Origin of the sequence: Burkholderia sp. BCC1047 (assembly GCF_902833155.1) — a bacterium.
Lineage (GTDB): Bacteria > Pseudomonadota > Gammaproteobacteria > Burkholderiales > Burkholderiaceae > Burkholderia > Burkholderia sola.
The window spans coordinates 56,353-111,364 of sequence record NZ_CADFEH010000024.1 but is presented as its reverse complement, the minus strand read 5'-3'; the positions used below and the strand labels follow the sequence as shown (position 1 = coordinate 111,364).

The following is a 55,012-nucleotide window of genomic DNA, read 5'->3' as shown; positions in this document are numbered from 1 at the left end:
CGATGCGATGTTGGTGTTGATGATCAGCGACAGTTGCGCGACGGACACCGCGAACGTCGCCGGCACCATCTTCGCGAGTACGCGCTTCACGCCCGGATGACGCAGCGCGCGCAGCGGGTTGATGCCGATCAGCGGCACCATGTCGATCTTCTTCAGGCCCGGCAACTGCACGAGAAACTGCAGCACGCCGCCGACGATGACCGCCCATGCAAGCGCGTAGACCGGCACCTTCAGGTGCGGCGCGACGAACACGGCCGCGGCGATGAACGCGACGTTGAGCAGCACCGGCGCGAACGCGGGCAGCGAGAAGCTCTTGTACGTGTTCAGCACGCCCGACGCGAGCGTGGTCAGCGAAATGAACACGATGTACGGGAACATGATCCGCGTCATCGTGACCGCGAGCGGGAACGCCTGGCCGTCGGCGTGCAGGCCGGACGCGACCGCGAACACGACCCACGACGCGCCGGCGATGCCGACGACCGACAGCACGGCCAGCGCCCACGCGAGCACGGTGGACATCGCGTCGACGAGCGCCTTCGTCGCATCGTGCCCCTGCTGGTTCTTGAACTCGGCGAGGATCGGCACGAACGCCTGCGAGAACGCGCCTTCGGCGGACAGGCGGCGCAGCAGGTTCGGGATACGGAAGGCGACGTAGAACGCGTCGGTGTATTGACTGGCGCCGAACGCACGGGCGATCAGCGTCTCGCGGGCCAGTCCGGTCACGCGCGACAGCAGCGTGAAGCCGCTGACCGTCAGCAGGGCTCGGAATAGATTCATGGGGCGCTTATTATACGGACGTTGCGCGACCCGGCCACCGGCCGATGCCGAAAAGCGCGGCCGCCGCCGGCGCTCCAGTTGGCGGACGTTACGTCGAACTTGCCACTCGCTTGATTTTGTTGCTATAATCGCCGGTTTCTGGGCTCGTACATGCACGGCAACTGCCGTTTTCATGTCCCGGCCTCGGTTAAAATCACCGTTTTTTTATGCGCCCCTGGGCAATCGTTCTCAGGGGACGGATCGAAAAGCAGCGCTTGGCCGTCAGGCTCCAAGCTCTGGAAACAGGACAGGATAAGGAACCGTCATGGCTAACTCCGCACAAGCACGCAAGCGCGCCCGCCAGGCCGCGAAGGCAAACTCGCACAACTCGGCGCTGCGCTCGAAATTCCGTACCGCGATCAAGTCGGTTCGCAAGGCTGTTGAAGCCGGCGACCAGGCAAAGGCTGCCGAGCTGTTCAAGGCTGCCGTGAAGACGATCGACACGATCGCCGACAAGAAGATCGTTCACAAGAACAAGGCCGCTCGCAGCAAGAGCCGCCTGGCCGCAGCCGTCAAGGGCCTGCAGGCAGCAGCGTAACTCCGGTGCGCCCGCTCACGCGGGCGTTCCTGTTTCCTGCGATCACGAAAAAGCCCGCCTAGGCGGGCTTTTTCGTTGCCTGCCGCCGGCGCATCGTGCGCGGCGGCAGTGCTTGCCTTGGGGGCGGGCGCGACACGCACCCTCGCCCGTCGGCATCAGTCACTTCTTCGTGTTGTAGTCCGGCAGTTCGCACGCCTCGGTCACGACGAGGTTGTTGTCCTTCGCGAAATTCAGCACGAAATCGAACGCCATCGGCTCGATGTCGCGCAACCGCGAATCGAGGATCACGCATTTGAGGTCGCCGAGCATCGTCGGGCGCACGTACAGCGAATACTTGAGACGCGCGTTCGGCCCGCTCGCCCCCGGCCCGAAGCAGGCCATCACACCGGCCAGACGTTCCGACCAGTCGCTCGGGCGAAACTTTTTCCCGTCTTTCGTGATGCCCTGGATGAAAAATTCGGTCGGAGGGGTTTCAGCCATGTGGTTACCCAAGTGACGGCCCGGCGATGTCCAGGCAACGGCGCCTGGATACGCGAACACAAAGCTGGAGGGTCGGCCGCACGCGCCGATCGATATCCCGAAAACGGAGCGTCGATGCGCGCCGCCGGTGGACTGCACCGGATGTGTGCAGCGCACGGCTTGTGTCCGGCAGAGCGCGAAAAGCCTTGCCTGCCGGGCTGGAGAAAACTTTCGAATTATACCGCAGCGCGCCATCGCGCGTCGTCCCGACACCCCTCTTCCCGCACGGCCGGTCGCGCGCGGCGATCCTGCCCCGCGTCTTTCCACGGCTTTTTCACGGCTCGTCAAAGCACAGAAAATCCTTTATGCTGCTTTGAGTTATCCACACCCGACGGCGGCGCCGTCCGGCCTCGCTGCCGGGTGAGACCCGCCGTATTTCGTTTCATGACCGCCAAAACCATTCGTCACTACCTGCAGTTCAAGGATTTCTCGCTGGAAGACTACGAGTACGTGCTCGAACGCACGGGTATCCTGAAGCGCAAGTTCAAGAACTACGAGACCTATCACCCGCTGCACGACCGCACGCTCGCGATGATCTTCGAGAAGAGCTCGACGCGCACGCGCCTGTCGTTCGAGGCCGGGATCTTCCAGCTCGGCGGCCACGCCGTCTTCATGAGCACGCGCGACACGCAGCTCGGCCGCGGCGAGCCCGTCGAGGATTCCGCGCAGGTCATCTCGCGAATGGTCGACATCATCATGATCCGCACGTTCGAACAGGAGGTGATCACGCGCTTCGCGCAGAATTCCCGCGTGCCGGTGATCAACGGGCTGACGAACGACTACCACCCGTGCCAGGTGCTCGCGGACATCTTCACGTACTACGAGCACCGCGGGCCGATCGCCGGCAAGACCGTCGCGTGGGTCGGCGACGCGAACAACATGCTGTACACGTGGATCGAGGCCGCGCAGATCCTCGGCTTCAAGCTGCGCCTGTCCACCCCGCCCGGTTATGCGCTCGACATGAAGCTCGTGTCGCCCGACAGCGCGCCGTTCTACGAGGTGTTCGACGATCCGAACGAAGCGTGCAAGGGCGCCGATCTCGTCACCACCGACGTGTGGACGAGCATGGGTTTCGAGGCCGAGAACGAGGCGCGCAAGCAGGCATTCGCCGACTGGTGCGTCGACGAGGAAATGATGGGCCACGCGAATCCGGATGCGCTCTTCATGCACTGCCTGCCCGCGCACCGCGGCGAGGAAGTGACGGCCGGCGTGATCGACGGCCCGCAGAGCGTCGTGTGGGACGAAGCGGAAAACCGCCTGCACGTGCAGAAGGCGCTGATGGAGTTCCTGCTGCTCGGCCGCCTCAAGCACTGACGCGCGGCAACGCACACGCGTAAAAAAGCGCCGGTCGACTGATCGGCGCTTTTCGTTTGGATGCGCGAAAACCGGCGCGCGCCGTTACAGGCAGACCGGTTCGGCCTCCAGCTCGACGCCGAACTGCGCGCGCACGTCGGCCTGGATCGCCCGCGCCAGCGCCAGCACGTCGGCGCCGGTCGCGCCGCCGCGATTGACGAGCACGAGCGCCTGGCGGTCGTGCACGGCCGCCGCCCCGAGTGCGCGCCCCTTCCAGCCGCAGCGGTCGATCAGCCAGCCGGCCGCGAGCTTCACCTGCCCGTCCGGCTGCGGATACGACACGACTTCCGGCGCGCGGGCGCGCAGCGCGTCGAACTGCGCGGCGTCGATCACCGGATTCTTGAAGAAACTGCCCGCATTGCCGAGCACGAGCGGATCGGGCAGCTTCGCGCGGCGGATCGCGACGACCGCCTCGAACACGTCGCGCGGCGTCGCCGCATCGGACGCGATGCCGCGCGCGTCGAGCTCGCGCGTGACGTCCGCGTAGCCGAGCCGCGGCGTCCATTGCTTCGGCAGCCGGAACGTCACCGCGACGATCGCGAACCGGCCGCGCCCTTCCCGCTTGAAGAAGCTGTCGCGATAGCCGAACGCGCAGCGCGCGGCGTCGAAGCGCTCGCTGCGCCCCGTCGCCAGCTCGACCGCGACCAGCGAATCGAAATACGCTTTCATCTCGAGGCCGTACGCGCCGATGTTCTGGATCGGCGCGGCGCCGACGGTGCCCGGGATCAGCGCGAGATTCTCGAGGCCCGGCATCCCGTGCTCGAGCGTCCATGCGACGAACGCGTGCCAGTTCTCGCCGCCGCCGGCCTCGACATACCACGCGTCGTCGTCCTCGCGCACGACGCGGCGGCCCGCGATCTCGTCGAGCAGCACGATGCCGTCGAAATCGCGCGTGAACACGATATTGCTGCCGCCGCCGAGCACGAGCTGCGGCAGGCTCGCGACCCGCGGGTCGCGATACAGCGCCTCGAACTGCGCGGCCTGCGTGATGCGCGCGGCGAAGCGCGCGCGCGCGGCGATGCCGAACGTGTTGTGCGCGGCGAGCGGATGGTCGGGAAGCAGCGACAGGGAGCAATCGTCAGGAGGCATCGGCATTCGCGGTCACGTCGACCCGGGCGGCGCATGGCCGGCCTTGGGCAAACGGAGGGGCATCGGTAAAATGGCAAACAGTCCGCAATTATAGCGAGTGCCCGCGCGCGAGCCGGGTCCCGCACCTCAAGGGAGAATGCCATGCCATCGTTCGACGTCGTTTCCGAAGCGAACATGATCGAAGTGAAGAACGCCATCGAGCAGTCGAACAAGGAAATTTCGACGCGCTTCGACTTCAAGGGCTCCGACGCGCGCGTCGAGCAGAAGGAACGCGAGCTGACGCTGTTCGCCGACGACGATTTCAAGCTCGGCCAGGTCAAGGACGTGCTGATCGGCAAGCTGGCCAAGCGCAACGTCGACGTGCGCTTCCTCGACTACGGCAAGGTCGAGAAGATCGGCGGCGACAAGGTCAAGCAGATCGTCACCGTGAAGAAAGGCGTAACGGGCGACCTGGCGAAGAAGATCGTGCGCCTCGTGAAGGACAGCAAGATCAAGGTGCAGGCAAGCATCCAGGGCGACGCGGTGCGCATCTCGGGCACAAAGCGCGACGACCTGCAGAGCACGATCGCGATGCTGCGCAAGGACGTGACCGACACGCCGCTGGACTTCAACAACTTCCGCGACTGACCGGCCGCCGATCCGTCGCGTCATCCGGCCGGGCCCCGCTACGCGGCGCGCCCGGCGCGCGGCCAGCGCCGCGCGTGCTCAGGCTTTCCCGCCGTCCTGCGCGCCGCCGTCCGCGGCCGCCTTCTTCTTGTCGCCGATCCGGCTCTCCTGCCCCGCGAGCAGCTTCGAAATGTTGCCGCGGTGACGCCACACGAGCAGCACGCTCATCGCCAGCACGGCCCACGCGACCGGGTTGTGGCCCGGCATGCCGAACAGGAACACGTCGAATACCGGCGCGAACACGGCCGCCACCAGCGCCGCGAGCGACGAATAGCGGAAAAAGAACGCGACGATCAGCCAGGTCAGCGCGGTCGCGAGCCCGAGCACCGGGTGCACGGCGAGCAGCACGCCGGCCGCGGTCGCGACGCCCTTGCCGCCCTGGAAGCGGAAGAACACCGGGTACAGATGGCCGAGGAACACGGCGATCGCGACCCACGCGATCGCGACGTCGGGCAGGCCGAAGTGCCGCGCGAGCCAGACGGCGATCCAGCCCTTGAACGCGTCGCCGACGAGCGTCAGGATCGCGGCCTTCTTGTTGCCGCTGCGCAGCACGTTGGTCGCGCCGGGATTCTTCGATCCGTACGAACGCGGGTCGGCCAGCCCCATCACGGAACTGACGACGACGGCGAACGACACCGAACCGATCAGGTAGGCAACGAGGGCGGCGAGCAGGATCTGCATGCGGAGGACTCTTCTTTCAACGTATCGGGAAAGGGACGGCCGTGCGGCAAGCCGACAGGCCGAAACGGCGCCCATTCTACCGAACGGGCGCGGGGTGCCACGAAGGTGAAACCCTCAGTCGACGCTCGCGCACTGCACCGGCTGCGCGCCGAGCAGCGACGTGAGCACCGCCGGCGCGAGGCTGACGAGGTAGCCGCGCCGGCCGCCGTTCAGGTAGATCGCCGGCAATTCGAGGATCGTCGCCTCGACGTAGACGGGCATCGTCTTGCGCGTGCCGAACGGCGACGTGCCGCCGACGAGATAGCCCGAATGGCGGTTCGCGACGTCGGGCTTGCACGGCTCGACGCGCTTCGCGCCGATCTGCCGCGCGAGATTCTTCGTCGACACGGTGCGGTCGCCGTGCATCAGCACGATCAGCGGCTTCGCGTGCTCGTCTTCCATCACGAGCGTCTTCACGACGCTGTGCTCGTCGACGCCGAGCTGGCGCGCCGATTCGCCGGTGCCGCCGTGCTCGACGTATTCGTACGGATGCTCGCCGAACGCGACGCCATGGCGGCGCAGCAACTGGGTCGCGGGGGTTTCGGACACGTGTCTGGATTTGCTCATGGCGGCATTTTAATGGCGAACGATCGGCGGGCGCGCAATGGCGTACCCGCGCCGACGGTATACTCGCGGCCCGTTTTCCGCCGGCCCGCCGCATCGCCGTCGCAAGTGTGCCCATCATCGTTGCGAACATCGCGAAGCGCTATTGCCCGTTTGGCTGATTGTGGCGCGCGCGCCCTCATGGCACGATCGTTCGCAAATATCGTCGGCGCCGCCGGCCCCTCATCTGGAGACGCCATGTCCTCGCCCATCCGTTCATCCGAATCGCTCGACGTCGATGCGCTGCTCGCCGCGCTGCCGCGCCGCATCGCCGACGTGCCCGCGCACCGGGCCGCGCAGTCGCCCGCGCATCCGGCGCTGATCGAGGATGCGCGCCGGCTGTCGTACGGCGAGCTGGCGCAGGCCGTCGACGCGGCGGCCGCACGACTGGCGGGCCTCGGCGTGCAAGGCGGCGACCGCGTGATGATCGTCGCGGAGAACTGCGTCGCGCAGATCGTGCTGCTGTTCGCGGCCGCGCGCCTCGACGCCTGGGCGCTCGTGTCGAACGCGCGGCTGTCGGCCGCCGAGCTCGACGCGATCGCCGTGCACGCGCGTCCGAAGCTGATCGCGTTCACGACCGACGCATCGGCCGACGCACGCGCCCACGCCGAGCGGCTCGGCGCGACGCCCGCCGGCGTGCTGCCGGTCGACATCGGCGCGTGGTCGTATCGCGTCGATGCGGGCGCGCCCGCCGAACCGGTGGCCGCCGACGGCGCCGGGCAATGCGCGGCGCTGATCTACACGACCGGCACGACCGGCGCGCCGAAAGGCGTGATGCTGTCGCACCGCAACCTGCTGTTCATCGCGGCGATATCGAGCACGCTGCGCCGCGTGTCGCCGGACGACGTCGTCTACACGGTGCTGCCCGTGTCGCACGTGTACGGGCTCGCGTCGGTGTGCGTCGGCAGCCTGTACGCAGGCGCGACGCTGCGGCTCGCGCCGCGCTTTTCGCCGGAAGCCGTGCGTGTCGCGCTCGCCGACGAAGGCGTGACGATCTTCCAGGGCGTGCCCGCGATGCACGCGAAGCTGCTCGAACACCTGCACACGCACGGCCACGCCTGGCGCGCGCCGCGGCTGCGCTTCGCGTATTCGGGCGGCTCGCCGCTCGATGCGAACCTGAAGGCCCGCGTCGAGCGCCTGTACGGCGTGCCGCTGCACAACGGCTACGGTATGACCGAAAGCAGCCCGACGATCACGCAGACGCCGCTCGACGCGCCGCGCGCGGACAGTTCGGTCGGCGTGCCGATTCCGGGCGTCGACATGCGGATCGTCGCGCCGGACGGCACCGACGTGCCGCCGGGCGAAGTCGGCGAGATCCGCGTGCGCGGGCCGAACGTGATGCTCGGCTACTACCGCGACGCGGACGCGACGCGCGCGGCCGTGTCGCCGGACGGCTGGCTGAGCACCGGCGACCTCGCGCGGCAGGACGCGGACGGCGCGGTGACGATCGTGGGCCGCAGCAAGGAGCTGATCATCCGCTCGGGCTTCAACGTGTATCCGGTCGAGGTCGAACAGGTGCTGAATGCGCATCCGGACGTCGTGCAGGCGGCCGTGATCGGCCGCGCGATCGACGGCAACGAGGAAGTGCTCGCGTTCGTCGAGCGGGTGCCCGGCGCGGCGGCGGACGAGGCGGCATTGCACGCGTGGTGCGCGGATCGGCTCACCGCTTACAAGCGCCCTGCGCACATTCGCGTGCTCGATGCGCTGCCGGCCGCGTCGACCGGCAAGGTGCTCAAGCACCGGCTGCGCGAGCTGGTCTGACGCGGCCGCCGGCGCGCTGCGCGAGTCCGCATTGCAGTCCGCGCCGCGCGAATGCACGCGCGTCGCGTGTCAGCCGCGCGGATGATGCTGCGCGTGCAGCGTCCTGAGCCGCTCGCGCGCGACGTGCGTATAGATCTGCGTGGTCGAGATGTCGCTGTGGCCGAGCAGCAGCTGCACGACGCGCAGGTCGGCGCCGTGGTTCAGCAGGTGCGTCGCGAACGCGTGCCGCAGCGTGTGCGGCGACAGGTGCGCGCGCACGTCGGCCTGCTGCGCGTGACGCTTGATGATGTTCCAGAACTGCTGGCGCGTCATCCCGTCGCCGCGCGCGGTCACGAACAGCGCATCGGCCGCGCGTGCGCCGAGCAGCGCCGGCCGCGCATCGCGCAGGTAGCGTTCGATCCACCCGTGCGCGACTTCGCCGAACGGCACGAGCCGCTCCTTCGAGCCCTTGCCCATCACGCGCACGACGCCTTCGTTGAGGCCGACCTCGACCGTCTTCAGCGTCACGAGTTCGCTCACGCGCAGCCCGCTCGCGTACATCAGCTCGAGCATCGTGCGATCGCGCAGGCCGAGCGGCGTGCCGATGTCGGGCGCGCCGAGCAGCGCCTCGACCTGCGCCTCGGACAGCGTCGACGGGAATCGGGCCGCCTGTTTCGCGGACGTGATCCGCAGCGTCGGGTCGGCGCTCGCGCGATGCTCGCGCACGGCCCAGCCGTAATAGCGGCGGAACACGGACAGCCGCCGGTTCGACGACGTCGCCTTGCCGTCGCTGCGCGCGGCGATGTAGCCGGTCACCATCGCCTCGTCGGCCGAGTCGAGCGGCGCGTCGTGCGTCGCGGCCAGCCAGTGGGAAAACAGCGCCAGGTCGCGGCGGTACGCATCGAGCGTGTTGCGCGCGAGCCCGTGCTCGAGCCACAGCGCATCGCAGAACACGTCGATCGACGCGCGGCTCGCGAGCAGCGCGGGCGATGCCGCGACGGCGTCGATCTCGCTGTCGTTGTCGGCGCGGGGGGAAATCATCGGTTCGCTCATTGGTACGACACGCCCTCGTGCGCCAGCAGCCAGCGCTTCACTTTCTGGTAATAGCCGTTGTCGTCGTGGTTCGCGAATCCGCCGAGGCCGCCCGCCGCGACGACGCGATGGCACGGAATCACGAGCGGGAAGTAGTTCGCGCCGCACGCCTGGCCGACCGCGCGCGGCGCGCTGCCGATCCGCTTCGCGACCTGGCCGTAGGTCAGCACGGTACCGGGCGGGATGTCGCTGATCACGTCCCACACGCGGTGCTGGAACGCACTGCCGACGTCGGCGAGCGGCAGGTCGAAGCGCGCCGATGCGCGCTCGAAATAACGTTCGATCTGCTCGACCGCGCGCTTCGCGAGCGCCGAGTCCGGATCGACCGACTTCATCGATTCGGGCAGATAGACGATCTCGCGCACCACCGCGGCATCCGTGCGGATGCCGACCTTGCCGAACGGCGCGTCGATGACTGCGTTGAACATGGACTTCTCCTGACCGGGATGCGCGCGGCCCTGCCCACGCGCCGACGACACTTTACGCCGCCTTCACGCGGCTCGCAGCGCCCATTCGACATGCTCGCGCACGATCGGCGACGGATCGTCGGCCCGCGCGCGCAGCGCGGCGACGATCGCGTCGCGCGCGGGCGGCGCGAGCCGGTCCGCGCCGGCGCGCAACGCGTTGCCGAGCCCGACCGCGAGATTGCGCAGCCAGCTTTCGTAGCCGATGCGCCGGATCGCGCTGCCCTGCATCCGCGTGTCGAATGCCTCCGCGTCCCACGCGAACAGCTCGACGAGCGTCGCGCGGTCGAGGCCGTGCCGCACGTCGAAGTCGGCGACGGGCGCGGCCTGCGCGAACTTGTTCCACGGGCACACGAGCTGGCAGTCGTCGCAGCCGTACACGCGATTGCCGATCATCGGCCGCAGCGGTTCCGGGATGCTGCCTTTCAGTTCGATCGTCAGATACGAGATGCAGCGGCGCGCGTCGACGCGGTACGGCTCGACGATCGCGCCGGTCGGGCACGCGTCGATGCAGCGCGTGCAGCTGCCGCAGTGCGCGCCGGGCGCCTCGGGCGCGGTGCCGGGCGACGTGTGCGCGTCGGTCGGCAGCGGCAGGTCGACGTAGATCTCGCCGAGAAAAAACAGCGAGCCGGCATCGCGCTGCAGCAGCAGCGTGTGCTTGCCGCGCCAGCCGACCCCGGCCTTCTGCGCGAGCTCGACTTCGAGCACGGGCGCCGAATCGGTGAACACGCGGTAGCCGAACCCGCCGATCTCGTGCTCGATGCGCTCCGCGAGCGTCTGCAACCGGTGGCGCAGCACCTTGTGATAGTCGCGGCCGCGCGCATAGATCGACACGACGGCCGCCTGCGGATCGTCGAGCCGCGCCCGTTCGCGCGCGCGCCAGTCGTGCGGCGCGAGCGCGCCGGGCTCGTCGTCGGGCGTGTCGGCCGCGAGCGTTTCGGCCGGCACATAGGCGAGCCGCACGGAAATCACGCGTCGCGTACCGGCCACAAGTTCGGCCGGCCGCGCGCGTTTCATCCCATGTTTGGCCATATAATCCATTTCGCCGTGGTATCCGGCTTCCAGCCAGGCGGCGAGGCCCGCTTCGGCATCCGAGAGATCGGTGTCGCTGATGCCGATCGCCCCGAAACCCAATTCGCGCCCCCACGCCCTGATGCGAGCGGCGAGCGCAGTCAACGCCGCATCGTCGAGCGCGCACGGCGCCGCGCCTTCGCCATGAGTCGAAGGCCTGTCGGATGCGGCGCGTTCCGGTAGTCGGTTCATCGCACTATTTTACGAGAATGCCAGCCACGTCCAGCCAACCGCCTCAAGCCATGTTGCCCGCCCCGCTCGCGGAGCGCGTGATCGCGCTCGCCGACGAAGCGGCAACCGAGGCCTTCGGCACCCGCTTCGCGCACGCGCTCGACGCGGCGCGCATCGAGCTCGGCCGCGCCCATGCGTTCGACGGGCTGCAGATCCAGCTGGTCGGCGATCTCGGCGCGGGCAAGACGACCCTCGTGCGCGCGATCCTGCGCGGCCTCGGCCATCCGGGGCGCGTGCGCAGCCCGACCTATACGCTCGTCGAGCCGTACGCGCTCGAACGCAGCGATGGGGAACTCGAGGTCTATCACTTCGATCTGTATCGATTCAACGATCCGGCCGAATGGTCCGATGCAGGCTTTCGCGAATATTTCAATTCCAGCGCGATCTGCCTCGTCGAATGGCCGCAACAGGCGGGCGCGCTGCTCGGCGTGCCCGATCTGGTTTTCTCGCTCGACGTGGACGGCGACGGCCGTGCCCTCACCGTCCGGGCGTACAGCGCTTCAGGAAAGGCATGTCTCGAAAGATGTTGATCAAACCGTTCCGCTCGATCGAATCGGCGGCCACCGCGACGCACAACTGGCGGCGCCGTCAGATCCTGCGCGCGGGGGCGTCGACACTGGTGCTCGGTCTCGTCGCGCCGCGGCTCGCGCATGCGTCGTCGGTGCTCGGCGTGCGCGTGTGGCCCGCACGCGATTACACGCGCGTCACGATCGAATCCGACCAGCCTCTGCAGAATAGCCAACAGCTGCTGCAGGGTCCCGACCGTCTGGTCGTCGATCTGAACGGCCTGGACCTCGACCAGGCGCTGCGCGACCTCGTATCGAAGATCGCGCCGAACGATCCGCAGATCCAGTCGGTGCGCGTCGGCCAGTATCAGCCGCACGTCGTGCGGATGGTGTTCGACCTGAAGGGCTCGGTGAAGCCGCAGGTGTTCACGCTGCCGCCCGTCGGCACCTACAAGTACCGGCTCGTGTTCGACCTGTATCCGGCCGTCGCGCCCGATCCGCTGTCCGACCTGATCGCGCAGACGGAACGCAAGGAACAGGCGCTCAACGACACCGCGCGCGCGCAGCAGATGCAGCCGCCGTCCACGCTGTCCGGCCCGGGCACCCCGCCGGCCGGCGCGGGCGCGGGCGACAACAGCGACGCGTTCTTCCAGCGTTTCGCGCAGAACACGCCGGCCACGCCGCATACGCCGCCGGCCGCCGGTGCGCCGTCGACGCCCGCGAAGCCGGCCGTCAAGCCGCCGCCCGTCATCGCGCGCCGCGACGACAACGACGACGACGGCGACACCTACAAGTTCACCGCGCCAAAATCCGGCAAGGGCGGCACGGTACGCCTGCTGACGGTCGCGATCGATCCGGGCCACGGCGGCGAGGATCCGGGCGCGATCGGCGGCGGCGGCACGTACGAGAAGCACATCGCGCTCGACATCGCGAAGAAGCTGCGCGCGAAGATCGACGCCGCGCCGAACATGCGCGCGATGATGACGCGCGACGCCGATTTCTTCGTGCCGCTGAACGTGCGCGTGCAGAAAGCGCGCCGCGTCGGCGCCGACCTGTTCGTGTCGATCCACGCGGATGCGTTCACGACGCCGTCCGCGCGCGGCTCGTCGGTATTCGCGCTGTCCGACCACGGCGCGACGAGCGCCGCGGCGCGCTGGATGGCGAACAAGGAGAATTCGTCGGACCTGATCGGCGGCATCAATATCAAGACGGCGGACGCGGCGGTGAACCGCGCGCTGTTCGACATGTCGACGACCGCGCAGATCCGCGACTCGCTGCGCTACGGCAACTACGTGCTGAAGGAAGTGGGCGGCATCAACAAGCTGCACAAGGGCTCGGTCGAGCAGGCCGGGTTCGCGGTGCTGAAGGCGCCCGACATTCCGTCGATCCTCGTCGAGACCGCGTTCATCAGCAACCCGGACGAAGAACGCCGCCTCAACGACGACAGCTATCGCGACGAGATGGCCGACGCGATCTTCCGCGGCATCAAGCGTTATTTCGCTGCGAACCCGCCGCTCGCGAAGAACCGGATGGCCTGAGCGTCATCCGTTCCCTGCCGCCGGCACGCCGCGCGTGCCGGCGCGTCACGACGCCGCGAAGCGGCTCAGCAGTTTCCCGCCGAACACGTTCACCGCGAGTCCGCCCATTACGAGCGCGGCGCCGATCAGCTGCGATTGCGTCAGATGCTCGTCGAGCAGCAGCGCCGACGACGCGAGCCCGACGATCGGCACCAGCAGCGAGAACTGCGCGACCTGCGCGGCCGGATAGCGCGACAGCAGGCGGCTCCACAGCCCGTAGCCGAGCAGCGTCGCGACGAACGCGAGATAGACGACCGCGAAGATCGACGCGCCGTCGAGCCCGGCGAGCGCGGTCGCGATCCGCCGCGGCCCCTCGAACCACAGCGACAGCAGGAAGAACGGCACGGGCGGCACGAGGCTCGCCCACACGACGAGCGACACGAGGTTGGCCTTCCCGACCTTCTTCGTGACGATGTTGCCGACGGCCCACATCGCGGCCGAGCAGATCGTCAGCAGGAAGCCCGCGAGCGTCATCGCGCGGCCGCCCTGCGCGGCGATCACGACGAGCCCGCCCGCGGCGATCGCGAGCCCGACCAGGTTCTGCACGCGCAGCCGCTCACCGAGGAACAGCATCGCGAACACCAGCGTGAAGAACGCCTGCGACTGCAGCACGAGCGACGCGAGGCCGGCCGGCATCCCGACGTACATGCCGGTGAACAGGAACACGAACTGGCCGAGCTGGATCGTCGCGCCGTACAGCACCAGCAGCCGCCACGAAATCTGCGGCCGCCGCACGAAGAACACCGCCGGCACGGCCGCGAGCGTGAAGCGCAGCGCGCCGAGCAGCATCGGCGGCATGCCGTGCAGGCCGACCTTGATCACGACGAAGTTCACGCCCCACGCCAGGATCACGACCAACGCGAGCAGCAAGTCCTTCGGGGCCATCATCGGCGTCTCCTCGATTGTCGAATTGTCGTTGTGAAGCCGGTCAGTCTACCGGGTTTCGCCGCCGCGCCCGATACCCGCGCGGCGCATATGGAATCGGCGGCGGACGCGGCGGCTTGTGCAGCGCGGCGGACGCAGCACGACGCGTGCCTGCCGCGGCCGCCTCGCGCCGCCAGTACAATGACCGCCAACCCAGCCGTTCCCCACGAGGCCCGCCATGACCGACTCGATCAAAGCCCTGCTGAAGCCGCACGTGCGCGACATCGGCAACCTGCAGGTGCGCCGCACGCTGCCCGCGCTCGCCGCACGCCTCGTCGGCCCGTTCATCTTCTTCGATCACATGGGGCCCGCCGCGCTGCCGGCCGGCACGGGGCTCGACGTGCGCCCGCATCCGCACATCGGACTCGCGACGGTCACCTACCTGTTCGACGGCGCGATCCTGCACCGCGACAGCCTCGGCTCGCTGCAGGAGATCGTCCCCGGCGACGTGAACTGGATGACGGCCGGCCGCGGGATCGTCCACTCCGAACGCACGCCCGACGCGCAGCGCGCGAGCGGCCACACCGTGCACGGGATCCAGACCTGGGTCGCGCTGCCGAAAACGCACGAGGCGACCGAGCCGTCGTTCGAGCACCACGCGGCCGACACGCTGCCCAAGCGCGATGAAAACGGCGTCGCGCTGACGGTGATCGCCGGCGACGCGTTCGGGCTGCATTCGCCCGTGACGACGTTCTCGCGCACGCTGTACGTCGCGGCCGAATTCGCGGTCGGCGGCCGGCTCGAACTCGATGCGTCGCACGAGGAGCGCGCGGTCTACGTGGTCGATGGCGATCTCGCGATCGACGGCACGCCGGTGCCGGCCGAACGGATGGCCGTGCTCGCGCCGGGCGCGACGGTTGCGCTGACGAGCGGCAGCGGTGCGCGCGCGATGCTGCTCGGCGGCGACCGGATCGACGGCGAACGCTTCATCGAATGGAATTTCGTCGCGAGCAGCCGCGACGCGATCGAGCACGCGAAAGCGGCATGGACGCGCCAGGAAATGGGCAAGGTGCCCGGCGAGACCGAGTGGATTCCGCTGCCCGAATCGAAGCCGCGTTGAAAAAGCGGCGCGCCGCCCCCATCCTGACGATATTCGAACGGAAGAGAACGACATGGACACCACGCTTGCCACATTCGAGAAAGACGTCATCGAGGCGTCGCTGGACACGCCCGTGCTGGTCGACTTCTGGGCGCCGTGGTGCGGCCCCTGCAAGACGCTCGGCCCGCTGCTGGAAAAGCTCGAAGCCGATTACGCCGGCCGCTGGAAGCTCGTGAAGGTCAACGTCGACGAGAACCAGGAACTCGCCGCGCACTTCCAGACGCGCAGCATCCCGCACGTGATCGCGTTCGCCGACGGGCGGCCGGTCGACCAGTTCGTCGGCGTGCTACCCGAAGGGCAGTTGCGCGCGTTCCTCGACCGGCTACTGCCGGCGGCCGAGGAAGCCGAGCGCCGCGCCGCGCAGTACGCGATGGCCGAACAACGCTTCGACGATGCACTCACGCACCTCGAAGCGGCGCTCGCGCTGAACCCCGGCTACGACGACGCGCGCCTCGACCTGATCGAGCTGCTGCTCGCGCGCAACGAAGTCGACGCCGCGCGCGCGGAGACCGAGCGCCTGTCGCCGCAGACCGTGCAGAACGGCGACCCGCGCTACCAGGCGATCAAGACCCGTTTCGACGCGCTCGACGCCACGGCCGACCTGCCGCCGACCGACGCGCTCGAGGCACGCATCGCGGCGAACCCGGCCGATCTCGACGCACGCTTCGACCTCGCGCAGAGCCTGATCGCGCGGCGCGCGTACGAAGGGGCGCTGGAGCAGTTGCTGGAAATCGTGACGCGCGATCGCGCATACGGCGACGACCTCGGCCGCCGCACGATGATCTCGGTGTTCGAACTGGCCGGCGATCGCCCCGACCTCGTCGCCGCATGGCGACGCAAGCTGAGCATGGCGCTCAATTGACCTGACGCGCGACCGGCCGGCCTGCAACGGCCCGGCTGCGCGCCGTATCGCCCGCGGCGCGCTCCCCGCGCCGCGGCATCATCCTTCCCTGCGCGCGCGCCGCGCGCTCAGCCGGCCGCCTGTGCCGCGATCGCCCGCAGCGCATGCGCGGCAGCCGCGAAACCGAAGCTCGCGGTCACGCACACGCTCGAACCGAAGCCTGCGCAGTTGAGCCCCGCGACGTGCGCGGCAGCGGACGGCTCCGCGCCGTCCTCGATGTCGCAGGCCGCCGCTTCCGGATAGATCAGCGGCTCGTCCGAATACACGGCGCTGACCTTGAAGCGCGCCTTCGGCCCGCGCGGAAAACCGTGCTGCTTGCGCAATTGCGCGCGCACCTTCGACAACAGCGGATCCTGGATCGTCAGCGCGAGATCGTCGATGCGGATGCGCGTCGGGTCGAGCTGCCCGCCCGCGCCGCCGACGACGATCAACGGCTGCCGTTTCGCGACGCACCATGCGATCAGCGCGACCTTCGTGCGCACGCTGTCGATCGCATCGATCACGTAGTCGAAGCCGCCGCCGAGCAGCGCGTCGAAGTTGTCGGGCTCGACGAAATCCTCGATCCGGTTCACGCGGCACGCGGGATCGATCAGCGCGATCCGCTCGGCCATCGCGTCGACCTTCGGCTTGCCGTAATTGCCGTCGAGCGCATGGACCTGCCGGTTCGTGTTGCTTTCCGCAACGTTGTCGAGATCGATCAGCGTCAGCGTGCCGACCGCGTTGCGCGCGAGCGCCTCGGCCACCCACGACCCGACGCCGCCGATCCCGATCACCGCGACGTGCGCCCGCTCGAACGCGGCGGCCGCCGGCGCGCCGTACAGGCGCGCGACGCCGCCGAAACGCCGGGCGCGATCCACGTCAAGCTGGATTTCCGGGGTCGGGGTAAGATCGGAAGAACGGGGCGGGGCAGCGTCGGCGGAGGACATGGCAGCAAGGAAAACGTAAGTCGTGCAGCCCTCTATTTTGCCTGAACTCCCCGCTCCCCCGCCCCACTGTGCACGCACGATTCTCGCGCGTTAGCTATACTGGCCCCAGATTGAAGCGTTTGCATAACATGACGACTCTCGCCGATCTTCGCATCAACTATTCGCGTGCTTCGCTCGACGAAGCCGATGCCGCCCCCGACCCGTTCGCCCAGTTCGATCGCTGGTTCAAGGAGGCGCTCGCCGCCAAGCTGCCGGAGCCGAACACGATGACGCTCGCGACCGTCGGCGCCGACGGCCGGCCGTCGGCCCGAATCGTGCTCATCAAGGGCGTCGACGAACGCGGGTTCGTCTTCTTCACCAATTACGACAGCCGCAAGGGCCACGATCTCGCCGTGCATCCGCAAGCCGCGCTGCTGTTCTACTGGATCGAGCTCGAGCGCCAGGTGCGCATCGAGGGCCGGATCGAGAAAACCAGCGCGGAAGAAAGCGACCGCTATTTCGCGTCGCGCCCGCTCGGCTCGCGCATCGGCGCATGGGCGTCGGACCAGAGCACCGTGATCGACAGCCGCGCGACGCTCGAAGCGCGCGAGCAGGCCGTCAGCGAACGCTACGGCGACAACCCGCCGCGCCCGCCGCACTGGGGCGGCTACCGCCTCGTGCCGGACGCGATCGAATTCTGGCAGGGGCGCCCGTCGCGGCTGCACGACCGCCTGCTCTATACGCGCGACGCCGCGGCGGCGCCGGGCTGGACGATCTCGCGCCTATCGCCGTAAGCGCGGCGCCGGCGTGCGCCGGTCGTGTCTCGTGTTGCATCCGGGTGCCTGCGCCGCAAGCGGTGGGCGCCGGTCAAGATACTTGGCTGTATTCGATTCAACGAACAAACGGAGAATCCAAATGTTCTGGGAAAAGAAGCTGGCACAGTGGGCGGATGAAGTACGGGCAAAAGCGAACATACCGGCGCGACTCGTGCTGTGGAACGGCGATCAACTCGATTTCGGCACCTTCAGCGCGCCGCAGGTCACGCTGAAGGTGAACAGCGCATCGGCGTTGCCGCTGCTGCTCGAACCGAGCCTCGACAATCTCGGCGAGGCGTACGTGAAGGGCAAGATCGACATCGAAGGCAAGCTGTCGGACATCATCAACATCGGCTACTCGCTCGCGCGCAGCACCGTGACGAGCGCGAGCAAGCTGGCCCGCGTGAAACGCTACTTCAATCACACGAAGAGCACCGACAAGAAGGCGATCCAGTACCACTACGACGTGTCGAACGAGTTCTACCAGCTGTGGCTCGACGAGAACATGGTGTACTCGTGCGCGTACTTCGAGAACGGCGACGAGGATCTCGCCACCGCGCAGATCAAGAAGATCGACCACATCCTGACGAAGATCCAGCTCGAGCCCGGCCAGCGCCTGCTCGACATCGGCTGCGGCTGGGGCGCGCTCGTGCTGCGCGCCGCGCAGAAGTTCGGCGCGACGTGTCTCGGCGTGACGCTGTCGCAGAACCAGTTCGACCTCGCGACCGCGCGCGTGAAGGCCGCGGGGCTCGAGGACAAGATCGAGATTCGTCTGCAGGATTACCGCGAGATCGACGGCCAGTTCGACCGGATCACGAGCGTCGGGATGTTCGAGCACGTCGGCCGCAAGAACCTGCCGCTCTATTTCTCGCGCATCCGCGAGCTGCTGACCGACGACGGCATCGCGATGAATCACGGGATCACGTCGACCGACGCGGAAAGCGGCGAAACGGCGCTCGGCGGCGGCGAATTCATCGATCGCTACGTGTTCCCGGACGGCGAGCTGCCGCACATCAGCCTCGCGCTCGAAGCGGCGCAGCGCGGCGGCCTCGAGGCGGTTGACGTCGAAAGCCTGCGCCGGCACTATGCGCGCACGCTCGATATCTGGACGGAAAACTTCGAAGCGAAAGCCGAGGAAGCGAGAAAGCTCGTCGACGACGAAAAATTCCGCATCTGGCGCGTGTATCTCGCCGGCTGCGCGTATGCGTTCGAGCACGACGACGTGTCGATCTTCCAGATCGTGTGCCGCAAGGCCGGACGCAGCGCGAAAACGCTGCCGTGGTCGCGGCGCTACATGTACGAACACGCGCTGCCGCGCTAGGCCGCGCATCACGCAGGGCATGCATGGGTGACGGCAGGACGCGGCGCAACGCGCCGCCGCAACGACAGCCGCGCGACGACGCCAACGAGTCGCACGCCGACGGGCAATTCGACCTGTTCGGCGTGCCGACGGATGCCGCACGCGCGTCGCCGGCGGACGACGATCGCCCCGCCAGCGCCGATGAGCATGTGACGCCGGACGCGCAGGAGGACGCGCGACCGACGCGGACTGCCCGGCAGACCTCCCGCCCCGCCGCCGACGACGAGCCTGCGCCATCATCCGGCCTGCTATGGGACGAACCGCCCCCGCCAGCCGCCGAGCAGAAGAAAGGCCGCCGCAAGCGCGGCGTACTGCCCGCGCCGATCTCGGCGGACGTGGCCGACGCCGCGGCAGGCCTCCCGCCGAACGTGCGGCTCGGCACGTCGTCGTGGTATTTCCCCGGCTGGAACGGCATCGTCTACGACGGCGATTTCGCGCAGACGAAGCTGTCGCGCGAAGGGCTCGAAGCGTACGGCGCGCATCCGCTGCTGAAGAGCGTGAGCCTCGACCGGTCGTTCTACGGGCCGCTGTCGGTGGCCGACTACCTGCGCTACGCGCAGCAGGTGCCCGACGATTTCCGCTTCGTCGTGAAGGCGCCGGCCGCGGTGACCGACGCGGTGATCCGCGGCCGGCGCGGCGAGCCATCCGGGCCGAACCCGACCTTCCTCGATGCCCAGCTCGCGACCCGCGAATTCGTGCAGCCGTGTCTCGACGGGCTCGGCCGGAAAGCCGGCGTGCTCGTGTTCCAGTTCTCGCCGCTACCCGATCAGCTGCTCGCGGAGCCGGCCGCGCTGATCGACCGGCTCGCCGCGTTCTTCGCGGCGCTGCCGCCGCTGCCGCCGGACGCCGACGGCCCGCGCTACGCGATCGAGATCCGCGACGCGAGCCTGCTCACGCCGCGCTTCATCCGCGCGCTGGCCGCGCTCGGCGTGCGCTACTGCGTCGGCCTGCACGCGCGGATGCCCGACCCGCTGCGCCAGGCCGCCGCGCTCGCGCTGCTCGACGGCGACGCGCCGGGCCCGCTGTTCGTGCGCTGGAGCCTGCACGGCGGCTTCAAGTACGAGCAGGCGAAGGCGAAATACGAGCCGTTCGACAAGCTCGTCGACGAGGATCCGGCCACGCGCTCGGCGCTCGCCGAACTGGCCGCGCGCTACGCGCTGGCCGGGCAGCCGGTGATCATCACGATCAACAACAAGGCGGAAGGCTCCGCGCCGCTGTCGTGCATCGCGCTCGCCCGCGAAATCGCCGCCGCGTGCGCGCAGTGGCGCAACGAGGCGGCTTGACGTTGGTTTCGCCGGCTTGCGCCGCCGTCGCTCAGGCGCCGCGCAGCGACTTCAGCCGGTGCGAGAACTTCTGCCGGAATTTCGCGAGCTTCGGCCCGATCACGACCGAGCAATAGCCCTGCCCCGGGTTCCGCGCGTAATAGTTCTGGTGATAGTCCTCGGCCGGCCAGTAGTTGCCGTCGAGCGGCACGACCTGCGTGACGATCGGCTGGCCGAACACCTGCTCGCGCTCGAGCTCGCGGATCACGTCGAGCGCCGTGTCGCGCTGCGCATCCGAATGCGTGAACACGACCGACCGGTACTGCGTGCCGACGTCGTTGCCCTGCCGGTTCAGCGTGGTCGGATCGTGCGTCGCGAAGAAGATCTCGAGGATCTCGCGATAGCCGATGCGCGCCGGATCGAACGTCACGTTGACGACTTCCGCGTGGCCCGTGTCGCCTTCGCAGATGTCGCGATAGCCCGGGTTGCGCGTATGGCCGCCCGCATAACCCGACTGGACGGCCGTCACGCCGTCGACGTCGAGAAACACGGCCTCCGTGCACCAGAAACACCCGCCTCCGAGCGTCGCGGTTTCAAGCATCTCGTTCCCCATGAAATCAGTCCCTCGTGGATGAAGGCAGCCGGCACGCCAGTACCGGCGCCATCGTTTCGCGTCGCCGCCGCCCGCCCGCGGTGCGGGACGCGGCGGCACTCCGGCAAGTATCTCACTCGCGCGCGAAACTGGCAGATCACGCAGGTGCCGCGCCCGACTCGCCTGCACGATTCTCGTCTACACTTAGGCACGCGCTAGCGCGGCGGCAAACCCGCCGTCACGCGCGCAGCGTTCGATGCATGCCCGACCCTGATGCAAACATCATCTGCCGGAACATCGCTATGCATGCCTTAACAGAATTCACCCGCGTCACCCGCCCGGTCGCTACCGCGTCGCGAGGCGCCGCTTCGGCTGCTTCATCACGTTGCCGCCCGTCCGCCCCGCCGCCGGTGCGGCGATCCGGCCTGTCACCGTCACCCGCTTTCCCCGCTTTCACGATCTGATGCACGGCGCCGCGCGTGGCACCGACACGTGCGTCCGTGCGTCGATCGCACCCGCCGGCACGATGCACGCCGCGCGGCCATCCCGACCCGCACGCCCGCAACGAACGGCCGTGCGTTCACGATCCCAACCCATCGAGGAGGCATCACCATGAGCATGCGGCCCGACCCGACGTTTCACGCTTCGCCCGAGCTTGCGATGCAGGCGCCGGCGGAAGAGTTTGCCTATACGTTGTTGCTGAGCCCCGATTTTTCCAGACCCGACGCGCTCGCCGTGATCGACGTGAAGCCCGGTTCGTCGACGTACGGCAAGATCGTTCATACGGTGACGATGCCGAACACCGGCGACGAGTTTCACCATTTCGGCTGGAATGCGTGCTCATCGTCGCTGTCGCCGCTCACCGGCCATGCGTTCCTCGAGCGCCGCTTCCTGATCATCCCCGGGCTGCGCTCGTCGCGCATCTACGTGATCGACACGAAGCCGCATCCGACGCAGGCGCGCATCCACAAGATCATCGAACCCGACGAGATCTTCGCGAAAACCGGCTATTCGCGGCCGCACACCGTGCATTGCGGCCCCGAGGGCATCTACGTGAGCACGCTCGGCGGCGCGGGCAAGGACGGCACCGACGGCGCGCCCGGCATCTTCATCATGGATTGCGAGACCTTCGACGTGCTCGGCCGCTGGGAGATCGACCGCGGCCCGCAGGACAAGCATTACGACTTCTGGTGGAACCTGCCGCGCGACTACATGGTGTCGAGCGAATGGGCGCTGCCGCCGCAATTCGAAAACGGGATCGTCCCCGAGGATCTGCTCGCGAACAAGTACGGGCACCGACTGCATTTCTGGGACCTGCGCGCGCGGCGCAACGTGCAGACGGTCGATCTCGGCGCGCAGCATCAGATGGCGCTCGAGGTACGGCCCGCGCACGACCCGGTGCGCGAATACGGATTCGTCGGCGTCGTGGTCGACACGACCAATCTCGAAGGCTCGATCTGGACCTGGTGGCGCGAAGGCGGTCAGTTCCATGTGAAGAAGACCGCGACGATCCCGGCCGAGCCGGCCGCGGCCGACGAGCTGCCGCCGCTGCTGCAAGGATTCGGCGCGGTGCCGCCGCTCGTGACCGACATCGACCTGTCGCTCGACGACCGCTTCCTGTACGTGTCGTGCTGGGGCACCGGCGAGATGCGCCAGTACGACGTGTCGGACCCGCACAACCCGGTGCTCGCCGGGTCGGTGCGCATCGGCGGCATCGCGCGCCGTGCGCCGCACTCGAACGGCCGCGCGTTCGCGGGCGGCCCGCAGATGGTCGAGATCAGCCGCGACGGCCGGCGCGTGTACTGGACCAACTCGCTCTATTCGACGTGGGACGACCAGTTCTATCCGGACGGCGTGCCGGCCGCGCAGGTGCTCGCGCACGCGGGGCCGGACGGCGGGCTGACGCTCGCCGACGACTACTGGGTCGACTTCCCCGACGGCTATCGCGCGCACCAGATCCGGCTCGAAGGCGGCGACTGCTCGACCGACTCGTTCTGCTATCCGTCGGTCAAGCGTTGAGCGCCGGCCTTCCCGCGCCGTTCGCGCTGTGGGCGGCCGTGCTCGCGAGCGGCGTCTATCACGGGCTCAACCCGGCGATGGGCTGGCCGCTCGCGGTGTCGAACGCGCTGATGACGCGCCGCGGCCGCGCCCTCGTCGCCGTGCTCGGCTATCTCGCGGTCGGTCATGCGCTGGCCGTCTTCGCGGTGATGCTGCCGTTCGGGCTGCTCGCGGCGCTGCTTGCGTGGCAGTCGGCGATCCGGATCGGCGCGAGCGCGCTGGTGATCGGCTTCGGCGCGGTGCTGCTGATCCGGCGCCGGCATCCGCGGGCGCTCGCGCGGATTCCGCCGGCGCGGCTCGGCCTGTGGTCGTTCGCGGTCGCGCTCGCGCACGGCGCGGGGCTGATGCTCGTGCCGATCTACCTCGGTCTGTGCGGGCTGGATCGCGATGCCGGCCACCGCGCGGCGGCAACGCTCGTCGATGCGCATCTCGGGATGGCGCTCGTCGTCGCGGCCGTGCATGCGGCCGCGATGATCGCCGCCGGCGGCGGGCTCGCGTGGCTCGTGTACCGCTATCTCGGGCTGAAGTTCGTGTCGCGGAGCTGGTTCAATCTCGATACGGTGTGGGCGTCGAGCCTGATCGTCACGGGGGCGTTGTCGCTCGGGCTGGCGGCGGCGCGATAGCGCGGGTAACGCGGGTCGCGTACCGGGCGGGGCAACATGGTCTCGGCTTGAACGGCCGCACCGTTGAAAAACGCGACAGAACGGCGATGCCGGCCGCGCGTCGCAGTGTTCGCTACGTCACCCTGCCGTCGCGATGCGCCGCCCGACCGGGCCCGGCGGCCCCGATTCCGCTAAAATCGGGCCATGCGCACCCGTTCCCCATCTACCGCCTTGTCGTCTTTCGTCCGCCGCGCCCGTCACGCCCGTGCCGAGTCGCGCCCGCCCGTCCCGTTCCGGATGGCTGCCCGATGACGAGCCACGCCAATCCGCCCGATTTCGACGCGGCCGCGTTCCGGCAAGCGCTCGGCCAGTTCGCGACGGGCGTGACGGTGATCACGACGCGCGCGCCGTCCGGCCAGCTGATCGGCATCACCGCCAGCTCGTTCAATTCGGTTTCGCTCGATCCGCCGCTCGTGCTGTGGAGCCTCGCGCACAAATCGGCGTCGACGCCCGTGTTCCGCGGCAACAGCCATTACGTGGTGAACGTGCTCGCGGCATCGCAGCTCGACCTGTGCAAGCGCTTTTCGACCTACAAGGGCGACCGCTTCGAAGGGATCGCGCATGCTGCCGGCAACTCCGGGATGCCCGTGCTCGACGGCGCGCTCGCATGGTTCGAATGCCACAACCGCAGCCGCTACGACGAAGGCGACCACGTGATCTTCGTCGGCGAAGTGGAACGCTGCGGCGTGCGCGCGGTATCGGACACGGCGCCACCGCTCGTGTTCCACGGCGGCGGCTTCCACGGCCTCACACCGCTTTGATCGCCCCCGTGCGCGCCAGCCCGACCGGCGCGCCCGCTTCGTCCTTCAGCGTCTGCAGCACGATGTTCGAACGGATGTCCATCACGCCCGGCGCCTTGTACAGGCGGTTCAGCACGAAATCCGAATAGTGCTTGAGGTTGTGCGCGAGCACGCGCAGCAGATAGTGGCTCTCGCCCGTCACGACGAACGCGCCGACCACCTCCGGCCATTCGCGCAGCGCTTCCGCGAAGCGCTCGTGCCATTGATTCTCTTCGTTGCGCATCGACACCTGCACGAACGCCTCGAGCTCGAAGCCGAGCTTCTCGCGGCTCAGGCACGCGCGATAGTGCTCGATCACGCCCTGCTCCTCGAGCAGGCGCATGCGGCGCAGGCAGGCGGATGGCGAAAGCGAGATGCGTTCGGCCAGGTCGAGATTGCTGATTCTGCCCTCCTCCTGCAATACCGCCAGAATCCGGCAGTCGGTGGCATCGAGCGTGATCGCGTGCATTTTTGGTCCCCGTTTTCCCTCTGAGTCGAATTATCTGCCAATCCGGCGGATTGTCCATGTTTATTTCGCAAGCACTTTCTGCGAGCGTCCACCTATCATTCGAAGCATCGATTCACGCTTCGTCATGCCATGGACACACTCTGGGACATTTCGCCGCCGGTCAGCCCCGCCACGCCCGTGTGGCCGGGCGATACGCCGGTTTCCGTCGAACGCGTGTGGCGGATGGAGGCCGGTTCGCCGGTCAACGTCGCGCGGCTGACGCTGTCGCCGCACACGGGCGCGCACTGCGACGCGCCGCTGCACTACGACGCCGACGGCGCGCCGATCGGCGCGGTGCCGCTCGACACCTATCTCGGCCCGTGCCGCGTGATCCATTGCATCGGCGCGTCGCCGGTCGTGCGGCCGGCCGATGTGGAAGCCGCGCTCGACGGCGTGCCGCCACGCGTGCTGTTGCGCACTTATGCGCGCGCCGCGGTCGAGCAATGGGACAGCGATTTCTGCGCGGTCGCCCCCGACACCGTCGACCTGCTCGCCGCGCACGGCGTGAAGCTGATCGGCATCGATACACCGTCGCTCGACCCGCAGGAATCGAAGACGATGGATGCGCATCGCCGCGTACGCGCGCACCGGATGGCGATCCTCGAAGGGATCGTGCTCGACGACGTGCCGACCGGCGACTACGAACTGATCGCGCTGCCGCTGAAATTCGCGACGCTCGACGCGAGCCCCGTGCGCGCGGTGCTGCGTGCGCTGCCCGCGCAGGCTTCCTGATTACCCGACCTACGACCCCACATCATGATGATCAAGACCCGTGAAGATGCGCTCGCGCTCGACCGCGACGACCCGCTGGCCCCGCTGCGCGACCAGTTCTCGCTGCCCGACGGCGTGATCTACCTCGACGGCAACTCGCTCGGCGCGCAGCCGCGCGCGTCGGCCGCCCGCGCACAGCAGGTGATCGGCGCCGAATGGGGCGAAGGCCTGATCCGCAGCTGGAACACGGCCGGCTGGTTCGCGCTGCCGCGCCGGCTCGGCGACAAGCTCGCGACGCTGATCGGCGGCGCGCCCGGCGAGACGGTCGTCACCGACACCATCTCGATCAACCTGTTCAAGCTGCTGTCCGCGATGCTGCGCCACCAGGCCGAGCGCGCGCCCGAGCGCCGCGTGATCGTGTCGGAGCGCTCGAACTTCCCGACCGACCTGTATATCGCGCAAGGTTTGATCGAGCAGCTCGGCGGCAACTACGAACTGCGCCTGATCGACGATCCGGCCGACCTGCCCGGCGCGCTCGGCGCGGACACGGCCGTCGCGATGATCACGCACGTGAACTACCGCACCGGCTACATGCACGACATGCCGGCCGTCACGCAGCTCGTGCACGACGCGGGCGCGCTGATGTTGTGGGATCTCGCGCACTCGGCCGGCGCGGTGCCGGTCGACCTGAACGGCGCGCGTGCGGACGGCGCGGTCGGCTGCACGTACAAGTACCTGAACGGCGGCCCCGGCTCGCCCGCATTCGTGTGGGTGCCGCAACGCCATCTCGCGCATTTCTCGCAGCCGCTGTCGGGCTGGTGGGGCCACCGCGCGCCGTTCGCGATGCAGCCGGGCTTCGCGCCCGACCCAGGCATCGCGCGCTTCCTGTGCGGCACGCAGCCGATCGTGTCGATGTCGATGGTCGAATGCGGGCTCGACGTGTTCCTGCAGACCGACATGCAGACCATCCGCCGCAAGTCGCTCGCGCTGACCGACGCGTTCATCGCGCTCGTCGAGGAACGCTGCGCGGGCCTGTCGCTGAAGCTCGTCACGCCGCGCGCGCATCACCAGCGCGGCTCGCAGGCGAGCTTCGAGCATCCGCACGGCTACGAAGTGATGCAGGCGCTGATCGCGCGCGGCGTGATCGGCGACTACCGCGAGCCGTACGTGCTGCGCTTCGGCTTCACGCCGCTCTATACGCGCTTCGCCGACGTATGGGATGCGGTCGAGACGCTGCGCGACATCCTCGCCACCGACGCGTGGAAGGCGCCCGAGTTCGCCGAACGCGGCGCGGTGACCTGACCGGTGTTGCGTGGCGCGCCGCCGCCGCATGCGCAGCGCGCGTCACGCGTTCGTCATTCAAATCTGGAGAAAGTCGTGAATTCTGGTCATATGCAGCCGCCCGGCGGCGACGCGCCGGCAGGCTGCCCGTTCTCGGGCACACGCGCCGCACAACCGGCGCAAGCCGCGCACGAGGCCCCGCACGTGCCGGGCGAGGCCGACGCTCAAGCCGGCTGGCACGACGCGCAGCTCGATTTCTCGAAGTCGATGAGCTATGGCGACTACCTGTCGCTGAATTCGATCCTCGACGCGCAGCATCCGCTGTCGCCCGATCACAACGAGATGCTGTTCATCATCCAGCATCAGACGAGCGAACTGTGGATGAAGCTCGCGCTGTTCGAGCTGCGCGGCGCGCTCGACGCGGTGCGCACCGACGCGCTGCCGCCCGCGTTCAAGATGCTCGCGCGCGTGTCGCGCATCCTCGAGCAACTGGTGCAGGCGTGGAACGTGCTGTCGACGATGACGCCGTCCGAGTATTCGGCGATGCGGCCGTATCTCGGCCAGTCGTCGGGCTTCCAGTCGTACCAGTATCGCCAGCTCGAATTCCTGCTCGGCAACAAGAACGCGCAGATGCTGCAGCCGCATGCGCACCGGGCCGACATCCTGGAACAGGTGCGCGCGACGCTCGAAGCGCCGTCGTTCTACGACGAGGTCGTGCGCCTGCTCGCGCGGCGCGGGTTCCCGATCGCGCCGGAGCGGCTCGAGCGCGACTGGACCCAGCCGATGCGGCACGACGAGACGGTCGAGGCCGCGTGGCTCGAGGTCTACCGTCATCCGCAGCAGCACTGGGAACTGTACGAGATGGCCGAGGAACTCGTCGATCTCGAGGATGCGTTCCGCCAGTGGCGCTTCCGTCACGTGACGACGGTCGAACGCATCATCGGCTTCAAGCAGGGCACCGGCGGCACGAGCGGCGCGCCTTACCTGCGCAAGATGCTCGACGTCGTGCTGTTCCCCGAGCTCTGGCACGTGCGCACCACGCTGTAACGCACGCGATGCGTCCGCACGTCACGACGACGTGCGGGCGAGTTCGTCCCCTTCGCGCAGCTGCGTTTGCGCGCGCGACAGCCGCGGAATGTGCCGCCGCACCACGAGCAGCGCGACGCACACCACGCCCATCGCAACGGCCAGCATCGTCAGATATGCGCCCGCGCCGCCCGCCGTGATCACGAGCGCGCCCGCGAACGCGCTCAGGATCGCGCCGAGCCGGCCGAACGCGAGCGCGCTCGCGGTCCCCGTCGCGCGCACGGCCGTCGGGTAGATGTACGCGCACAGCGCATACATCGTCGACTGCACCGCATTGACGAACAGCCCGTGCAGGCCGAGCCCGACGATCAGCCAGTTCGTATGGCGGCTCGCGTCGACGCCCATCAGCCACACCGCGCTCGCCGCGCCGCCGATGCTGCACAGCGCGAGCGGCCAGCGCGACCCCGCATGCGCGATCGCCCACGCGCACAACAGCGCGCCGATCACGCCGCCGAGGTTGTACGCGGTGAGTCCCGAGCCCGCGACCGACACGCTCAACCCGCTCGCCGCGAGCATCGTCGGCAGCCAGCTGAATGCCGCATACACGGCGAGCAGGCACATGAAGAACGCGCACCACAGCGCGATCGTGTCGCGCGCCTGCCCGCTCGCGAACAGCGCGCCGAAGCCGCCGCGGCCGCCCGGCGCGCGGGCGTCCCTCGTATCGGTGAACACGGTGCCCGGCGCGACCGGCCGCTGCATCCGCGCCAGCAGCGCGCCGAGTTCCGGCCAGCGTGCGGGGCGCCGCGCCAGATAGCGCGGCGATTCGGGCAACGCGCGCACGAGCACGAAGCCGAGCACGAGCGGCAACGCGCCACCCGCGAAGAACAGCCCGCGCCAGCCGTAGCGCGGCAGCACCTCGTGCGCGAACAGGCCGGCCAGCATCCCGCCGAGCGGCACGCAGACGATCGTCGCGGTCACCATCATCGTGCGGCGCCGCGCGGGCGTGTATTCGGCGGTCATCGTCGTGGCCGTCGGCAGCGCGCCGCCGATCCCGAGCCCCGCGCAAAAGCGCAGCATCGCGATCGTCGCGACGTCGGGCGCGAACCCGATCGCGCAGGTCGCGATGCCGAACAGGAACACGCTGCCGATCACGGCCTGGCGGCGACCGAAGCGGTCCGCGACGATCCCCGCGCACGCGCTGCCGATCCCCATTCCGATCAGCCCCGCCGCGACGGCCGGCGCGAACGCGCCGCGCGTGATGCCCCATTCGCGGATCAGCACCGGAATCGCGAAACCGATCAACTGGCCGTCGAAACCGTCGAGCACGATCGCGAGCGCGGCGAGCAGCACCACGCCGCGCTGCATCGGCGTGAACGGCCCGTCGTCGAGCGTCGTACCGATGTCGACCGACGGCGGCAGCCGTCCATTCAGTGCGTCGGGCGCGCTCATGCGGCCTCCCGGACGCCGCGCGCCGGCGGCAAGATGCGCGAACGGCGCGCGGCAAGACAACGGCATTCGATGGTTTTCATCGCGTCTCCTGTTGTCCGGGCTGGCGCGCGCACGCGTGCCCGGATCTCATGCTGTGCATCGGTCGACCGGCGCCCATCGAGCGGCGTCGGCGTCATGTCCCATCCTTCACGATCCAGCGCCGTCGCCTCGCGTGCACGGCATCCGTATCGTCATGCGGCGCCAGCCGGCCGCCGGCCTGTTGCTCAGTTCGTCCGCGCGTCGATCAACCGGACCAGCGCAAGCAGCGTCTCCGCATGCGGCACCGCGACGCCGGTTTCGCGTGCGGCCGCGACGACCTTGCCGCTGATCGCATCGATTTCGGTGCGGCGCCCCGCGAGCACGTCCTGCAGCATCGACGGGCGATGGCCGCGATGGTCGCGGATCGCATGCTCGACGTTGCGCGCGATGCGCTCGCCATCGACCGCGATGCCCTTCGCGCGCGCGACGGCGGCCGTCTCCGCCGCGATCGCGAGCGCGAGCCGCGGCCCGTCGTGATGATGGCCGAGCTGGTCGACGGTGCAGCCCGTCGCCGCGCACAGCGTGTTGAGCGCCGCGTTGAACGCGACCTTCTCCCAGATCGCGGCCCACACGTCGGCGTCGAGCGTGCACGCGAGCCCCGCGCGCGACAGCGCGTCGGCCACCGCCGCCGCGAACGGGCGCGCCGCGCCGTCGGCCGTCATCATGCGGATCGTGCCGGCGCCGTGCGAGCGCACGTGCGCGGGCCCGGCCGCATCGGCCGGCCACGTCGTCACGCCGACCAGGATGCGCTCCAGCGGCACGAACGCATTCAGCGTCTCGACGTTGCCGAGCCCGTTCTGCAGCGTCAGCACGAACGTGTCCGACGTCAGCAGCGCGCGCACACCGTCGAGCGCCGCGCGCGTGTGCAGCGATTTCGTGAAAACGATCAGCAGGTCGAACGGTGTGTCGGGCGCGCCGGCCGCGGCCGCATTCGCGGCTTCCGGCCGCACGGCCTGCAGCGTGCGAATGCGCCGTTCGCCGCGATCGTCGTCGATGCGCAGCCCGTCGCGGCGGATTGCATCGAGATGCGCATCGTTCACGTCGATCAGCGTGACGGCTTCGCCGCTTTCGGCGAGCCGCCCGCCGAACAGCGAGCCCATCGCGCCCGCTCCCAGAATCGCGATTCTCATCGTCGGCGGCCTCGTCAGAACGGATAGTGGCGCGGGGCCGTCTGCACGGTGATCCAGCGCAGGTCGGTGAACGCGGCGATGCCGGCGTTGCCGCCGAAGTGGCCGAAGCCGCTGTCCTTCACGCCGCCGAACGGCATCTGCGCCTCGTCGTGCACGGTCGGGCCGTTCACGTGACAGATGCCCGATTCGATGCGCGCCGCGACGCGCAGCGCCCGCGCGACGTCGCGGCTGAACACGGCCGACGCCAGCCCGAACGCGTTGTCGTTCGCGCAGCGGATCGCGGCCTCCTCGCCGTCGACGCGCACGATCCCCTTCACCGGGCCGAACGATTCTTCCGCGTAGACGCGCATCGCCGGCGTCACATGGTCGAGCAGCGTCGCCGGAAACAGCGTGCTGTCCGCCTTGCCGCCGCACAGCAGCGTCGCGCCGTGCGCGAGCGCATCGTCGATCAGCGCGTTGCAGCGCTCGACGGCCTTCGTGTCGATCAGCGAACCAAGCACGACCGGCCCGTGGCGCGGGTCGCCGAGCGGCAGCGACGCGGCCTTGTCGGCGAGCTTCGCGACGAACGCATCGGCGATCGACGCGTCGACGACGATGCGCTCGGTCGACATGCAGATCTGCCCGGAATTCGCGAATGCGCCGAAGGCGGCCGCGGCGACCGCCGCGTCGAGATCGGCATCGTCGAGCACGACGAACGGCGCCTTGCCGCCAAGCTCCAGCACCGACGGCTTCAGGTGGCGCGCGCACGCTTCGGCGACGATCCGCCCGACCCGCGTCGAGCCGGTGAAATTCACGCGGCGCACGGCCGGGTGCGCGATCAGCGCGTCGACGACGGCGCCCGCGTCGTCGGGCGCGTTCGTCACGAAGTTGACGACGCCCGGCGGCAGCCCGGCCTCCTGCAGCGCCTCGACGACCAGCCCGTGCGTGACGGGGCACAGCTCCGAGCCTTTCAGCACGATCGTGTTGCCGCAGGCGAGCGGCAGCGCGAGCGCGCGCGTCGCGAGAATCACCGGCGCATTCCACGGCGCGATGCCGAGCACGACGCCGGCCGGCTGCCGCACGCCCATCGCAAGCGAGCCCGGCACGTCGGACGGAATCAGCTCGCCGCCGACCTGCGTGGTCAGCGACGCGGCCTCGACGAGCCCGCTCGCCGCGAGCTGCACGTTGAAGCCGGCCCACAGCGCGGATGCGCCCGTTTCGGCCGCCATCGCGACGACGAACTGCTCGTGCTTCGCTTCGAGCGCGGCGGCCGCCTTCAGCAGCAACGCGCGCCGCGCGCCGGGGCCGAGCGCGGCCCAGCCGGGAAACGCGCGGGCAGCCGCGTCGGCCGCCGCGCGCGCATCGTCGACGGTGCCCGCGGGCGCGGCCGACGCGATTTCGCCGTCGAGCGGGTTACGGCGCACGAAGGTCGCGCCGCTGGACGAGTGGCGGCGTTCGCCGCCGATCAGCATCGCTACGGTTTGCATGGAATCTCCGGAAAGACGCGCGTGGCGCATCAGGCAATCTCGACGTCGACGACGACCGGCGTCGCCGCACGCAGCGCATCGGTCAGCGTGTCGCGCAGGCGTGCGGCATCGGTCACGCGCATGCCACGGCAGCCCATCCCTTGCGCGAGCGCGACGAAATCCAGGTCGGGCAGATCGGTGCCCTGCACGGGGTCGTCTGGGCCGAAGCCGAACACCGGCGCGAATTCCTGCAGCGCTGCATAACGCCGGTTGTTCAGGATCACGAACGTGATCGGCAGCTTCAGTTGCGCGGCGCTCCACAGCGCCTGGATCGAATACAGGCTCGAGCCGTCGCCGATCAGCCCGATCACGCGCCGGCCCGGCTGCGCGAGCGCGACGCCGACGGCGGCCGGCATCCCGTAGCCGAGCCCGCCGCTGTCCATCGTGTAGAACGTGCCGCTGCGCGTGAACGGCAGATGTTCCTGCATCACCGGCCGTGCGCTCGGCGCCTCCTCGACGACGATGTCCTGTGCGTCGCGCACGTCGGCGAGCGTCTGCAGCGCGAACGCGACCGACATGCGCTCGCCGGCGGCGGGCGCGTCGACACGGACACGCGCCGCGCGCGGCGCGGGCATCGGCCGCTCGGGCGGCGCGGGCCGCGCCAGCAGCTCGCGCGCCGCGAGCCGCAAGTTGCCGACGACCGCATCGCCCGACGGCGTCCACGCGGCGACGCCCGGATCGTCGACGAGCTGCACGAGCGTCGCGCCCGGCGGCACGTGCGGGCCGAAGCCCTCGATGTGATAGGTGAACGCGGGCGCGCCGAACGCGAACACGAGATCGTGCCCGTCGAGCCGCGCGACGATCTTCTCGCGGATCGCGGGCAGGAAGCCGGCGAACAGCGGATGGTCCTCCGGAAAGCTGCAGCGCCCGGACATCGGCGCGACGTACACGCGCGCGCGGTGCCGCTCGGCGAGCCGCACGACGTCGTCCCACGCGCCCGCGCGATCGACGGCCGCGCCGACCACGAACGCCGGACGCCGCGCGGCGTCGAGCGCGTCGCCGAGCCGCGCGAGCGCGTCGGGATCGGGCCGCACGACGCTGCTGACGTCGCGGCGCGGCAGCAACTCGGCCCACTGGTCCCAGTCGTCGACGGGGATCGACACGAACACGGGGCCGCGCGGCTCCTGCATCGCGATCCGGTACGCCCGCGCGATCGCAGCCGGCACGTCCTGCGCGCGCGCCGGCTCGATGCTCCATTTCACGTACGGCTTCGGCAGCTCGGCGGCCTGCGTCGCGCCGAGGAACGGATCGAACGGCAGAATCGCGCGCGCCTGCTGGCCCGCGGTGACGATCAGCGGCGTGCGGTTCTTGAATGCGGTGAACAGATTGCCCATCGCGTTGCCGACGCCGGCCGCCGAATGCAGGTTCACGACGGCTGCATTGCCGGTGGCCTGCGCATGACCGTCGGCCATCCCGACCACGACGGCCTCCTGTAGGCCGAGCACGTAGCGGAAATCGTCGGGGAAATCGCGGAACATCGGCAGCTCGGTCGAGCCGGGATTGCCGAACACGCGGTCGATGCCGAACTGGCGAAACAGGTCGATGACGGCGTCGCGGACGGTGATCGGTGCGGCGGGTTGGGACGGGGTGCCGGACATACTCGGGCGTCTCCTCGATGGCTTGGCGGTTTCCACAGTATCGAAGCGCAAGCCATTCGCGGATACTGTATTTTCTGCGAAAAGCCATTACGTCCCCGCATGACTTTCGATCTCCGTCAATTGCGCGCGTTCACGACGATCGTCGCGTGCGGCAGCCTCGGCCGTGCGGCCGACGCGCTGCATGTCACGCAGCCGGCGCTGAGCCGGATCCTGAAGCGGCTCGAGGAGCAGGTCGGCGCGCCGCTGTTCGAACGCCATTCGAAGGGCGTGCAGCTCACCGCGTTCGGCGAAGCGTTGCTGCCGCACGCGACGCTGCTGCAGCACGAGGCCGAGCATGCGCGCGAGGAACTGGACGCGATGCGCGGGTTCGCGAAGGGCACGATCAAGGTCGGCACGGTGGGCAGCATCGCGAGCCTCGTGCTGCCGGTCGCGGTCGGTCGCGTGCTCGACCGCTGGCCGAACCTGCGCGTCGAAATCATCGAGGGCGTGTGGGACCGGCTCGCGGAAGGGCTGATCAAGCACGAGATCGACCTCGCGCTGTCCGCGCACGGGCCCGATACCGACGAGATCGTCGCGATTCCCGAATGCCGCTGGGAAGATCGCAGCCATATCGTTGCGGCGCCGCACCATCCGCTGCGCGCGCTCGGCCGCGCACCGACGCTCGCCGATACGCTGCACGCGCGCTGGGCGATTCCGCCGCGCGGCACCGCGCCGTTCGACCACATGCGCGCGACCTTCGACGCGCACGGGCTGCCGTTGCCCGACATCGCGGTCGAGACGCGTTCGGTCACGACGCTGAAAAGCCTGGTCGCGCATGCGGGATTCCTCTGCTGGATGGCCGAGCCGATGTACGGCGCCGAACGGCGCGCCGGCACGATCGACACGCTGCCGGTGCACGAAGTCGTCGCGGTGCGCACGCTCACCGCGTTCCGGCGCCGCCACGGGATCCTGCCGGGGCCGGCCGGCAAGCTGCTCGACGAACTCATCGCCCTCACGCGCGAAGGGCACTGACGCCTTTTTCCGCCGGCGCCGCCCCACTCGCCCTGCCCCGTACGCCACCGCAGCGCACCATCGAAATGCCGTATCCGCGCCTTGACTTTCGCTCGCCCGAATACGATCATTCGCTCACACAAAGAGCAAATGATCGTATTCGACACGATAGAAGGCAGGAACAGGAGACACCCGATGAGCGAATCGCCCGCCGCCCACGCGCCCGTGCTGCTGCACATCGGCGCGGGCTCGTTTCACCGCGCGCACCAGGCGTGGTATCTGCATCGCGTGAACGCGGCCGTGCCGGCCGACGAACGCTGGTCGCTGACCATCGGCAACATCCGCGACGACATGCGCGCGACGATGGACGCGCTGGCCGCCCAGCACGGCGCGTACACGCTCGAAACCGTCACGCCGCAAGGCGAGCGCGCGTACGAGACGATCCGTGCGATCACGCGCGTGCTGCCGTGGTCGATCGACCTCACCGCGCTGATCGACGCGGGCGCCGATCCGGCGTGCCGGATCGTGTCGTTCACGGTCACCGAAGGCGGCTACTACCTCGACGAACACAACCGGCTCGACGTCGCGAACGCCGATCTCGCCGCCGACCTGCAGGGCGCGCGCACGACGCTGTACGGCGCGCTCGCGGCGCTGCTCGCCGAACGTGTGAAGCGCGGCGCGGGCCCACTCACGCTGCAAAGCTGCGACAACCTGCGCAACAACGGCGCACGCTTTCGCGCGGGGATGCGCGAATTCCTCGAACGGCGCGGCGAAGGCGGCCTGCTCGCGTGGTTCGATGCGCACGTCGCGACGCCGAGCGCGATGGTCGACCGCATCACGCCGCGCCCGACCGCCGACGTGCGCGAGCGCGTGCGGGCGGCCACCGGCATCGACGACGCGTGCCCGGTGATGGGCGAATCGTTCATCCAGTGGGTGATCGAGGACCGCTTCGCGGCCGGCCGGCCGCGCTGGGAACTGGCCGGCGCGGAACTCGTCGACGACGTGCATCCGTACGAGGAAGCGAAGATCCGCATCCTCAACGCGACGCACAGCTGCATCGCGTGGGCCGGCACGCTCGCGGGCTACACCTACATCCACGAAGGCACGCACGACGCGGCGATCCGCCGCTTCGCGCACGACTACGTGACGCAGGACGTGATCCCGTGCCTCACGCCGAGCCCGCTCGATCTCGCGCGCTACCGCGACGTCGTGCTGGAGCGCTTCGGCAACCCGTACGTGCTCGACACGAACCAGCGCGTCGCGGCCGACGGCTTCTCGAAGATTCCCGGCTTCATCGCGCCGACGCTCGTCGAATCGTTCGCGCGCGGCGCCGCGCCGGTCGCCACCGCCGTGCTGCCCGCGCTGTTCCTGCGCTTTCTCGAACGCTGGGCGCGCGGCACGCTGCCCTATGCGTACCAGGACGGCGTGATGGACGACAGCAGCGCACGCGCGATCGTCGACGCCGACGACCCGGTCGTCGCGCTGTGCGCCAACCGCGCGCTGTGGGGCTCGCTCGCCGGCAACGCGGCGCTGTTCGAGGCGCTGCGCGCCGGGCTCGCGCGCGTCGACGCGTGGCTCGCCGCGGGTTGACGACGCGCGCGCCGGCGCCCGGCCACGCAGCCGGGCGAACCCGCTTGGCACAGGCCGTGCGGCACGGCTAAAGTAGCGGCTCCTCACCGACCGAACGGATCGCTCATGTATCTCGGCATCGACCTCGGCACCTCGGAAGTGAAGGTGCTGCTGCTGGCCCCGGACGGCACGGTGGTCGGCACCGCGGGCTCGCCGTTCACCGTGTCGCGCCCGCACCCGCGCTGGGCGGAGCAGCATCCGGACGACTGGTGGCAAGGCACGCTCGCCGCGCTCGCGGCGCTGCGTGAACGGCATCCCCACGCTTTCGCGCAGGTGCGCGGCATCGGCCTGTCGGGCCAGATGCACGGCGCGGTGCTGCTCGGCCGCGACGACCGCGTGCTGCGCCCCGCGATCCTGTGGAACGACATGCGCAGCGCCGACGAATGCGCGCTGCTCACCGAACGCGCGCCCGACCTCCACGCGCTAGCCGGCAACCTCGCGATGCCCGGCTTCACCGCGCCGAAGCTGCTGTGGGTCGCGAAGCACGAACCCGACGTGTTCGCGGCCACCGCGTGCGTGCTGATGCCGAAGGATTACCTGCGATTCCGGCTGACCGGCGCGAAAGTGTCCGATCCGTCCGACGCGGCCGGCACGCTGTGGCTCGACGTCGCGCGCCGCGACTGGTCCGATGCGCTGCTCGCCGCGTGCGGGATGACGCGCGAGCAGATGCCGCGCATCGTCGAGGGCAACGCGCCGTCCGGCACGCTGCGCGCGGACGTCGCACGCGAGCTGGGGCTGTCGGAGGCCGTGCTGGTCGCGGGCGGCGGCGGCGACAACGCGACGAGCGCGCTCGGCATCGGCGCGATCCACGCGGGCGACGGCTTCGTGTCGCTCGGCACGTCCGGCGTGCTGAGCGTGGTCGGCGATCGCTTCATGCCGAATCCCGCATCGGCCGTGCATGCGTTCTGCCATGCGATTCCCGATCGCTGGCAACTGATGAGCGTCGTGCTGTCGGCCGCGAGCTGCCTGCGCTGGGTCTGCAAGCTGACCGGCACCGACGAACCCGCGCTGCTCGCCGAAGTCGAGGCGCTCGATCCCGACGCGCTCGCGGCGGCGCCGCTGTTCCTGCCCTACCTGTCCGGCGAACGCACGCCGCACAACGATCCATACGCGCAGGGCGTGTTCTTCGGGATGACGCATGCGACCGAGCGCGCGCACTTGGGCTACGCGGTGCTCGAAGGCGTGACGCTCGGCCTCGCCGACGGCCTCGACGCGCTGCACGCGGCCGGCGTCGAAACCGACCAGCTGTCGCTGATCGGCGGCGGTGCGCGCAGCGCGTTCTGGGCGCAACTGATCGCGGACGCGCTGAACGTGCGCACGCAGCAGATCGGCGGCGGCGAAACGGGCGCGGCGCTCGGCGCGGCGCGGCTCGGCTGGCTGGCCGTCGGCGGCGACGCGCATACGGTGCTGACCAAGCCGCCGGTGCGCGCCGAATACGCGCCGGACGCCGCTCGCCATGCGCGGCTGCGCGAACGCCTCGATGCGTTCCGCACGCTGTACCGTCACGTGCGGCCGCTGTACGAACCGTCGCGCGCGCGGCTCGCGTAGACGCGCCCCGTCGCGCGGCCGGCCGCCGGCCGTGCGCGCGACATGCGTTACAGTGGATGCCGTCATGCGGCCCGCCGGCCGGCCCGCCGGCCGGCCCGCGGGGCGGCCCCCCGATCCGAACCGAATCGCTATCGTGTCCAAGTCTTCAGAAAAACTCGATCTCGCCACGCGCGCCGCGTGGCTCTATTACGTCGCGGGCGACACGCAGAACGAAATCGCCGAAAAGCTGCAGGTGTCGCGCCCCGTCGCGCAGCGCCTCGTCGCGTTCGCGGTCGAGAAGAACCTGATCCGCGTGCGCGTCGACCATCGGCTCGCCGACTGTCTCGACCTCGGCGCGCAGTTGTCGAAACGCTACGGCCTCGCGATGTGCGAAGTCGTGCCCGTCGACGCCGATGCGCCCGACGCGATCGACCGCAAGCTCGCGGTCGCCGGCGCGCAGGTGATGGGGCGCTACCTGAACGAAACGCGGCCGATGGTGATCGCGGTCAGCAGCGGCCGCACGCTGAAGGCCGCGGTCGCGCAGATCGCGCAGATCGACCGCCCGCAGCACCGGCTCGTGTCGATGGTCGGCGCGATCGCGGCCGACGGTTCGTCGAACCGCTACGACGTCGCGCAGTACATCTCCGAGAAAACCGGCAGCAAGCATTTCCTGCTGCCCGCGCCGCTGTTCGCCGACAGCGACGCCGAACGCGCGCAGTGGTGCAACCACCGGCTGTACCGGATCGTCGAGGCGCTGTCGGGCGAGGCGGACGTCGCGTTCGTCGGGATCGGCAACATCGGCCCGCACTGCCCGCTCTACGAAGACGGCTTCATCACCGAACAGGAGCGCGACGAGATGACCGCGCTCGGCGCGGTGGCCGAACTGCTCGGCGTGCCGATCGACGCGCAGGGTACGCAGATCACCGTGTCGACGAGCGCGCGCGTGACCAGCGTCGCGCTCGCCACGCCGCCGAAGCTGCCGACGATCGCGTTCGCCGGCGGCCCGAAGAAACACGACGCGGTGATTGCCGCGCTGCGCGGCGGCTGGCTGTCGGGGCTCGTCACCGACGAAGCGTGCGCGCGCGCCGCGCTCGCCGCGAAGGCGGCCTGACGCGGCCGTCGCCGTCGCACACGCCCGCTCAAGTCGCGCGCGGCGCCGGAAACGCATGCCGGCGTGCGCGCCACGCGCCGACCCACGCCAGCGCCAGCAGCGCGACGAGCACCCACGGAATCGCGCCGGCGCCCGTCGCGCCGAGCAGCATCCCGCCCGCGACGCCGCCGCCGGCGATCGCGAGATTCCACACCGTCACTAGCATCGACTGCGCGACGTCGGCCGACTCCCCCGCCGCGTTCGCGGTGGCCGTCTGGAACAGCGTCGGCGCGCCGCCGAACGCGAGCCCCCACAGCACGACGCCCGCGTAGACGATCGGCATCCCGGAACCGGCGCCTAGCATCGCCGCCGCCAGCGCGAACAGTGCGATGCTCGCGAGCGTCAGGCGTCGCTGCGCAGCGCCGATCCATGTACCCGTCAGCACGATGCCGACGAGCGACGCGACGCCGAACACGAACAGCACCACGTCGACCTGCGCACCCATCCGCACGCCCGCGAGGAACGGCGCGACATACGTGTACAGCATGTTGTGCGCGAGCACGTACGCGAACATCACCGTCAGCACCGTCCGTACGCCGGGCAGCGTCATCACGCCGAGCAGCGGCTCGCGCGCGCCGGCCTGCTGGCCCGGATAGTCGGGCACGCGCAGGCGAATCCAGCCGATCAGCGCGAGCGCCGCGACCGTGATCCCCGCGAATGCGACGCGCCAGCCGAACATCGCGCCGAGCGCGGTGCCGGCCGGAATGCCGATCGACATCGCTGCCGGTATGCCGAGCATCGCGACCGCGATCGCGCGGCCACGCAGCGACGGGTCGACCAGCCGGCTCGCGTAGCCCGCCAGCAGTGCCCACAGCAGCCCGGCCGACATCCCGGCGACGAAGCGCGCGGCCAGCGTGAGCGCGTAGTACGGCGACGCGGCCGTCACCGCATTCGACACGACGAACCCGGCCAGCGCCGCGAGCAGCAACCGGCGCCGGCGCATCGCGCGGGTCGCCGCAACGAGCGGAATCGCCGCGACGATCGAGCCGAGCGCATAGACGGTCACCAGCTGGCCGATCAGCGCCTCGGTCACGCGCAGGTCGGCGCTCATCAGCGGCAGCAGGCCGGCCGGCAGAGCTTCGGTGAGCACCGTGATGAAACCGGCCGTGGCAAGCGCGAGCAGGTTCGCGACGGGCAGGCGCGAGCGGCCCGGTGCAGACGAGACGGCCGCGGAATCGGCAACCCGGTCGGCGTCCGACGCGGAAACGGACGGGGAAGCGGATACGCACTCGCTCATGCCGCGCTCCGGTCGTCGACGCCATACACCGCATCGCGCACGTCGGTGACGATGCGCCCGTGCATCCCTTCGTACAACGTATTGGTCAGCGCGACGACCGTCAGCCCGGCCGCGCGGTCGACGAACCACGCATGCCCGTATGCGCCGCCCCAGCGCCAGGTGCCAACCGACTCCGGCGACTGCGCGGCCGCCGGATCGTGCAGCACCGAAAAGCCGAGCCCGAAACCGAATCCCGGCGCATCCGGCAAGTCGTGCGCGCCCGGCTGCACCCGCGCCATCTCGTCGATCCAGTGCGGTGCGAGCCAGCCGTCGAGGCCCGTGCGCAGCGTATCGAGCAGCGTCAGGCAATCGTGCGCGGTGCCGACCATGCCCGCGCCGCCCGACGGCCACGCGGTCGCATCGAACGCGCGCGCCGGCTCGAAGCGGATGCCGACCGTGCCGTCGAACACCGGCACGAGATCGTCATCGGCCATCCGGCGCGGCGCGCCCGCCGTGCTCACGTAAGGCGTCGCGACGCGCGCGGCGTCGTGCGCGACGAATCCGGTATCCGCCATCCCGAGCGGCGTCGTGACGAGCGCGGCCACCGCCTGCGCGAGCGGGCGGCCGTCGACCGCCTCGATCAGCGCACCCGCCACGTCGGTCGCGAGCGAATAGCCCCACGACGTGCCCGGCGCGAACTGTAGCGGCACGCCGGCGATGCGCTGCACGTTCTCGGCAAGCGACAGGCTCGCGCGATCCATCCCGTCGGATACGCCTGCCCGCGCATACGGGCCGTCGCCGTCCGCTTCGAAGAAGCGATAGCCGAGGCCGGCCGTATGCGACAGCAGATGCCGCAGCGTGATGGTCGCCGGCGTGCCGTCCGCGAGCGTCGGCGTGAACGCGGGGAGCCAGCGCGCGACCGGCTCGTCGAGCCCGATGCGGCCGGCCGCGACCAGCCGCATCGCGGCGGCCGTCACGATCGGCTTCGACACCGACGCGAGCCGGAACACCGTGTCCTCGCGCATCGGCGTGCCGGCTTCGCGATCGGCCAGCCCGGCCGCGCGCGCGTAGCGCAATTCGCCGTCGCGGGCGACCAGCACGACCGCGCCGACGACGCGCGCATCGGCCAGCGCGCGATCGAGCACGGCGTCGAGCCGCGTGCGCAGCGCGGCGTCCGGTTCTCTGCGGTGGGCGGTGACAGGCAGGGATGACATGGCGGGACCTCGAACGATGAAGGAAAGGCCATCGTAGGGAGCCGGCGCGGGAAGAAAAACCGGGGTAGAGTTCCGGACACTCCGGACATCGGTGTCCGCAATCGGGAACCTGCATGGAAAATCTTGGCGGTTTCGTCGTGTTCGTCCAGGTCGCGGAGACGCGCAGCTTCGTCGCGGCCGGCCGCGCGCTCGGACTGTCGGCGTCGGCGATCGGCAAACGCATCGCGCGCCTGGAGGCGCGCCTGAACGTGCGGCTGTTTCACCGCAGCACGCGCAGCATCACGCTGACAGCCGAAGGCGCGCGCTTTCTCGAACGGTGCCGGCGCGTGATCGCCGAAATCGACGCGGCGGAACAGGAACTGATGCACAGCGCCGAAGCGCCGCGCGGGCGGCTGCGCGTGAGCTTGCCGACGATCGGCACGCTGCTGCTGCCGGTGCTCGCCGATTTCATGGCCGCGTATCCGGAGATCGAACTCGACATCGATTTCAGCGACCGGCTCGTCGACGTGGTCGACGAAGGGTTCGACGCGGTACTGCGCACCGGCCGGCCGACGGATTCGCGGCTGTCGTCGCGGCTGCTCGGCCATTTCCGCCAGCACCTCGTCGCGTCGCCCGGCTACCTCGAGCTGCACGGCGCGCCGCGCACGCCGGCCGATCTCCCGCGGCATCGCTGCCTGCACTACCGCTTCCCGAGCAGCGGCAGGCTCGAGATCTGGCCGTTGCGCGCGCCGCGTGACGGCACGCCGCCGGAAGTACCCGTATCGATGGTCAGCAACAATGCGGAAACACGCCTCTGCTTCGCGCTGCGCGGGCTCGGCATCGCGTGCCTGCCGGAGTTCTTCGTCCACGACGCGCTGGCCGACGGCACGCTGCGCACGGTGCTCGACGAACATGTCGAGAGCCGCACGCCGTTCTACGTGCTGTGGCCGTCAGGCCGGCACCCGACGCCGAAGCTGCGCGCGTTCGTCGACTACATGGCCGAGCACCTGCGCCTCTGAGCCGCGCACGCGCACGTGCGGTGCGTCACGTCGCCTTCGCGTGTACGCTCAGCCGCCGGAACGCCTGCCCGTTTTCGTCGAACAGATGGCAGTGCTCGGCCTGCGCATGCACGCGCAGCGCGTCGCCGGTGCGGTACGTGTCGAGCGGCGGAATCCGCGCGATCAGCCCGTCCGGCGCGACGGCCGACTCCGCATACAGATACGCGGCATCGCCGAGCGACTCGACGGCCATCGTGCGCGCGGCAACGCCCGGCGCCGCCGCATCGACCAGCAGATGCTCGGGCCGCACGCCGACGGTCACCGCCGCGCCGCGCTGCAGCCCCGCCGCATCGACCGCGACACGCTGCGTCTCGCCGCTGTCGAAGCGCACAAGCACGCCGCCCGCATCGGCCGATTCGATCGTGCCCTTCAGGAAGTTCATCTTCGGCGAGCCGATGAAGCCCGCGACGAACTGGTTCGCCGGCGCGTGATAGAGCTCATTCGGCGTGCCGACCTGCTGCACCGCGCCGCCCGACAGCACGACGATCTTGTCGGCGAGCGTCATCGCCTCGACCTGGTCGTGCGTCACGTAGATCATCGTCGTCTTCAGCTCGTCGTGCAGTCGCGCGAACTCCAGCCGCATCTTCACGCGCAGCGCGGCGTCGAGGTTCGACAGCGGCTCGTCGAACAGGAACACCTTCGGCTTGCGCGTGATCGCGCGGCCGATCGCGACACGCTGCCGCTGGCCGCCCGACAGTTGCTTCGGCTTGCGGTCGAGCAGATGATCGATGTGCAGGATCTTCGCGGCCTGCTTCACGGCCTGGTCGATCTCGGGCTTCTTCGCGCCGGCCAGCTTCAGGCCGAACGCCATGTTGTCGTACAGCGTCATGTGCGGGTACAGCGCATACGACTGGAACACCATCGCGATGCCGCGCTTCGCGCTCGGCACGTCGTTGACCTTCGCGCCGTCGATCAGCAGGTCGCCGTTCGAAATGTCTTCGAGGCCGGCGATCATCCGCATCAGCGTGGATTTGCCGCAGCCGCTCGGGCCGACGAACACGACGAATTCGCCGTCGGCGATGTCGAGGTTCACGTTGCGCAGCACTTCGGTGTCGTCGTAGCGCTTCGCGATGTTGCGCAGGAGCACGCTTGCCATGATCTGTCTCCGTTCGTTCGTGATGCGCCGCGTTGAAAGCGGCGCGCCTTCGTTCCTGATTGCTAGTTCGGCAGCACCTCGCCCGTCGCCTGCCAGCGCGCGACGTAGCCGGGCAACTCGTGCATGTCGTCGAATACGTGACGCGCGCCGATGCCGCGCAGCGCGTCGATCTGGGCCGCCGATGCATGCCCGCCGCCGATGAAGCCGAGCACGGTCATGCCGGCCGCGGCCGCGGCGGTGATGCCGGTCACGCTGTCCTCGACGACGAGGCATTGCGCGGGCACCGCGCCGAGCGCGCGTGCGGCCGCCAGATACACGTCCGGCGCCGGCTTCGGCCGCGCGACCGCATCCGCGCAGAACAGCCGGTCGCCGAAGAAGCGCGCGAGGCCGGTGCGCGCGAGCGCCGCTTCGACGTACGCGCGATAGCTGTTGCTCGCGCAGGCCGTCGTCAGGTCGATCGCGGCCAGCGCCGCGTCGATGCCTTCGACCATCGGTGCATTGACGGCCGCCGCCTCGACCGCGCGGCGGATCGCGTCGACGTCGTCGGCCGATAGCGTGCGGCCCACGGCGTCGCTCGCGCCGGCCAGCACGCGCTCGATGCGCAGCCCGAGCAGCGGCATCACGGCCGGCCGCGCATCGACGCCCGGCCAGCGCGCATCGAGTTCGCGCACGATCACGTCGGCGGCGACGGCCTCGCTGTCGATCAGCACGCCGTCGCAATCGCAGATCAGCACGTTCATGCCGTGACCAGTCGTACGTTTGCCGGCCGCGCCTTTGCTTGCATCGCTCATTTAACCGCCCCGAACGTGAGCCCGCGCACGAGCTGCTTCTGCGACAGCCAGCCGACGATCAGGATCGGCGCGACCGCGAGCAGCGACGCCGCGGACAGCTTCGCCCAGAACAAGCCTTCGGGGCTCGAGTACGACGCGATGAATACGGTCAGCGGCGCCGCGTTCGAGCTCGACAGGTTGATGCTCCAGAACGCCTCGTTCCACGACAGGATCACGAGCAGCAGCGCGGTGGACGCGAGCCCCGGCAGCGCCATCGGCATCAGCAGGTAGACGATCTCCTGCCACGTCGACGCGCCGTCGATCCGCCCGGCCTCCAGGATGTCCTTCGGGATTTCGTTGAAGTACGTGAAGGTCATCCACACCGCGATCGGCAGGTTGATCAGCGTGTAGACGATCACGAGCCCCGACACCGTATCGAGCAGCCCCGCGTTCTTCCACAGCAGGTAGATCGGCACGAGCACGCCGACCGACGGCATCATCTTGGTCGACAGCATCCACAGCAGCACCTTCTGCGTGCGGTGGTTCGGGAAGAACGCCATCGCGTACGCGGCCGGCACCGCGAACAGCAGCGAGATCACCGTGACGCCGGCCGAGATCAGGATCGAATTCCACGCGAACCCGAAGTAGTTGCTGCGTGCGAACACCTCGCGGAAGCTGTCGAGCGTCGGGATGAAGAACAGCGACGACGCGTACGCCTGCTGCTCGGTCTTGAACGCGGTGATCGCCATCCAGAAGATCGGGAAGAACAGCAACAGCGCGATCAGCCACGCGAGCGTGCCGGGCAGCGCACGCCGCACGAGGTCGAACACGGCCGGCGTGCGCCGGCTTTCCAAAGTCAGGTCGCTCATTTCTCGTACTCCCCCTTCAGGTTGCGCGCGAGCATCCGCACCAGGAAGAACGACACGACGTTCGCGACCACGACGGCGATGATGCCGCCCGCGGACGCGAGGCCGACGTCGAACTGCTGCAGGCCGAGCGCATAGATCAGGTACGACAGGTTGGTCGTCGCGTCGCCGGGGCCGCCGCCGGTCGTCGTGTAGATTTCCGCGAAGATCGACAGCAGGAAGATCGTCTCCATCATCACGACCACGGCGATCGCGCGCTTCAGGTGCGGCAGCGTGATGTAGAAGAACATCGCGATCGGGCCGGCGCCGTCGATGCGCGCGGCTTCCTTCTGCTCCTGGTCGAGCGACTGGATCGCGGTGAACAGGATCAGGAACGCGAACGGCAGCCACTGCCATGCAACGATGATGATCACCGCGGTCAACGGGTAGTCGGCGAACCAGTCGATCGGCGTCATCCCGAGCGCGCGCATCGCATTCGCGACGAGCCCGTACACCGGATGCAGGATCATGTTCTTCCAGATCAGCGCGGAAACCGTCGGCATCACGAAGAACGGCGCGATCGCGAGCAGGCGCGCGACGCCCTGCCCGTAGAACTTGCGGTCGAACAGCACGGCCATCAGCACGCCGCCGATCACGGTGATCGCGAGCACCGCACCGATCAGCACGAGCGTGTGCCAGATCGCGGGCAGGAACGACGGATCGGTCGCGAGGAAGCGGTAGTTGTCGAATCCGGCGAAGCCCTTCACGTCCGGGTTCAGCAGGTTGTAGCGCGAGAACGAATACCAGATCGTCATCGCGAGCGGAATCGACATCCACAGCAGCAGCACCGCGACGGACGGCGAGACGAGCCAGCTCGCACCGCCGCGCGAGCGGCGCGGCGCACCGGGCGGCGACGACGCGTCGCCGACCGACGACGCGTGAGCGTGACTCAGGGGAAGACGCAGGTGACGCATGACGGAGTCCCTCCGGTTGATGCGCGGGCGCGAACGGCCTGCCCGCCTGTCAGCGTCGCCGGCCCCCAATCGTGTGCCATGGCGCACGATGCGGGCCGCGCGACGGCTTGCGCGTTACTTCTTGTAGCCGGCCTGCCGCACTGCGCGGTCGGCGGCGGCCTGGCCCGCGGCGAGCGCCTGGTCGACCGACATCTGGCCCGCGACCGCGCCCGCGATCGACTGGCCGACCACCGTGCCGAACGACTGGAATTCAGGAATCCCGACGTACTGCACGCCCGTGTACGGCACCTTCTTCAGCGACGGATCGTTCGGATCGGCCGTCTCGATCGCCTTCAGCACGAAGTCCGAGAACGGCGCGGCGGCCTTGTACTCGGCGCGCTGATACGTCGACGTGCGCGTGCCCGGCGGCACCGACGCCCAGCCTTCGTCCTTGCCGACCATCTCGATGTACTGCTTCGACGTCGCCCACGCGATGAACTTGCGCGCGGCGTCCTGCTGCTTCGACGTCTTCGGCACGGCCAGCGCCCACGCCCACAGCCAGTGCGAACCCTTCGGCGTCGCGGCGACCGGCGCGGCCGCGAAGCCGATCTTGTCGGCCACCTGCGACTGCTGCTTGTTGTAGAGCATCCCGGCCGCGACCGTCGCGTCGATCCACATCGCGCACTTGCCGGACGCGGTCAGCGTCAGGTTCTCGTTGAAGCCGTTCGAACTCGCGCCCGGCGGGCCGTTCTTCTTCAGCAGGTTCACGTAGAAATTGATCGCCTTCTTCCATTCGGGCGACGTGAGCTGCGCATTCCAGTTCTCGTCGAACCAGCGCCCGCCGAACGTGTTCACGACCGTCGACACGTACGCCATGTTCTCGCCCCAGCCGGCCTTGCCGCGCAGGCAGATCCCGTAGGTGCCCTTCGACTTGTCGGTCAGCTTGTCCGCGAATTCGGCGATCTGGTCGTAGGTCGGCTGGTCGGGCATCTTCAGCCCCTTCGCCGCGAACAGGTCCTTGCGGTAGAACGTCATCGAGCTTTCGACGTAGAACGGCAGCGCGTACAGCTGGCCGTTGTACGACAGACTGTCGCGCGCGGTCTTCACGATGTCGTTCAGGTCGTAGTCGGCGGGCAGCCCCGTGATCGGCGCGAGCCAGCCGCGCTTGCCCCACTGCGGCGTTTCGTAGGTGCCGATCGCCATCACGTCGAACTGGCCGCTGCCGGTCGTGATGTCGGTCGTCGCGCGCTGGCGCAGCACGTTCTCCTCGAGGATCACCCAGTTCAGCTTGATGTCGGGGTTCGCCTTCTCGAACGCCGGCGACAGCTTCTTCAACTCGATCATGTCGGGGTTGTTCAGCGTCGCGATCGTCAGCGTGCCGGCGGACGCCGCGCAGGCCGCCGTCGCGAGCGCGGCTCCGGCGAAACAGCGTGCGGCGGCGTCGAGCATCTTTCGTTGCATGGCATGTCTCCTGTGATTGTTCGAAATGTCGTCGGTCTTGCGTGGTGTTGCGTCGCTTCCTTCGCGGCCCGTCATGCCGGCCGCTGCATCCCGCACGCGCGCGCATAGTGCGCGATCACGTCGCGTATCCGGTGGCGCACCCATGCGCGCGGCTCCTTCGCGAGGCCGCCCGCGCGGCACGCCGCGTAGACGTCCGGCAGCCACTGCGCGACGAGCGTCTCCGGCACCGGCTGCCGCGCGAGGTTGTCGAACAGTTGCTCGACCGCGGCTGCGACGGCCGGCTGCAGCCAGTAATAGCGGATGCGGTCGCTGTAGCTGAACTGGCGCGCAAGCCGCTGCGCGGTTTCGTCGCCGCGGTAGTACGGCGCCCAGTGCTCGGGCTGCGCGCGCATCGCCGCGTCGACGACGTCGCGCAACCGCGAGCGCTGCGCGACGTCGTCGATCAGCGCGTCCTCGATGTACGTCAGCGCGAACAGCGCCTCGCGCAGCGCGAACGTCAGCGCGGGGCCGACCTTCAACACCGCGAAGTGGTCGCGCACGAGCGCGGCGAGCGCGGCTTCGGTCTGATAATCGGTCGAATGCGCTTCGAACACGAGGCGCGGTGTCTGCAGGATACTCGCGCCGAGCGACGCCGCCTTCGCGCTGTCGTAATCGAGCACGTGACGATCGTCGAAGTCGACGCCCGGCTGCGCGACGATCGCGACCACGCGCGTCCACGCATCGTCGAGCCCGGCCGCCGAGAACGCGCGGCGGTGCGCATCGAGCGTCGCGGCGATGCTGTCGCTGCGCGTGACCGAGATCCGCGCGATCGCGTCGCCGCTCGCGTCGGTACCGGCCTCGCCGCTCACTTCGCCGCCCGGCGTCGGCACCTCGGTGCCGATCACGTAGACGGGCGCGATCCCGGCGCGCGCCGCCGCATCTTCCGCGATGCGGCACAGCTCGGCCGCGCGCGCGGCGATCGTGCGATCGTCGAGCCGCGCCGGATCGTCCGCGCACGCCATGCTCGCATCGAGGTGGATCTTTTCGAACCCGGCTTCGACGTAGGCCGCGACCATCGCGGCCGCTTCGCGCATCGCGTCGGCCGCGCGACGGTGCCGCCACGGGTTCGGGCCGAGATGGTCGCCGCCGAGCACGAGCGCCGACGGCGCGAGCCCGCAGCGTGCGGCGATCGCATCGACGTCGCGACGAAAATCCGCGGGCGTCATGCCCGTATAGCCGCCGAGATGGTTCACCTGATTGCAGGTCGCCTCGATCAGCAGCGGCGAGCCGTCCGCGCGCGCCGCTTCGCACGCGGCCTCCAGCACGAGCCGGTGCGCGCTGCAGATCGAATAGATGCCGCGCTGCGCGTCCGCGCGGTTCGCGTCGAAGATCATCCGCAGCACGGTATCCGCGTGCGCGGTGCGCGTGCGCTCGGCAACGGTCGTCAGGCCGGACATGCGATACCTCGTTCGGTCAGGAAGCGGTCGATCTCGGCCGCGCTGCTGTTGCCTTCCATCGGGCCGCGCCGCGTGACGGCGATCGCGCCGGCCGCGTTCGCGCGGCGCAGCGCGACGTCGACGGCCAAGCCCGCGACGAGGCTCGCGACCAGCGTGCCGCCGAAGCAGTCGCCGGCGCCGGTCGGATCGACTTCGTCGACCGGAAAGGCCGGCGCTTCAGCCCGGTTCGCGCGATCGAACGCGACGCTGCCTTGCGCGCCGCGCTTGAGCACGACGCGCTCGAGCAATGGATGCGTCGCGAGCAGGCCCGCGATCGCGCGCTCGGCCGGCTGCGGCCCGCAGAAGAACGGCAGGTCGGCTTCGCTCGGCAGGAACAGGTGGCACGCGGCGAGCATCTCGTCGAGCGCCGCGCGCATCGGGCGGAAGCTCAGCATTTCGGGCCGCACGTTCGGATCGAACGACACCTTGGCGCCCGCGCGCGCGGCCTCGATCACGCCGCGCTGCGCGGCCGCGATCGCCGATTCGCTCGTCAGCGACGAGCCCATCACGTGGAAGTAGCGGCAGCCGTCGAACATCGCGGTGTCGACGTCGGACGCATCGACGCACGCGGCCGCACTGGTCGACAGCGTGAACACGAAACTGCGCGAGCCGTCGTCGCGATACGCGACGAACGCGGTGCCGGTCGGGCGCGCGACGCGGCGGATGCGCGCGACGTCGACACCGTCGCGGGCGAGCCGCGCGACGATCGCATCGCCGAACGCGTCGCGGCCGACGCAGCCCGCATACGCGACGCGCGCGCCGAGCCGCGCGGCCTGATCGGCGAAGATCGCCGGCGCGCCGCTCGGGAACGGCCCTTCGAACAGGCCGGGCGTATCGAAGCCCTGGCCGCGCTCGACGGCGACGAATTCGGCCAGCAACTCGCCGGCGACGACGATCTCGGCCATCAGGCGAGCCCTCCTCGGTCGACGGCGGCCGCCGCGTCGCGGGCCGGCCGGCAGGTGGCGCGTGCGAGCGGCAGCATTTTCAGCTCATCCAGTTGCCGCCGTCGACGTTCAGCGTCTGGGCGGTGATGTAGTCGGCGTCGGCCGACGCGAGGAACAGCGCGGCGCCCGTCAGGTCGCCCGGCACGCCCATGCGCCCGAGCGGCACCGCTTCGCCGACGAGCCGCTTCTTCTCGCCGAGCGGCCGGTTCTCGTAGCGCGCGAACAGCGCATCGACCTGCTCCCACATCGGCGTGTCGACCACGCCCGGCGCGATGCCGTTCACGTTGATCCGGTGTGGCGCGAGCGCCAGCGCGGCCGACTGCGTATAGCTGATCACCGCGGCCTTGGTCGCGCAGTAGTGCGAAACGAGCGCCTCGCCGCGACGGCCGGCCTGCGACGACATGTTGACGATCTTGCCGCCGCGCCCCTGCTCGACCATCCGCTGCGCGACGGCCTGCATCAGGAAGAACAGCCCTTTCACGTTGACCGAGAACAGCCGATCGAACACGTCCCACGATTCGTCGAGGAGCGGGCGCATGTCGAACAGCGCCGCGTTGTTGAACAGGATGTCGACGCCGCCGAAGCGCTCGACCGCCGTCGCGACGATCCGCTCGATGTCGTCGCGGCGCGTGACGTCGGCCGTGACGGCCACCGCGCGGCCGGGGTTGGACTCGATCAGCCGCGCGAGCGAACCGCCTGCCGGCTTCACGTCGACGAGCACGCAGCGCGCGCCCTCGTCCAGATAGCGTTGCGCGACCGCTTCGCCGATGCCGCTTGCGGCGCCCGTCAGGATCGCGACCTTGTGTTCCAGTCTCACTGGCTGTCTCCGGTTCGTTCTTGCTGCACGACGGTCGCGAGGTGAGCGAACGCTCTCCGACCGATCAATTGCTCTGTTAGTGATCGAATGATCGGATACGCGATACGCGCTGTCAAGACGACGCGACGGCTTTCTATGACGCGCTGCGGCACGACGGCGCACGGCTGCATCCCACCGCGCCCGCGCTGCAAGGCGAGAAGCGTACGGTGCGGCGCAGTGGCATCGATGCTGAAGGGGATGGAGGAAGGACGGAAAACGGAATTCGCGCTGCACGGCGCAGCGATACGTTATATCATCGCGATACTGTGTTTCATCGCCCTGCTTCACGCCATGGCTACCTCATCGTCCATTGACGCCCGGCTGTCCCGGGCCGACGCATTCGCCGCCGAGCACGGGCTCGCGTGGACGCCGCTGCGTCGCCAGGTCTACGAACGCGTGCTGGCCGCGCAGCGCCCGATCGGCGCGTACGACCTGCTCGCCGAACTCGAACCGCAACGCGGCCGCGTGCCGCCGACGACCGTCTACCGCGCGCTGGATTTCCTCGTCGAGCACGGCTTCATCCACCGGATCGAATCGAAGAACGCGTTCCTCGCGTGCTGCGAGATCGGCGTGCCGCACGAAGGCCAGTTCCTGATCTGCGACTCGTGCGGCGACACCGTCGAGATTCCCGGCAGCGACCTCGCGAAGCAGCTGTCCGCGAGCGAGCCCGCGCACGGTTTCGAAGTCCACCACCAGGTCGTCGAGCTGAACGGCCTGTGCGGGCACTGCAAGCGCAAGCCCGCGCAGCGCTGACGCCGCATCGCGCGGCGCCTGCGCCGCCCTTCCAACGAGGAGTTCCATGTCCATTGCCCTGAAGCGCGCGCCGCGGCGCGCCCTGTCGCCTGTCCGCTGGCTCGCCGCGGCCGTCGCCGCGCTGTCGTTCGCCGCGCCCGCGTTCGCGCAGGCCGCGACCGTCAACGTCGTCGCCGCGGAGAATTTCTACGGCGACGTCGCGTCGCAGATCGGCGGCCGCCACGTCGCGGTCACGAGCATCCTCAGCAATCCGGACCAGGATCCGCACCTGTTCGAAGCGAGCCCGAAGACGGCCCGCGCGCTGCAGCACGCGCAAGTCGTGATCTACAACGGCGTCGACTACGATCCGTGGATGGGCAAGCTGCTCGGCGCATCGAAGCAGGCGAAGCGCGCGACGATCGTCGTCGCCGACCTCGTCGGCAAGAAGGCCGGCGACAACCCGCACCTGTGGTACGACCCGGCGACGATGCCGGCGGCCGCCCGCGCGATCGCCGCCGAGCTCGGCCGCGCCGACCCGGCGAACCAGGCCGAGTACGAGGCGAACCTGCAGAAGTTCGTCGCGTCGCTGAAGCCCGTCGACGACAAGGTCGCCGCGCTGCGCGCGAAGTACAAGGGCGTGCCGGTGACGGCCACCGAGCCCGTGTTCGGCTACATGTCGGACGCGATCGGCCTCGACATGCGCAACCAGCGCTTCCAGCTCGCGACGATGAACGACACCGAGGCGAGCGCGCAGGATGTCGCCGCGTTCGAGGGCGACCTGCGCAAGAAGCAGGTGCGCGCACTGATCTACAACAGCCAGGCCGAAGAGCCGATGACCAAGCGCATGCTGAAGATCGCGCGCGACGGTGGCGTGCCGACCGTCAGCGTCACCGAAACGCAGCCGGCCGGCAAGACCTTCCAGCAATGGATGATCGGCCAGCTCGACGCGCTCGGCAGCGCGCTTTCAGCCGGCAAGTAAGTAATAGACGACCGTCACGACATGACCGCCACTCCCCACGCCCTCGCCCTCGATCGCGTCACGCTCGAACTGGGCGGCCGCACGATCCTGCGCGACGTCAGCTTCTCGATCGAGCCCGGCGAATTCGTCGGCGTGCTCGGGCCGAACGGCGCGGGCAAGACGACGCTGATGCGCGCGGTGCTCGGCCTCGTCCCCGTGTCGGCCGGCACGCTGTCGGTTGGCGGCGTGCCGGTCGTGCGCGGCAACGCGTCGATCGGCTACATGCCGCAGATCAGAAGCGGCCTCGCGAACCGCCGGATGCGCGGCTACGATTTCGTCGCGATGGCCGCCGACGGCCATCGCTGGGGCTTGCCGCACACGAACGCGGCCACGCGCCGCGACGTCGATCGCGTGCTCGATCTCGTCGGCGGCCCGTCGCTCGCGCGCCGGCCGCTGTCCGAACTGTCGGGTGGCGAGCGCCAACGGCTGCTGCTCGCGCAATGCCTGCTCGGCAACCCGAAGCTGCTGCTGCTCGACGAGCCGCTGATCAGCCTCGATCCGAACCACCAGCGCGGCGTGGTCGAACTCGTGCGCAACGTGCAGCGCGAGCTCGGCATCACCGTGCTGTTCTCCGCGCACGAGCTGAATCCGCTGCTGAACGCGCTCGACCGCGTGCTGTATCTCGGCAACGGCGTGGCCGCGCTCGGCACCGTCGACGAGGTGATCACGAAGCCCGTGCTGTCGCGGCTCTACGGATCGCCGATCGACGTGATGCGCGTGAACGGCAAGATCTTCGTGATGTCCGGCGACGTCGAGATCGAGAAACACGATCACGAACACGAGGACGACGACGGCCATTCGCACGGCGGTGGCGGCGGCCACGGCCATCACCACCACGGACACGCTCATCCCGGGCATTCGCACGATGTTTGAATACGACTTCATGATCAACGCGTTCGCCGCGTCGGGGATCGTCGCGGTGCTCGCGGGCATCGTCGGCTATTTCCTGGTGCTGCGCGGGCAGACTTTCGCCGGCCACGCGCTGTCGCACGTCGGCTTCACCGGCGCGACGGGCGCGGTGCTGCTCGGCATCTCGCCGATCTGGGGGATGGTCGGCTTCACGCTCGCGGCCGGGATCGGCATGGGTGCGCTCGGCGAAAAGCTCGCGGGCCGCGACGTCGCGATCGGCGTGATCCTGTCCGGCGCGCTCGGCTTCGGCCTGCTGTTCCTGCACTTCTACACGTCGTTCGCGACGCAGGTCACCGCGCTGCTGTTCGGCAACGTGCTCGCGGTCAGCCACGACACGCTCGCGGTGCTCGCGGGCATCGGCGCGGTGAGCCTCGCCGCGCTCGCGCTGATCGCACGGCCGCTGCTGTTCGCGTCGCTGCAGCCCGAACTGGCCGAAGCGAAGGGCGTGTCGCTGCGCACGGTGTCGATGCTGTTCCTCGCGGTGTGCGCGCTCGCGGTGGCCGCGGCGACGCAGATCGTCGGCGTGCTGCTCGTGTTCACGCTGCTGGTGGGGCCGGCCGCGGCCGCGCAGAACGTGTCGACGCGACTGTCGACGGGCGTGCTGCTCGCCGCGCTGTTCGCGCTATCCGAAGCGTGGGCCGGCATCGTGCTCGCGTATCACACCGACTGGCCGACGAGCTTCTGGATTACCGCGCTGTCGGCGCTCGTGTATGGGGCGAGCTTGTTGCGACGCAACTGATCGCGCGCGACATCAATGAAAACGCCGGCGTGCCCTGGGGCAGCGCCGGCGTTTTTTTTACGCGCCCGCGATTGCATGCGGCGCGCCGTGTGCGTTACCTGCTTGCGCTACCGCTCACCGCGCCAGCACACGCGCATGATGCGCGAGGTGATCGGCGATGAACGTCGAGATGAAGTAGTAACCGTGGTCGTAGCCCGGATGGCGGCGCAGCGTCAGCGGCTGGCCGGCCTTCGCGCACGCGGTCTCGAACACGTCGGGGTTCAGCTGGTTCGCGAGGAATTGATCGGCCAGCCCTTGGTCGATGAGAATGCCGTCCGCGAACTTCGGCGCATCGGCACGGGCGACCAGCTCGCTCGCGTCGTGCGCCTTCCACGCATCGCGATCGGCGCCGAGATAACCGGAGAACGCCTTCTCGCCCCACGGGCAGCGCGTCGGCGCGGCGATCGGCGCGAACGCCGATACCGACCGGTACAGGCCCGGATGACGCAACGCGAGCGTCAGCGCGCCGTGCCCGCCCATCGAGTGACCGAAGATGCCGAGCCGCGCGCCGTCGATCGGCAGCTCGGCCACGACGAGCTCGCGCAGCTCGCAGGTCACGTACGACTCCATCCGGTAATGCGTCGACCATGGCGCTTGGGTCGCGTCGACGTAGAAACCCGCGCCGACGCCGAAGTCCCACGCATCGGTCTCGCCCGGCACGCCCGCGCCGCGCGGGCTCGTGTCGGGCATCACGAGCGCGATGCCGTGCTGCGCCGCGTATTGCTGCGCGCCGGCCTTGATCGCGAACGTCTCGTCGGTGCACGTGAGCCCCGCGAGATAGAAC

At 69.4% G+C, this 55,012-nt stretch carries 54 protein-coding genes (2 of these 54 running past the window's edge); 26 read left to right on the top strand and 28 right to left on the bottom strand.

Annotation, left to right across the window (positions count from 1 at the left end; genetic code table 11):
• A protein-coding gene (gene murJ / locus HWX55_RS23625) for a murein biosynthesis integral membrane protein MurJ (protein WP_175977478.1) crosses the window boundary here: on the bottom strand, positions 1-777 show its 5' portion. Its footprint begins 774 nt before the window's first position; only the first 777 of its 1,551 coding nucleotides appear in the window; its start codon is at positions 775-777; its stop codon lies beyond the left edge, outside the window.
• Between the two features lie 304 nt (positions 778-1,081).
• On the opposite strand from murJ, the gene rpsT reads away from it, so the two are divergent.
• Entirely contained in the window at positions 1,082-1,354 is a 273-nt protein-coding gene (gene rpsT / locus HWX55_RS23620; protein WP_006482211.1) for a 30S ribosomal protein S20, read from the top strand.
• A 159-nt stretch (positions 1,355-1,513) separates the two neighbouring features.
• Here rpsT and HWX55_RS23615 read toward each other — a convergent pair whose 3' ends face one another.
• Positions 1,514-1,834, bottom strand: a complete 321-nt coding sequence (locus tag HWX55_RS23615; RefSeq protein ID WP_011546046.1) for a DUF3579 domain-containing protein — start codon at positions 1,832-1,834, stop codon at positions 1,514-1,516.
• Between the two features lie 423 nt (positions 1,835-2,257).
• Between HWX55_RS23615 and argF the strand changes: the two genes are divergently transcribed.
• On the top strand, positions 2,258-3,187 hold the full coding sequence (argF, locus tag HWX55_RS23610) for an ornithine carbamoyltransferase (RefSeq protein WP_175977477.1): 930 nt from the start codon (positions 2,258-2,260) through the stop codon (positions 3,185-3,187).
• 84 nt (positions 3,188-3,271) lie between these two features.
• Here the strand turns inward: argF and murB are convergent, their stop codons facing one another.
• Positions 3,272-4,321, bottom strand: coding sequence for a UDP-N-acetylmuramate dehydrogenase (gene murB / locus HWX55_RS23605; RefSeq protein WP_175977476.1), 1,050 nt, complete (start codon positions 4,319-4,321; stop codon positions 3,272-3,274).
• Between the two features lie 135 nt (positions 4,322-4,456).
• Between murB and HWX55_RS23600 the strand changes: the two genes are divergently transcribed.
• Complete coding sequence (locus HWX55_RS23600; RefSeq protein ID WP_006482217.1) at positions 4,457-4,942, top strand: YajQ family cyclic di-GMP-binding protein; 486 nt, start codon at positions 4,457-4,459, stop codon at positions 4,940-4,942.
• A gap of 78 nt (positions 4,943-5,020) precedes the next feature.
• Here the strand turns inward: HWX55_RS23600 and plsY are convergent, their stop codons facing one another.
• Both plsY and ybaK read right to left on the bottom strand, forming a co-directional pair.
• Positions 5,021-5,662: a glycerol-3-phosphate 1-O-acyltransferase PlsY gene (plsY, locus tag HWX55_RS23595; protein WP_027808663.1), complete on the bottom strand. Its 642-nt coding sequence runs from the start codon at positions 5,660-5,662 to the stop codon at positions 5,021-5,023.
• Between the two features lie 114 nt (positions 5,663-5,776).
• Entirely contained in the window at positions 5,777-6,268 is a 492-nt protein-coding gene (gene ybaK / locus HWX55_RS23590; RefSeq protein ID WP_175977475.1) for a Cys-tRNA(Pro) deacylase, read from the bottom strand.
• Between the two features lie 234 nt (positions 6,269-6,502).
• Here ybaK and HWX55_RS23585 point away from each other — a divergent pair, with 234 nt between their 5' ends.
• Positions 6,503-8,065 (top strand): AMP-binding protein, encoded by a 1,563-nt coding sequence (locus HWX55_RS23585; RefSeq protein ID WP_175977474.1) that lies wholly within the window; start codon positions 6,503-6,505, stop codon positions 8,063-8,065.
• Between the two features lie 69 nt (positions 8,066-8,134).
• Here the strand turns inward: HWX55_RS23585 and xerD are convergent, their stop codons facing one another.
• From xerD to queG, 3 genes are all read right to left on the bottom strand, one after another.
• Positions 8,135-9,097, bottom strand: a complete 963-nt coding sequence (gene xerD / locus HWX55_RS23580; RefSeq protein WP_175977473.1) for a site-specific tyrosine recombinase XerD — start codon at positions 9,095-9,097, stop codon at positions 8,135-8,137.
• On the bottom strand, positions 9,094-9,564 hold the full coding sequence (locus HWX55_RS23575; RefSeq protein WP_175977472.1) for a methylated-DNA--[protein]-cysteine S-methyltransferase: 471 nt from the start codon (positions 9,562-9,564) through the stop codon (positions 9,094-9,096). Before HWX55_RS23575 ends, xerD begins: the two co-directional genes overlap by 4 nt.
• 63 nt (positions 9,565-9,627) lie before the next feature.
• Positions 9,628-10,863, bottom strand: coding sequence for a tRNA epoxyqueuosine(34) reductase QueG (gene queG / locus HWX55_RS23570; RefSeq protein WP_175977471.1), 1,236 nt, complete (start codon positions 10,861-10,863; stop codon positions 9,628-9,630).
• A 17-nt stretch (positions 10,864-10,880) separates the two neighbouring features.
• On the opposite strand from queG, the gene tsaE reads away from it, so the two are divergent.
• Both tsaE and HWX55_RS23560 read left to right on the top strand, forming a co-directional pair.
• Positions 10,881-11,432 carry a tRNA (adenosine(37)-N6)-threonylcarbamoyltransferase complex ATPase subunit type 1 TsaE gene (gene tsaE, locus HWX55_RS23565; RefSeq protein ID WP_126363041.1) on the top strand — a complete coding sequence of 184 codons (552 nt, stop codon included), beginning with the start codon at positions 10,881-10,883 and terminating at the stop codon, positions 11,430-11,432.
• Positions 11,414-12,946, top strand: coding sequence for an N-acetylmuramoyl-L-alanine amidase (locus tag HWX55_RS23560; RefSeq protein WP_175977470.1), 1,533 nt, complete (start codon positions 11,414-11,416; stop codon positions 12,944-12,946). Before tsaE ends, HWX55_RS23560 begins: the two co-directional genes overlap by 19 nt.
• 45 nt (positions 12,947-12,991) lie before the next feature.
• Here HWX55_RS23560 and HWX55_RS23555 read toward each other — a convergent pair whose 3' ends face one another.
• Positions 12,992-13,870 carry an EamA family transporter gene (locus tag HWX55_RS23555; protein WP_175977498.1) on the bottom strand — a complete coding sequence of 293 codons (879 nt, stop codon included), beginning with the start codon at positions 13,868-13,870 and terminating at the stop codon, positions 12,992-12,994.
• A 217-nt stretch (positions 13,871-14,087) separates the two neighbouring features.
• Between HWX55_RS23555 and HWX55_RS23550 the strand changes: the two genes are divergently transcribed.
• Positions 14,088-14,969, top strand: a complete 882-nt coding sequence (locus HWX55_RS23550; RefSeq protein WP_175977469.1) for a pirin family protein — start codon at positions 14,088-14,090, stop codon at positions 14,967-14,969.
• 52 nt (positions 14,970-15,021) lie between these two features.
• On the top strand, positions 15,022-15,870 hold the full coding sequence (gene trxA / locus HWX55_RS23545; protein WP_050017034.1) for a thioredoxin: 849 nt from the start codon (positions 15,022-15,024) through the stop codon (positions 15,868-15,870).
• 107 nt (positions 15,871-15,977) lie between these two features.
• Here trxA and HWX55_RS23540 read toward each other — a convergent pair whose 3' ends face one another.
• On the bottom strand, positions 15,978-16,835 hold the full coding sequence (locus HWX55_RS23540; RefSeq protein ID WP_050017033.1) for a tRNA threonylcarbamoyladenosine dehydratase: 858 nt from the start codon (positions 16,833-16,835) through the stop codon (positions 15,978-15,980).
• Positions 16,836-16,963: 128 nt separating this feature from the next.
• Between HWX55_RS23540 and pdxH the strand changes: the two genes are divergently transcribed.
• The 3 genes from pdxH to HWX55_RS23525 all read left to right on the top strand — a co-directional run bounded on the left by pdxH (position 16,964) and on the right by HWX55_RS23525 (position 20,272).
• Positions 16,964-17,608, top strand: coding sequence for a pyridoxamine 5'-phosphate oxidase (gene pdxH / locus HWX55_RS23535; RefSeq protein WP_050017032.1), 645 nt, complete (start codon positions 16,964-16,966; stop codon positions 17,606-17,608).
• A 121-nt stretch (positions 17,609-17,729) separates the two neighbouring features.
• Positions 17,730-18,950 (top strand): cyclopropane-fatty-acyl-phospholipid synthase family protein, encoded by a 1,221-nt coding sequence (locus HWX55_RS23530; protein ID WP_175977468.1) that lies wholly within the window; start codon positions 17,730-17,732, stop codon positions 18,948-18,950.
• Between the two features lie 23 nt (positions 18,951-18,973).
• Complete coding sequence (locus HWX55_RS23525; protein ID WP_175977467.1) at positions 18,974-20,272, top strand: DUF72 domain-containing protein; 1,299 nt, start codon at positions 18,974-18,976, stop codon at positions 20,270-20,272.
• Between the two features lie 31 nt (positions 20,273-20,303).
• Here the strand turns inward: HWX55_RS23525 and msrA are convergent, their stop codons facing one another.
• Positions 20,304-20,864, bottom strand: a complete 561-nt coding sequence (gene msrA / locus HWX55_RS23520; protein WP_050017027.1) for a peptide-methionine (S)-S-oxide reductase MsrA — start codon at positions 20,862-20,864, stop codon at positions 20,304-20,306.
• A gap of 591 nt (positions 20,865-21,455) precedes the next feature.
• On the opposite strand from msrA, the gene HWX55_RS23515 reads away from it, so the two are divergent.
• From HWX55_RS23515 to HWX55_RS23505, 3 genes are all read left to right on the top strand, one after another.
• Entirely contained in the window at positions 21,456-22,862 is a 1,407-nt protein-coding gene (locus HWX55_RS23515) for a selenium-binding family protein (protein ID WP_175977466.1), read from the top strand.
• Entirely contained in the window at positions 22,859-23,524 is a 666-nt protein-coding gene (locus HWX55_RS23510) for a hypothetical protein (protein WP_175977465.1), read from the top strand. Before HWX55_RS23515 ends, HWX55_RS23510 begins: the two co-directional genes overlap by 4 nt.
• Before the next feature lie 287 nt (positions 23,525-23,811).
• On the top strand, positions 23,812-24,324 hold the full coding sequence (locus HWX55_RS23505; RefSeq protein WP_175977464.1) for a flavin reductase family protein: 513 nt from the start codon (positions 23,812-23,814) through the stop codon (positions 24,322-24,324).
• Here HWX55_RS23505 and HWX55_RS23500 read toward each other — a convergent pair.
• Positions 24,311-24,811, bottom strand: coding sequence for an Lrp/AsnC family transcriptional regulator (locus tag HWX55_RS23500; RefSeq protein ID WP_006477992.1), 501 nt, complete (start codon positions 24,809-24,811; stop codon positions 24,311-24,313). The two genes, HWX55_RS23505 and HWX55_RS23500, sit on opposite strands and share 14 nt — an antisense overlap.
• A gap of 129 nt (positions 24,812-24,940) precedes the next feature.
• Here HWX55_RS23500 and kynB point away from each other — a divergent pair, with 129 nt between their 5' ends.
• The 3 genes from kynB to kynA all read left to right on the top strand — a co-directional run bounded on the left by kynB (position 24,941) and on the right by kynA (position 27,889).
• Positions 24,941-25,582 (top strand): arylformamidase, encoded by a 642-nt coding sequence (kynB, locus tag HWX55_RS23495; protein ID WP_175977463.1) that lies wholly within the window; start codon positions 24,941-24,943, stop codon positions 25,580-25,582.
• Positions 25,583-25,612: 30 nt separating this feature from the next.
• On the top strand, positions 25,613-26,863 hold the full coding sequence (gene kynU, locus HWX55_RS23490) for a kynureninase (protein WP_124557329.1): 1,251 nt from the start codon (positions 25,613-25,615) through the stop codon (positions 26,861-26,863).
• Positions 26,864-26,953: 90 nt separating this feature from the next.
• Positions 26,954-27,889: a tryptophan 2,3-dioxygenase gene (gene kynA / locus HWX55_RS23485; protein WP_175977497.1), complete on the top strand. Its 936-nt coding sequence runs from the start codon at positions 26,954-26,956 to the stop codon at positions 27,887-27,889.
• Between the two features lie 21 nt (positions 27,890-27,910).
• On the opposite strand, the gene HWX55_RS23480 is transcribed toward kynA, so the two are convergent.
• The 5 genes from HWX55_RS23480 to mdlC form a co-directional block, all read right to left on the bottom strand.
• Entirely contained in the window at positions 27,911-29,317 is a 1,407-nt protein-coding gene (locus HWX55_RS23480) for an MFS transporter (RefSeq protein ID WP_175977462.1), read from the bottom strand.
• The gene (locus HWX55_RS23475) at positions 29,314-29,493 is read right to left on the bottom strand and encodes a hypothetical protein (RefSeq protein WP_175977461.1); all 180 of its coding nucleotides are present in this window, start codon (positions 29,491-29,493) and stop codon (positions 29,314-29,316) included. Before HWX55_RS23475 ends, HWX55_RS23480 begins: the two co-directional genes overlap by 4 nt.
• A gap of 87 nt (positions 29,494-29,580) precedes the next feature.
• On the bottom strand, positions 29,581-30,525 hold the full coding sequence (locus tag HWX55_RS23470; protein WP_175977460.1) for a 2-dehydropantoate 2-reductase: 945 nt from the start codon (positions 30,523-30,525) through the stop codon (positions 29,581-29,583).
• Positions 30,526-30,539: 14 nt separating this feature from the next.
• On the bottom strand, positions 30,540-31,991 hold the full coding sequence (locus HWX55_RS23465) for an aldehyde dehydrogenase family protein (protein WP_175977459.1): 1,452 nt from the start codon (positions 31,989-31,991) through the stop codon (positions 30,540-30,542).
• A gap of 29 nt (positions 31,992-32,020) precedes the next feature.
• Positions 32,021-33,628 (bottom strand): benzoylformate decarboxylase, encoded by a 1,608-nt coding sequence (gene mdlC, locus HWX55_RS23460; protein WP_175977458.1) that lies wholly within the window; start codon positions 33,626-33,628, stop codon positions 32,021-32,023.
• A gap of 99 nt (positions 33,629-33,727) precedes the next feature.
• On the opposite strand from mdlC, the gene HWX55_RS23455 reads away from it, so the two are divergent.
• From HWX55_RS23455 to HWX55_RS23440, 4 genes are all read left to right on the top strand, one after another.
• Entirely contained in the window at positions 33,728-34,639 is a 912-nt protein-coding gene (locus HWX55_RS23455; protein ID WP_175977457.1) for a LysR family transcriptional regulator, read from the top strand.
• Positions 34,640-34,813: 174 nt separating this feature from the next.
• Positions 34,814-36,208 (top strand): D-arabinitol 4-dehydrogenase, encoded by a 1,395-nt coding sequence (dalD, locus tag HWX55_RS23450; RefSeq protein WP_175977456.1) that lies wholly within the window; start codon positions 34,814-34,816, stop codon positions 36,206-36,208.
• Positions 36,209-36,313: 105 nt separating this feature from the next.
• Complete coding sequence (xylB, locus tag HWX55_RS23445; RefSeq protein ID WP_175977455.1) at positions 36,314-37,795, top strand: xylulokinase; 1,482 nt, start codon at positions 36,314-36,316, stop codon at positions 37,793-37,795.
• Between the two features lie 64 nt (positions 37,796-37,859).
• Positions 37,860-38,885, top strand: a complete 1,026-nt coding sequence (locus HWX55_RS23440) for a sugar-binding transcriptional regulator (protein WP_175977454.1) — start codon at positions 37,860-37,862, stop codon at positions 38,883-38,885.
• A 28-nt stretch (positions 38,886-38,913) separates the two neighbouring features.
• On the opposite strand, the gene HWX55_RS23435 is transcribed toward HWX55_RS23440, so the two are convergent.
• Positions 38,914-40,161 carry an MFS transporter gene (locus tag HWX55_RS23435; protein WP_244140631.1) on the bottom strand — a complete coding sequence of 416 codons (1,248 nt, stop codon included), beginning with the start codon at positions 40,159-40,161 and terminating at the stop codon, positions 38,914-38,916.
• The gene (locus HWX55_RS23430; RefSeq protein ID WP_175977453.1) at positions 40,158-41,354 is read right to left on the bottom strand and encodes a serine hydrolase domain-containing protein; all 1,197 of its coding nucleotides are present in this window, start codon (positions 41,352-41,354) and stop codon (positions 40,158-40,160) included. Before HWX55_RS23430 ends, HWX55_RS23435 begins: the two co-directional genes overlap by 4 nt.
• Before the next feature lie 113 nt (positions 41,355-41,467).
• Here HWX55_RS23430 and HWX55_RS23425 point away from each other — a divergent pair, with 113 nt between their 5' ends.
• Entirely contained in the window at positions 41,468-42,352 is an 885-nt protein-coding gene (locus HWX55_RS23425) for a LysR family transcriptional regulator (RefSeq protein WP_175977452.1), read from the top strand.
• A gap of 25 nt (positions 42,353-42,377) precedes the next feature.
• On the opposite strand, the gene ugpC is transcribed toward HWX55_RS23425, so the two are convergent.
• From ugpC to HWX55_RS23385, 8 genes are all read right to left on the bottom strand, one after another.
• Positions 42,378-43,487, bottom strand: coding sequence for a sn-glycerol-3-phosphate ABC transporter ATP-binding protein UgpC (gene ugpC, locus HWX55_RS23420; RefSeq protein ID WP_175977451.1), 1,110 nt, complete (start codon positions 43,485-43,487; stop codon positions 42,378-42,380).
• Positions 43,488-43,549: 62 nt separating this feature from the next.
• Positions 43,550-44,278, bottom strand: coding sequence for an HAD family phosphatase (locus HWX55_RS23415; RefSeq protein ID WP_175977450.1), 729 nt, complete (start codon positions 44,276-44,278; stop codon positions 43,550-43,552).
• Positions 44,275-45,126, bottom strand: coding sequence for a carbohydrate ABC transporter permease (locus HWX55_RS23410; RefSeq protein WP_175977449.1), 852 nt, complete (start codon positions 45,124-45,126; stop codon positions 44,275-44,277). The genes HWX55_RS23415 and HWX55_RS23410 overlap by 4 nt, the downstream gene beginning before the upstream one ends.
• Positions 45,123-46,076, bottom strand: a complete 954-nt coding sequence (locus HWX55_RS23405; RefSeq protein WP_175977448.1) for a sugar ABC transporter permease — start codon at positions 46,074-46,076, stop codon at positions 45,123-45,125. Before HWX55_RS23405 ends, HWX55_RS23410 begins: the two co-directional genes overlap by 4 nt.
• Positions 46,077-46,190: 114 nt before the next feature.
• Complete coding sequence (locus HWX55_RS23400) at positions 46,191-47,516, bottom strand: sugar ABC transporter substrate-binding protein (RefSeq protein ID WP_006477974.1); 1,326 nt, start codon at positions 47,514-47,516, stop codon at positions 46,191-46,193.
• A gap of 71 nt (positions 47,517-47,587) precedes the next feature.
• Entirely contained in the window at positions 47,588-48,952 is a 1,365-nt protein-coding gene (locus tag HWX55_RS23395; protein WP_175977447.1) for a D-tagatose-bisphosphate aldolase, class II, non-catalytic subunit, read from the bottom strand.
• Positions 48,940-49,896, bottom strand: coding sequence for a sugar kinase (locus tag HWX55_RS23390; protein WP_175977446.1), 957 nt, complete (start codon positions 49,894-49,896; stop codon positions 48,940-48,942). The genes HWX55_RS23395 and HWX55_RS23390 overlap by 13 nt, the downstream gene beginning before the upstream one ends.
• Positions 49,897-49,975: 79 nt before the next feature.
• Positions 49,976-50,752: an L-iditol 2-dehydrogenase gene (locus HWX55_RS23385; RefSeq protein ID WP_050016989.1), complete on the bottom strand. Its 777-nt coding sequence runs from the start codon at positions 50,750-50,752 to the stop codon at positions 49,976-49,978.
• A 330-nt stretch (positions 50,753-51,082) separates the two neighbouring features.
• Between HWX55_RS23385 and HWX55_RS23380 the strand changes: the two genes are divergently transcribed.
• From HWX55_RS23380 to HWX55_RS23365, 4 genes are read left to right on the top strand one after another with little or no spacing between them, the layout of a single operon-like run.
• Positions 51,083-51,544: a Fur family transcriptional regulator gene (locus HWX55_RS23380; protein ID WP_050017093.1), complete on the top strand. Its 462-nt coding sequence runs from the start codon at positions 51,083-51,085 to the stop codon at positions 51,542-51,544.
• 46 nt (positions 51,545-51,590) lie between these two features.
• A complete protein-coding gene (locus HWX55_RS23375) occupies positions 51,591-52,502 on the top strand; it encodes a metal ABC transporter solute-binding protein (protein ID WP_175977445.1) in 912 nt (303 codons plus the stop codon).
• 21 nt (positions 52,503-52,523) lie between these two features.
• Entirely contained in the window at positions 52,524-53,414 is an 891-nt protein-coding gene (locus HWX55_RS23370) for an ABC transporter ATP-binding protein (RefSeq protein ID WP_050016985.1), read from the top strand.
• Positions 53,407-54,189 (top strand): metal ABC transporter permease, encoded by a 783-nt coding sequence (locus HWX55_RS23365; RefSeq protein ID WP_175977444.1) that lies wholly within the window; start codon positions 53,407-53,409, stop codon positions 54,187-54,189. Before HWX55_RS23370 ends, HWX55_RS23365 begins: the two co-directional genes overlap by 8 nt.
• A gap of 114 nt (positions 54,190-54,303) precedes the next feature.
• Here the strand turns inward: HWX55_RS23365 and fghA are convergent, their stop codons facing one another.
• Positions 54,304-55,012 carry the 3' portion of an S-formylglutathione hydrolase gene (gene fghA, locus HWX55_RS23360; RefSeq protein ID WP_175977443.1) on the bottom strand. The gene runs 140 nt beyond the window's last position, so the window shows 709 of its 849 coding nt (coding positions 141-849); its start codon lies beyond the right edge, outside the window; the stop codon is at positions 54,304-54,306.

Excerpts from the sequence above, each read along its gene's own strand:
- rpsT (WP_006482211.1), top strand. The coding sequence starts at position 1,082 with ATGGCTAACTCCGCACAAGCACGCAAGCGCGCCCGCCAGGCCGCGAAG.
- HWX55_RS23615 (WP_011546046.1), bottom strand. The coding sequence starts at position 1,834 with ATGGCTGAAACCCCTCCGACCGAATTTTTCATCCAGGGCATCACGAAA.
- argF (WP_175977477.1), top strand. The coding sequence starts at position 2,258 with ATGACCGCCAAAACCATTCGTCACTACCTGCAGTTCAAGGATTTCTCG.
- murB (WP_175977476.1), bottom strand. The coding sequence starts at position 4,321 with ATGCCGATGCCTCCTGACGATTGCTCCCTGTCGCTGCTTCCCGACCAT.
- HWX55_RS23600 (WP_006482217.1), top strand. The coding sequence starts at position 4,457 with ATGCCATCGTTCGACGTCGTTTCCGAAGCGAACATGATCGAAGTGAAG.
- plsY (WP_027808663.1), bottom strand. The coding sequence starts at position 5,662 with ATGCAGATCCTGCTCGCCGCCCTCGTTGCCTACCTGATCGGTTCGGTG.
- ybaK (WP_175977475.1), bottom strand. The coding sequence starts at position 6,268 with ATGAGCAAATCCAGACACGTGTCCGAAACCCCCGCGACCCAGTTGCTG.
- HWX55_RS23585 (WP_175977474.1), top strand. The coding sequence starts at position 6,503 with ATGTCCTCGCCCATCCGTTCATCCGAATCGCTCGACGTCGATGCGCTG.
- xerD (WP_175977473.1), bottom strand. The coding sequence starts at position 9,097 with ATGAGCGAACCGATGATTTCCCCCCGCGCCGACAACGACAGCGAGATC.
- HWX55_RS23575 (WP_175977472.1), bottom strand. The coding sequence starts at position 9,564 with ATGTTCAACGCAGTCATCGACGCGCCGTTCGGCAAGGTCGGCATCCGC.
- queG (WP_175977471.1), bottom strand. The coding sequence starts at position 10,863 with ATGAACCGACTACCGGAACGCGCCGCATCCGACAGGCCTTCGACTCAT.
- tsaE (WP_126363041.1), top strand. The coding sequence starts at position 10,881 with ATGCCAGCCACGTCCAGCCAACCGCCTCAAGCCATGTTGCCCGCCCCG.
- HWX55_RS23560 (WP_175977470.1), top strand. The coding sequence starts at position 11,414 with ATGTCTCGAAAGATGTTGATCAAACCGTTCCGCTCGATCGAATCGGCG.
- HWX55_RS23555 (WP_175977498.1), bottom strand. The coding sequence starts at position 13,870 with ATGGCCCCGAAGGACTTGCTGCTCGCGTTGGTCGTGATCCTGGCGTGG.
- HWX55_RS23550 (WP_175977469.1), top strand. The coding sequence starts at position 14,088 with ATGACCGACTCGATCAAAGCCCTGCTGAAGCCGCACGTGCGCGACATC.
- trxA (WP_050017034.1), top strand. The coding sequence starts at position 15,022 with ATGGACACCACGCTTGCCACATTCGAGAAAGACGTCATCGAGGCGTCG.
- HWX55_RS23540 (WP_050017033.1), bottom strand. The coding sequence starts at position 16,835 with ATGTCCTCCGCCGACGCTGCCCCGCCCCGTTCTTCCGATCTTACCCCG.
- pdxH (WP_050017032.1), top strand. The coding sequence starts at position 16,964 with ATGACGACTCTCGCCGATCTTCGCATCAACTATTCGCGTGCTTCGCTC.
- HWX55_RS23530 (WP_175977468.1), top strand. The coding sequence starts at position 17,730 with ATGTTCTGGGAAAAGAAGCTGGCACAGTGGGCGGATGAAGTACGGGCA.
- HWX55_RS23525 (WP_175977467.1), top strand. The coding sequence starts at position 18,974 with ATGGGTGACGGCAGGACGCGGCGCAACGCGCCGCCGCAACGACAGCCG.
- msrA (WP_050017027.1), bottom strand. The coding sequence starts at position 20,864 with ATGGGGAACGAGATGCTTGAAACCGCGACGCTCGGAGGCGGGTGTTTC.
- HWX55_RS23515 (WP_175977466.1), top strand. The coding sequence starts at position 21,456 with ATGAGCATGCGGCCCGACCCGACGTTTCACGCTTCGCCCGAGCTTGCG.
- HWX55_RS23505 (WP_175977464.1), top strand. The coding sequence starts at position 23,812 with ATGACGAGCCACGCCAATCCGCCCGATTTCGACGCGGCCGCGTTCCGG.
- HWX55_RS23500 (WP_006477992.1), bottom strand. The coding sequence starts at position 24,811 with ATGCACGCGATCACGCTCGATGCCACCGACTGCCGGATTCTGGCGGTA.
- kynB (WP_175977463.1), top strand. The coding sequence starts at position 24,941 with ATGGACACACTCTGGGACATTTCGCCGCCGGTCAGCCCCGCCACGCCC.
- kynA (WP_175977497.1), top strand. The coding sequence starts at position 26,954 with ATGCAGCCGCCCGGCGGCGACGCGCCGGCAGGCTGCCCGTTCTCGGGC.
- HWX55_RS23480 (WP_175977462.1), bottom strand. The coding sequence starts at position 29,317 with ATGAGCGCGCCCGACGCACTGAATGGACGGCTGCCGCCGTCGGTCGAC.
- HWX55_RS23475 (WP_175977461.1), bottom strand. The coding sequence starts at position 29,493 with ATGACGCCGACGCCGCTCGATGGGCGCCGGTCGACCGATGCACAGCAT.
- HWX55_RS23470 (WP_175977460.1), bottom strand. The coding sequence starts at position 30,525 with ATGAGAATCGCGATTCTGGGAGCGGGCGCGATGGGCTCGCTGTTCGGC.
- HWX55_RS23465 (WP_175977459.1), bottom strand. The coding sequence starts at position 31,991 with ATGCAAACCGTAGCGATGCTGATCGGCGGCGAACGCCGCCACTCGTCC.
- mdlC (WP_175977458.1), bottom strand. The coding sequence starts at position 33,628 with ATGTCCGGCACCCCGTCCCAACCCGCCGCACCGATCACCGTCCGCGAC.
- HWX55_RS23455 (WP_175977457.1), top strand. The coding sequence starts at position 33,728 with ATGACTTTCGATCTCCGTCAATTGCGCGCGTTCACGACGATCGTCGCG.
- dalD (WP_175977456.1), top strand. The coding sequence starts at position 34,814 with ATGAGCGAATCGCCCGCCGCCCACGCGCCCGTGCTGCTGCACATCGGC.
- xylB (WP_175977455.1), top strand. The coding sequence starts at position 36,314 with ATGTATCTCGGCATCGACCTCGGCACCTCGGAAGTGAAGGTGCTGCTG.
- HWX55_RS23440 (WP_175977454.1), top strand. The coding sequence starts at position 37,860 with ATGCGGCCCGCCGGCCGGCCCGCCGGCCGGCCCGCGGGGCGGCCCCCC.
- HWX55_RS23435 (WP_244140631.1), bottom strand. The coding sequence starts at position 40,161 with ATGAGCGAGTGCGTATCCGCTTCCCCGTCCGTTTCCGCGTCGGACGCC.
- HWX55_RS23430 (WP_175977453.1), bottom strand. The coding sequence starts at position 41,354 with ATGTCATCCCTGCCTGTCACCGCCCACCGCAGAGAACCGGACGCCGCG.
- HWX55_RS23425 (WP_175977452.1), top strand. The coding sequence starts at position 41,468 with ATGGAAAATCTTGGCGGTTTCGTCGTGTTCGTCCAGGTCGCGGAGACG.
- ugpC (WP_175977451.1), bottom strand. The coding sequence starts at position 43,487 with ATGGCAAGCGTGCTCCTGCGCAACATCGCGAAGCGCTACGACGACACC.
- HWX55_RS23415 (WP_175977450.1), bottom strand. The coding sequence starts at position 44,278 with ATGAGCGATGCAAGCAAAGGCGCGGCCGGCAAACGTACGACTGGTCAC.
- HWX55_RS23410 (WP_175977449.1), bottom strand. The coding sequence starts at position 45,126 with ATGAGCGACCTGACTTTGGAAAGCCGGCGCACGCCGGCCGTGTTCGAC.
- HWX55_RS23405 (WP_175977448.1), bottom strand. The coding sequence starts at position 46,076 with ATGCGTCACCTGCGTCTTCCCCTGAGTCACGCTCACGCGTCGTCGGTC.
- HWX55_RS23400 (WP_006477974.1), bottom strand. The coding sequence starts at position 47,516 with ATGCAACGAAAGATGCTCGACGCCGCCGCACGCTGTTTCGCCGGAGCC.
- HWX55_RS23395 (WP_175977447.1), bottom strand. The coding sequence starts at position 48,952 with ATGTCCGGCCTGACGACCGTTGCCGAGCGCACGCGCACCGCGCACGCG.
- HWX55_RS23390 (WP_175977446.1), bottom strand. The coding sequence starts at position 49,896 with ATGGCCGAGATCGTCGTCGCCGGCGAGTTGCTGGCCGAATTCGTCGCC.
- HWX55_RS23380 (WP_050017093.1), top strand. The coding sequence starts at position 51,083 with ATGGCTACCTCATCGTCCATTGACGCCCGGCTGTCCCGGGCCGACGCA.
- HWX55_RS23375 (WP_175977445.1), top strand. The coding sequence starts at position 51,591 with ATGTCCATTGCCCTGAAGCGCGCGCCGCGGCGCGCCCTGTCGCCTGTC.
- HWX55_RS23370 (WP_050016985.1), top strand. The coding sequence starts at position 52,524 with ATGACCGCCACTCCCCACGCCCTCGCCCTCGATCGCGTCACGCTCGAA.
- HWX55_RS23365 (WP_175977444.1), top strand. The coding sequence starts at position 53,407 with ATGTTTGAATACGACTTCATGATCAACGCGTTCGCCGCGTCGGGGATC.